We start from the raw sequence: 57,671 nt of genomic DNA on the forward strand, positions 1-57,671 counted from the left end.
GCTCGGGCAGCGTCGCGCGCAACCGTTCTACGAGCTCGGCCTCCGGCGCGACGGGTTCCAGATCGGGCTCCGGGAAGTACCGGTAGTCCTCCGCCGTCTCCTTGCTGCGGCCCGGCGAGGTGTAGCCGTCCTCGTGGAAGTGGCGGGTTTCCTGGTGGACCTGACCGCCCGAGGTGAGCACTGCGGCCTGCCGGCGCATTTCGTAGCGCACCGCGACCTCGACGCTCTTGAGCGAGTTGACGTTCTTGGTCTCGGTGCGGGTGCCGAACTCAACCTGCCCCGTCGGCTTCAGCGACAGGTTGACGTCGCAGCGCATCGAACCCTGATCCATCCGTACGTCGGACACCCCGAGGGTGCGCAGCAGATCCCGCAGCGCGGTGGTGTAGGCGCGGGCGATCTCCGGCGCCCGGTCGCCTGTCCCGTCGATCGGCCGGGTGACGATCTCGATCAGCGGCACCCCGGCACGGTTGTAGTCGGCCAGCGACGTCGTCGCCCCGGCGATGCGGCCGGTGTCGCTGCCCAGGTGGGTCAGCTTGCCGGTGTCCTCCTCCATGTGGGCGCGCTCGATCTCGACCCGCCAGGTCGTCCCGTCGTCCAGTGGGACGTCCAGGTAACCGTTGACGGCGATCGGCTCGTCGTACTGGGAGATCTGATAGTTCTTCGGCTGATCGGGATAGAAGTAGTTCTTCCGCGCGAAGCGGCCCCACGGCGCGATCTCACAGTTCAGCGCAAGACCGATGCGGATCGCCGATTCGACGGCGGCCTGGTTGAGCACTGGCAACGATCCGGGCAGGCCCAGACACACCGGGCACACCTGGGTGTTGGGTTCGGCGCCGAACCGGTTCGCGCATCCGCAGAACATCTTGGTCGCGGTCGACAGCTCGACGTGCACCTCGAGACCGAGGACCGGATCGAAACGCTGGACGACCTCGTCGTAGTCGAGGAGTTCGGCGGTGGCGACAGACATACTTCGAGCTTAGTTTGCCCGGCCTCAGCCGAAGAACTCGGCGGCGTCGTCGTACCGGGTCTGCGGCACCAGCTTGAGCTGACGGGTCGCATCGGCCAGCGAGACCCGGCCGATCTCCTGACCGCGCAGCGACACCATCATCCCGTACTCACCGGCGTGAGCCGCGTCGGCGGCGTTGACGCCGAAGCGGGTGGCCAGCACCCGGTCGTACGGGGTCGGGGTGCCGCCGCGCTGCACGTGGCCGAGCACGGTGACCCGCACGTCGCGCCGGACTCGCTTCTCCACCTCGATCGCGAGCTGCTGGGCGACGCCGGTGAACTTCTCGTGGCCAAACTCGTCGAGACCGCCCTGGCGCAACTGCATCGTGCCTTCGGCGGGTTTGGCACCTTCGGCCACCACGCAGATGAAATGCGAATCACCGCGTACGAAGCGGTTCTTGATCAGCCGGCACACCTCTTCGACGTCGAACGGCTGCTCGGGGATCAGCGTCATGTGCGCGCCCGACGCCAGCCCCGCGTTCAAGGCGATCCAGCCGGCGTGGCGGCCCATCACCTCCACCAGCATCACCCGCTGATGGGATTCGGCGGTGGAGTGCAGCCGGTCGATGGCCTCGCTGGCCACGCCGAGCGCGGTGTCGTGTCCGAATGTGACGTCCGTGCAGTCGATGTCGTTGTCGATGGTCTTCGGCACGCCGACGACGGGGACGTTCTCCTCCGACAGCCAGTGTGCGGCGGTCAGGGTGCCCTCGCCGCCGATCGGGATCAGCACGTCGATGCCGTTGTCGTCGAGGACCTGTTTGATCTGGTCGAGTCCGGCGCGCAGCTTGTCCGGATGCACCCGCGCGGTGCCGAGCATCGTGCCGCCCTTGGCGAGCAGGCGGTCGTTGCGGTCGTCGTTGCGCAACTGGATGCGCCGGTTCTCCAACAGGCCACGCCAGCCGTCCTGGAATCCGACAACCGACGATCCGTAGCGGACGTCGCAGGTGCGGACGACCGCCCGGATCACGGCATTCAGGCCGGGACAGTCACCGCCGCCGGTGAGAACTCCAATGCGCATGGCGTCCATCCTCCCCTGTCACAGCGCGGTTGGCAGCGGTCCTCGCGCAGTTTCGTACGCCGCGCCGACCCGGTACAGCCGGTCGTCAGCCAGCGCGGGGGCCATGATCTGCAGCCCGACGGGCAGGTTGTCGTCCGGGGACAAGCCCGACGGCACCGACATCCCGCAGTGCCCGGCCAGGTTCAGCGGCAGCGTGCACAGATCGAACAGGTACATCGCCAGCGGATCGTCGACCTTCTCCCCCAGCGGGAATGCGGTTGTCGGAGTCGCCGGCGAGATCAGCACGTCGACCTTCTCGTAGGCCCGGTCGAGATCGCGCGCGATCAGCGTGCGGACCTTCTGCGCCTGGTTGTAGTAGGCGTCGTAATAGCCGGCCGACAGCGCGTAGGTCCCGATCATGATGCGGCGCTTGACCTCCGGACCGAACCCGGCGGCGCGCGTGAGTGCCATCACCTCTTCGGCGCTGTGGGTGCCGTCGTCGCCGACGCGCAGGCCGAACCGCATCGCGTCGAAGCGTGCGAGGTTCGACGACACCTCCGAGGGCAGGATCAGGTAGTAGGCGGCCAGGGAGTGGTCGAGGTTCGGGCAGTCGACCTCGGTGACCTCGGCGCCCAGCTCGGTCAGCGTGTCCACCGCGGCGGTGAACGACGACAGCACCCCGGCCTGGTAGCCCTCGCCGCGCAGCTGCTTGACCACGCCGATCTTCACGCCGCGCAGGTCGCCGCCGGCACCCGCACGCGCGGCCGCAACAACGTCCGGCACCGCGGCGTCGACCGACGTCGAGTCCCTGGGGTCGTGCCCGGCGATCACGCCGTGCAGCAGCGCGGTGTCGAGGACGGTGCGCGCGCACGGTCCGCCCTGATCCAGCGACGACGCACAGGCGATCAGTCCGTAGCGCGACACCGTGCCGTAGGTGGGTTTCACTCCGACCGTCGAGGTCAGCGCGGCCGGCTGGCGGATCGACCCGCCGGTGTCGGTGCCGATCGCCAGCGGCGCCTGGAATGCGGCCAGCGCCGCGGCGCTGCCGCCGCCGGAGCCACCGGGCACCCGGTCGGTGTCCCAGGGGTTGCGGGTCGGCCCGTAGGCGGAGTTCTCGGTCGAGCTGCCCATCGCGAACTCGTCCATGTTGGTCTTGCCGAGGATCGGGATCCCCGCCGCCCGCAGCCGGACGGTGACCGTGGCGTCGTACGGCGAGCGCCAGTCCTCGAGGATTTTCGATCCACACGTCGTGGGCATGTCGGTGGTGGTGAACACGTCCTTGAGTGCAATCGGAACGCCGGCGAGCGCCGAGGGCAGCTGCTCTCCGGCGGCGACGGCGGAATCGATGCGGGCGGCGGCGGCCAGGGCTTTGTCGCCCGCCACGTGCAGGAACGCGTGATACCGCTCGTCGGTGGCGGCGATCTGGTCCAGGCAGGCCTGCGTCAGTTCGACCGAGGAGATCTCCTTGGCGGCGACGCGGCCGGCCAGGGTGGCGGCGTCCTCGCGGATGAGTTCGCTGGTCATTCGGCCTCCAGAATCCGGGGTACGGCGAAGCGGCCGTCGGCGGCCCGGGGCGCGGCGTCGAGCGCCTGCTCCTGGGTCAGGCACGGCTCGACGATGTCCGGCCGGGTCACATTGACAATCCCGGTATCCCCGGATCGCTCCGCTCCTGCCCGCCGGCCGCTCAACGGGTTGTCGGTGGCCTCGACACCGGTCACGTCCACGGCCTGGATCGCTCCCACGTGATCGAGGATGGCGTCGAGCTGACCGGCGTAGCTGTCCAGCTCGCTGTCGGTCAGCGCCAGTCGGGCCAGGCGCGCGAGGTGAGCCACCTCGTCTCGGGAGATCTGCGACACGGTCACGCAGCCTAGTCCCCTCACTCGAGTCGCTTCCCCGCCGAGGCCCGTGCGACAGTGGTCGCCGTGCCCTCCTATCTGCTGCGGGTCGAACTCGAAGACCGTCCAGGCCGCCTCGGCGCGCTGGCCGTGGCCCTCGGTTCTGTGGGCGCGGACATCCTGTCCCTCGACGTCGTCGAGCGCGGCGCCGGGTTCGCGATCGACGATCTGGTGGTCGAGCTGCCGGCGGGCACGATGCCGGACATGGTGATCACCGCCGCGGAGATGCTGCCCGGGGTGCGCGTCGACACGATTCGTCCCCATCTGGGACTGCTCGAGGCCCACCGCGAACTCGAACTGATCGACCACACCGCCGCCGCTCGTGGGAGGGCGGCGAAGCTACAGGCCTTCGCCGACGAGGCGCCGCGGGTGCTGCGGGTCGGCTGGTGCACCGTGATCCGGCCGACGGATTCCGGCGTCGAGCGGATCGCCGGCAGTCACGGCGCACCGGAGACGCAGGCCGGGAACGCGCCGTGGCTGCCGCTGGAGCGCGCCACCGCGCTGGACGCCACCGCCGACTGGGTGCCGCAGGTGTGGCGCGATATGGACACGACGCTGGCCGCTGCGCCGCTCGGCGACGACGGGACGACTGTGGTGCTGGGCCGGCCCGGTGGGCCGGCGTTCCGCCCGTCGGAGGTGGCGCGGCTGGGTTATCTGACGGGGATCGTCGCGACGATCCTGCGTTGACTCACCCGCTGGCGGGCACCGGGTAGCGGTCGTTGACGTCGGCGTTGGTGTCCTTGCGCGCACAGTGGGCGCAACAGAACATGCCTTCGTCGGTCTCGATGCCATGGCCGAGGATGCGGCAGCCGCAGTGGCCACATTCGGGCGCCAGCTGCATGGCCGCGCATTCGACGCTGTCGAAGGTCGCGCTGCGTCCGTCGGCCCACGTCACGGTGAACGCCTTGTCGTAGTGGTTGCCGCAGGTATCGCACGTCGCCATGGAAGGTCGCTCCTCGTAGCTCGTTGATTGTTGAAGTAGTCGATCGGTGTCTTTCCGGAGTTCCCGGGAGGCCAGTGGCCAAACCGCCCCGCGTTTTGAACCGGCCGCGGTCCGGGTATCGGATCAGCGGCGCTCAGCCCACTTGCGCCGATTCATTGCCGATTCGTTCCACCACCGACATGCGGAGGTTTCTCGCGTGGCTAACAGCCCTATCACCACCGGTCAGGACGTCGTCGACTACCTGAAGGCACAGCACGAGACGATCCGTCAGGCGTTCACCGCGACCCTGGACGCCGCCGACGCGGAGACCCGCCAGGAGGCGTTCACCCGGCTCCGGACGCTGCTGGCCGTGCACGAGACGGCCGAGGAGATGATGGTGCATCCGCGCGTGCGCCGGAAAGTGCAGGACGGGTCCGTCGACGTGCAAGCCGTCGTCGACGCCCGACTCGCCGAGGAGCACGAGTCGAAGGTCGCGCTCAGTGAACTCGAGGGACTCGACATCAACTCCGCCGAATTCGGCAAGGCCCTCATCAGCCTGCAGGGCGCGGTGCTCGAGCACGCCGAGAAGGAGGAGACGGAGGAATTCCCGCTCCTCACCGACAATCTCGATGCCGAAGAACTCCAGCGGATGGCCGTCGCCGTCCAGGTCGCCGAGCGCATCGCGCCCACGCACCCGCACCCCGGCGTGGAATCCGCGGCGGCGAACTTCGCCGTCGGACCGTTCGCATCGCTGCTCGACCGGGCGCGCGACGCGTTCCGCGCCGCTTAGCCCGCCGGCTCGTCAGCGGCTTCGTCAGCGGGATCGTCGGGTCCGTGCTCGAGCAACCGGCGGAAACCGTCCTCGTCGAGGATGGGCACGCCGAGTTCGACGGCCTTGTCGTACTTGGACCCCGGTGAGTCACCGGCCACCACGTACGCGGTCTTCTTCGACACGGACCCGGCGGCCTTTCCGCCGCGCGCCAGGATCGCTTCTTTGGCCTCGTCGCGCGAGAACCCCGGCAGCGACCCGGTCACCACGATCGACAAGCCCTCCAGGGTGCGTTCCACTCCGGTGTCGCGCTCTTCGGCCATCCGCACGCCGGCCTCGCGCCACTTGTCGACGATCGCGCAGTGCCAATCGACGGTGAACCACTCCTTGACCGCGGCGGCGATCGTCGGTCCGACGCCCTCGGTGCCGGCCAGTTGCGCCTCGTCGGCCGAGGTGATCGCCTCGAGGCTGCCGAATTCGGTGGCCAGCGCACGTGCCGCGGTCGGCCCGACGTGGCGTATCGACAGCGCCACCAGCACCCGCCACAGCGGCTGCGACTTAGCCTTGCCGAGATTGGCCAGCAGCCGTTTGCCGTTGGCCGACAGCTGCCCGTTCTTCGTGGTGAACAGCTCGGTGCGCAGTAGGTCGTCTTCGGTCAGCGTGAACAGATCGCCCTCGTCGGTGATGACCCCGGCCTGCAGGAGCGCGATACCCGCCTCGTAGCCCAGGCCCTCGATGTCGAACGCGCCCCGGCCCGCGACGTGGAACACCCGCTCCCGCAACTGCGCCGGGCAGGTCCGCGAATTCGGGCAGCGGATGTCGGCGTCGCCCTCCTTGGCTGGCGCCAGCTCGGTGCCGCACTCCGGACAGTGCGTCGGCATGACGAACTCGCGCTCCGATCCGTCGCGCAGGTCGACGACCGGGCCGAGCACCTCCGGGATGACGTCTCCGGCCTTGCGGATGATCACGGTGTCGCCGATCAGCACGCCCTTGCGCTTGACCTCCGAGGCGTTGTGCAGCGTCGCCAGCCCCACGGTGGAGCCGGCGACCTTGACCGGCTCCATGTAGGCGAACGGCGTCACGCGGCCGGTGCGGCCGACGTTGACGCGGATGTCGAGCAGCTTCGTCTGTGCTTCCTCGGGCGGATACTTGTAGGCAATCGCCCAGCGCGGAGCCCGCGAGGTGGAGCCGAGCCGGCGCTGCAACGCCACCTCGTCGACTTTGACCACCACACCGTCGATTTCGTGTTCGACGTCGTGACGGTGCTCACCCCAGTACGCGATGCGCTCGGTGACCGCGTCGAGGCCCTGCACCCGCGCGGTGTGGGTGGACACCGGCAGCCCCCAGGCCTGCAGGGCGCGGTACGCGTCGTGCAGCGTGGCGAACCGGAAGCCGCCGGGGCTCTCGACGCGGCCGAACCCGTGGCAGATCATCCGCAGCCGGCGCCGCGCCGTCACCGCCGGATTCTTCTGGCGCAGTGAACCCGCCGCACTGTTGCGCGGATTCGCGAACGGCGCCTTGCCCTCGGCCACCAGGCCGGCGTTGAGCTCCTCGAAGTCGGCGACCCGGAAGAACACCTCGCCGCGCACCTCGAGCACCGCAGGCACCGGGAACTCGTCGGTGGCCGTGAGGCGTTCGGGGATGTCCTCGATGGTGCGGGCGTTGAGGGTCACGTCCTCACCGGTGCGGCCGTCACCGCGAGTGGCGGCTCGCTCGAGCTTCCCGTCGCGGTACACCAGCGCCAGCGCGACGCCGTCGATCTTGAGCTCGCAGAGGTAGTGCGCGTCCGGACCGATCTCGCTCTTGATCCGGCCCGCCCAGGCCGCGAGTTCGTCGGGATCGAAGACGTTGTCGAGGCTGAGCATCCGCTCGAGATGCTCGGCGGGGGTGAAGTCGGTCGCGAAGCCGGCGCCGCCGACGAGCTGGGTCGGCGAATCCGGGGTGCGCAGTTCGGGGTGGGCGTCTTCGAGTGCCTCGAGCCGGCGCAGCAGTGCGTCGAATTCAGCGTCGGTGATGATCGGCGAGTCCCGCACGTAGTAGCGGAACTGGTGGCCGCGCACCTCGTCGGCCAGCTCCTGCCACTGCCGGCGGACGTCGGGGTCCGTTGCCTCCTGGGCCTGCTGCGCCAGTGCCGCCTCGGCGTCTTTCGCACTCACGTAGGAAGGCTATCGCGCTGCTCTGACAGGATTTAGCCTGACGTTGTGCCGCATCCCATCATGTTCCGCGACGACGATCCCAGCCTGAGCGAGGTGCGCGCGATCGCCCTGGATTTCCCCGAGGCAACCGAGAAGGTGTCGCACGGTAGGCCCGGGTTCTTCGCGGGGAAGATGTTCGCGATGTACGGCGGCAGCACCAAAGAATCCGGCGCCATGACCGTCGTCCCACACTGCGTGCTGGTCAAGGTCGACGACTCCGACCGCGACGCCCTGCGGGCCGACACCCGCTTCTTTCTCCCCGCCTACCTCGGCGCCGCCGGCTGGATGGGCCTGGACTTCACCAGGGCTGACGTCGACTGGGACGAGGTCCGCGAACTCGTCGACGCCAGCTTCCGGTTGGTCGCCCCGCGCAGATTGGTCGTCGCGCTCGACGCAGTCTGACCCACCCGCGGCGCCGCTCGTGGTTCGATCGAAGACACCATGAGTTTCGCGAGCCCGTACCCCGACGTCCAGATCCCGACGACCAGCGTCTACGACTATCTGTTCTCCGATCTCACCGACTCCGACGCCCAGCGGGTCGCCCTGATCGACACCGCTTCCGGCGCGCAGACCACCTACGGCGACATGCTCGCCCGCATCGACGCGTTTGCCGGTGCGCTGGCCGAGCGCGGCATCGGTGTCGGTGACGTGGTCGGTCTGCTGGCGCCGAACAGTGCGGCGTTCGCGATCGCCTTCCACGGCATCCTGCGCTCAGGCGCGACCGCGACGACCGTCAACGCGCTGTTCACTGCCAAGGACATCGCCAAACAGCTCACCGATGCGCAGGCCACCATGCTGGTCACCGTCTCCCCGCTGCTACCCCAGGCCGCAGAGGCCACCGCGACGGTCGGGCTGGCCGACGACCGGCTGGTGGTGCTCGACGGACCCGGGATCGCCGCCGACGGTCATCCCAACGCCGACGATCTCCTCGGACCGGGGCTGCCCGCACCGGAGGTGAGCTTCGACCCGGCCACCCATATCGCGGTGCTGCCCTACAGCTCGGGAACGACCGCGAACCCCAAGGGCGTGATGCTCACCCATCGCAACCTGACGGCCAACTGCGCGCAGATCCGGCCCATTCAGGGGATGACCGCCGAGGACCGCATCCTGGCGGTGCTGCCGTTCTTCCACATCTACGGCATGACGGTGCTGCTCAACGCGGCGCTGCATGCCCGTGCCGCGCTGGTGATCATGCCGAGCTTCGACCTCACCCGGTTCCTTGCCAACCTGGCCGAGCACCGGTGCACGTTCGCGTTCATCGCGCCGCCGGTCGCGGTGGCGCTGGCCAAGCATCCGATGGTCGACGACTACGACCTCTCGCCGCTGCGGGGCATCATGTCGGGCGCGGCGCCCCTGGACGCCGATCTCGGCCACGCGGTCGCCGAACGGCTCGGCTGCGCTGTCGTACAGGGCTACGGCATGAGCGAGCTGAGCCCGGTCAGCCACGTCACCCCGTTCGACGGCGGTACCGCGATGGTCGGCGCCGTGGCGCCGCTGTCGTCGAGCGGGTGGACGGTGCCGAACTCCGAGAGCAAGCTGGTCGATCCCGCCACCGGCGACGAGATCGGCATTCCGGCAAGCGGTGTGAGCGCAACGGGTGAGCTCTGGTTCCGCGGTCCGAACGTGATGGCGGGCTACCTCAACAACGAGCAGGCCACCCGGGAGACCATCGACGACGACGGATTCCTGCACACCGGCGACCTCGCCCAAGTCGACGAGCACGGTTGTGTGTACATCGTCGACCGGCTCAAGGAGCTGATCAAGTACAAGGGTTACCAGGTGCCGCCCGCAGAGCTGGAAGCCGTTCTGCTGGGCCATGATTCGATCGCCGACGCCGCGGTGATCGGGGTGGTGGACACCGAGTCCGGCGAAGAGGTGCCCAAGGCGTTCGTAGTGCGTCAGCCGAATGCCTCGCTGACCGAGGACGAGGTGATGGAGTTCGTCGCCGGTCAGGTGGCGCCGTACAAGAAGGTGCGCCGCGTGGAGTTCATCGACGCGATCCCGAAGTCGGCGGCGGGCAAGATCTTGCGCAAGGACCTCAGGCGGTAGAGCGCGCAGTTGACTTTGCGTCCAGATCGCGTCCGCGACGCGTCCGGCGATCTGTGCGCAATATCAACGCGACAACGCCTGCGGTCAGACGGCGTCCGGATCGTCGGCGAACGCGTCGGCGGTGCGCTGGGCGAGTTCGACCGCGATGCGGGCCCATTCCGGGGTAGCCGCGGCCAGGCCGCACGCGGGGGTCACGCCGATGCGTTCCCGCAGCGCCGCGCGCGGGAACCCGAGCCGGTCGGTCACCGAGGCGGCGGCCTGGGCCACCTGTTCGACCGACGGCCGCGCCGCGGGTGCTTCGGCGGGCACAACGCCCAGCACGACAGTGCGGCCCGATTCCACGAATTCGCCGATCCCGTCGAGGTCCTCGGCGGTCAGCGTCGTAGCGTCGACCGAAACCGCATGAACCGTACTGCGTTGCAACACCTTCCACGGCAATCCGGCCGCACAGCTGTGCAGCAGCACCTCTCCCCCAGTGGCGGCGACGCAGTCGTCGAGCAGCTGGGTGGCGACGGCTTCGTCGACGGGGTGCACCGGGGTGAAGCGGGTGACGCCGGTGAGCCGGCCTGCCAGTGCGGCCGGCAGGAGCGGCTCGTCGAACTGCACGACGACGGTGGCCTCCAGCCGGCGGGCGACCTCGGCCCGGTGCAGCGCCATCCCCTCGGCCAGCGACGCGGCAAGATCGCGCACCGCACCGGAATCGGTGATGGCGCGGTGCCCGCCGGGCAGTTCCAGTTCGGCGGCCAGCGTGATCGGTCCCGGCGCCTGGACTTTCACGGTGCGGCCGGCGCCGCGCAGTCCCGCCTTCTCCCACGCCTCCTCGAGCGCGTCGATGTCCTCGTCGAGCAGGCTGGCGGCGCGGCGTACCGCGGCGCTGCGCCCGGAGGCGATGCGGTAACCGCGCGGAACGGTGTCCATCCCGATGTCGACCAGCAGCGCGGCCGCGCGTCCGATGATGTCGGCGCCCACGCCGCGTGCGGGGATCTCGACCAGGTGAGGCAGCGTGTGCAGTTCACCGACCACGACATCGGCGGCCTGGCGGGGAACTGCGTTGGGCCACGACCCGATGCCGGTCGCGGCGGCAAAGGCGCTCACTCGCACGACCCTATGTGACCGGGCTACCCTCGTGCTCGGAAGGGGACGGCGATGACCGGACGGGCGCTGCTGCTGTCCGTACTGGCTGCCCTGCTCGCGGGATGTGTGTCGACGATCGACGGTACCGCGGTGCGCTCTCCCCCCGGACTCGACGAGGACTCCCGCTCCCCCGTCGACGTCGACGCGGTGCTGCTCGATCAGGCGCAGATGCGCGCGATCACCGGGGCCGGTGAGGATCTGACGATCATCCCCAGCATGGACGGCAAGATCCCGGTCGACATCGAACCCCTGATGCAGACGGTCGCGGCGCAGTGCGCCTGGGTGTTCGCCGAATCGCAGACCTTCGGCGACGAGATCGAGGAGTTCCACAAGACGTCGTTCCAGAACCCGCCCGGCGGCGGGCTGATCTCCCAGGGCGCCGCGGGCTATCGCGACGCCGCGACGGCCCGGCGAGCGTTCGACGGACTCGTGGCGCGCATCGGCGGATGCGAGCAGACCGCGGACGGGCCGGGTTACGTCGGCACCGTGACCGTGACGCCGAATTCAGTGCGCACCCGGCCCGGCGGATGCGGCCGCGACTACCGCGTCACCTCCGCGGTCCTGCTGGAGGTGACCTTCTGCGGGTTCTCCGAGGCGGTACCCGAGATCGTGATGACCAACATCGTCGCGAACGTGCCGAATTAGCCGTCAGGGCAGGAAGAGGATGCCGTCCGCCGACGCCGCCGCCAACAGCTCCGGGATGGTCAACTCGCCGTAGCCGGTGTGCACCGGGCCACGTGCGGTGCCCAGGAACAGCACCACGCCGGGATCGGGGACGACGTCGAGGTGGTAGGCCTGCACGCCCGGCAGGTGGTACTGGAAGAAGTTGAACAGGTAGTCCACCATGAAGATCAGGCTGCCGATCGGGTCTCCCCACAGCTGGGAGGCGTTGTACAACGGCGTCATCGCGGCGGGGTCGCCGACCATCACGATGGGACCGAAGTGCGGTTTGATGCCGCCGCCCGGAAAGTAGGGCGGCATGAAGGGTTGCAGGCCCGGCAGATCGGTGGCCATGTACGGCGCGGAGCTGCCGTAGGTGCCGATGTTGACGAACATCGAGTCGGCGCCGTTGCCCGGCACGATCGTGTTGATCCCCGGCGCCTCGAATCCGATGCCCGCCAGGCCGATCTGCTGCGCGACGAACTGCGCCTCCCAGCCACCCAGCGAGTGGCCGGTGACGAAGACGTCCTCGGCGCTGTAACCCTGCAGAGCCGCTTCGTGGAGTACCCGTTCGGCGAAGTCGAGGGCGTCGTAGAAGGCCGGCGGCGTGCTGGAGGTGAACACCACCTGCAGGTCGGCGATGACCTGGCTGATGGCGATGAACGGGTTGAACAACAGATGCGATCCGCCGGTGGTGCCCTGATAGGCGATGATGATCTGGTTCTCCGGGGTCACCCAGACGGTTCCGGCCATACCCGTGAAGGTGTTGGCGGCCTTCATCTGAAATCCGTTGACGGTGAACGGAACCATGCCGCCGGGGGTCGCGCCGAGCACGTATTCCGCGGCCGAGGCGTTGAGGAACTGTGCCACCGTCGGTGTCAGCCGCGTCGTGGGACCGGTGTAGGTCAGGGTCGGCACCACCGGCTGCGGCGGCGGTGTCTGATAGAGCCCCAACAACCGCTCCGTCTCGCGGAACGCTCCGAAGATCGCGTCGTTGATCGGCGCGAGGCTGACGGGAAGGGTCGGGCTGTTCGGCGACGAGGTGAAGTCGAGCGCCTCCAGCACGGCGTTGACCAGCCGTGCGGGCGTCTCGAGCAGCTCCGCGACGGGTGAAAGTGGTTGGGGTGGGCCCGGAGTGGTCTTCTCGACGGCATCAGGGACGGTGACGACGGCCCGTGCCGGTGCCGGCTGCGTGCGCACGGCCGTCGGGACGACGTCGGTGGCGCGCTCGGCGACCTTGTCGACAACCGATTCGCGGGCCGTCACGGAGGCAGGCACGCGGGCAGCACGGGTCACCCGAGCGTCGGCGTCGTTGTCCTCACTGCTGCCGCGGACTGCGGCTCTGCGCAGCTCCGTGCGCTCCGGTCCACGGGCGGGGGTGTCGATCGCCTTCGCGGCGTCGTCGTCGGTCTTGCGGCGGCTCACCCCGCTGCCGGCGGAGGGGCCGGTGTCCGTGGTCGACCCGGAGGCGGATTCCGCCGCAGACCCGGAGACCCCGGAACTCGAGGCGGTGGAGTCGGCCGACGCGACGGCCGGCGCGATACCCACGAGTCCGGCGTAGACCGCGATCGCGGCGACGCCGTAGAGGAACGACCTGTTCTGGAGGCGGCGGCTCGACCGCTTGATGTCGTCCGTCACGGACGGCTCCCCCTTGGCACCGGCAACACCGGTGACAACTTACATTGTCAGGTGGGAGCGTTCAGGGGAATCGCGACGATGGCGTCAATTTGGTGTCGATGGTGTCTACGCATTGGTGATCGTCGCGCTGGCCAGCACCTCGTCGCCCTGCGGATCCGGCCGGTAGACGACCATGGTCTGACCGGCGGCGACTCCGCGCAGCGCGCTGCGCAGCGACACCGACAGCGTTCCATCCACGACGGACGCGACCCCGTCGGCCAGGCCGCCGTGCGCGCGCACCTGCACCTGGCATTCGACCGGACCGGTGAACGGCGCACCGGAGGTGAATACCGGCCGCTCACCCTGCAGGCGCCACACGTCGAGATCCTCCGCGGGTCCGACGTGCACCGTGCCGGTCTGCGCGTCGATGCCGGTCACGTACCGGGGGCGGCCGTCCGGACCCGGGCCCGCGATACCCAGGCCCTTGCGCTGACCGATCGTGAACCCGTGTACGCCTTCGTGTTCGGCGAGCGTGGTGCCACCGGCGTCGACCACCGCGCCGCGGCGCACGCCGATGCGGGCGCCCAGGAAGGCGCGGGTGTCACCGGAGGGGATGAAGCAGATGTCGTGGCTGTCTGGCTTGTCGGCGACCGCGAGACCGCGGCGGGCTGCCTCCTCGCGGATCAGCGCCTTCGGGGTGTCGCCGATCGGGAACACCGCGTGGCGCAACTGCTCGGCGCTCAGCACGCCGAGCACGTAGGACTGATCCTTGTCGGCGTCGACGGCTCGCCGCAGCCTGCCGTCCGACAGCCGGGCGTAGTGGCCGGTCGCCAGGGCGTCGAATCCCAGTGCCAGCGCGCGGCCGGCAAGCGCGGAGAACTTGATCTTCTCGTTGCAGCGCACGCACGGATTCGGCGTCTCCCCGCGGGCGTAGGACGCCACGAAGTCGTCGATCACGTCGTCTTTGAACCGGTCCGCGAAATCCCAGACGTAGAACGGGATTTCAAGCACGTCGGCGACACGGCGGGCGTCGCCGGCGTCCTCCTTCGAGCAGCAGCCCCGCGATCCGCTCCGCAGGGTGCCCGGTGCGGCGGACAACGCCAGATGCACGCCGACGACGTCGTGGCCGGCGTCGACCATACGGGCGGCGGCGACCGAGGAGTCGACGCCACCGCTCATCGCGACGAGAACACGCACTATTCCGCCACCCCCGCCGCTGCCAGCGCGGCCTGCCGTGCCCGCTCCACCGCCGCGGGCAGCACCGCGAGCACGGCGTCGACGTCCGCGTCGGTGCTGGTGTGGCCGAGCGACAGGCGCAGCGAACCACGTGCGCTCGCCGCGTCAGCGCCCATGGCGGTCAGCACGTGGGACGGCTGCGCCACCCCCGCCGTGCACGCCGAACCCGTAGAGCATTCGATTCCCTTGGCGTCCAACAGCATCAGCAGGGAATCGCCCTCGCAGCCGCGGAACGTGAAGTGCGCGTTGCCCGGCAATCGGTCGGTCCGAGACCCGTTGACATCGACGTCGTCGACCGTGGCCAGTACGCCCTCGATCAGCCTGTCCCGCAACGTCGTCACGCGCGACCGGTAGGCGTCCAGACCTTCCACGGCCACCTCTGCGGCCGCCGCCATCGCCACTGCCGCGGCGACATCCGGGGTGCCCGAACGCACGTCTCGCTCCTGACCGCCGCCGTGCAGCAACGGCACGCACGCGGTGTCGCGGCGCAGCAGCAACGCACCCACGCCGGTGGGACCGCCGAACTTGTGGGCGGCCACGCTCATCGCCGCCAACCCGCTGGCCCCGAAATCGACCGGCAGCGCGCCGACGGCCTGCACCGCGTCGCTGTGCATCGGCACGCCGAACTCGGCGGCGACGGCCGCCAGCTCGGCGATCGGCTGCACCGTACCGACCTCGTTGTTGGCCCACATGACCGAGACGAGGGCGACGTCATGAGCGTCCTGCAGGGTCTCGCGCAGGGCCGCCACGGACACGGTCCCGGCGGCGTCGACCGGCAACCAGGTCACCTCGGCGCCCTCGTGTTCGACCAGCCATTCGACCGCGTCGAGTACCGCGTGGTGCTCGATCGGGGTGGTGACGATGCGGCGCCGCTGCGCGGCCGCATCGCGGCGCGCCCAGAAGATGCCCTTGACCGCGAGGTTGTCGCTCTCGGTGCCGCCGGCGCAGAAGATGACCTCCGACGGGCGCGCGCCCAGCAGCTTCGCCAGCGCCTCGCGAGCCTCCTCGGTGCGACGGCGCGCCAGCCGGCCCGCGCCGTGCAGCGACGACGCATTGCCCACCAGACCCAGCGCAGCCGTCATCGCCTCGATGGCAGCGGGGTGCATCGGGGTGCTGGCGGCGTGATCGAGGTAGACCGACTTCGGCGAGGGCATAGACCGTCCAGGATAGCCGTCGCCGGCGGGCGGGCCGGATCGCCCGCTCAGCCGGCCAGAGCGTGCGCGGGCGCCTTCGACGGCGGCGTTCCGCGGACCGCCGCCTCACAGCGCCGGGCCAGGTCGCGGCGGTCGCCGCCGGGCAGCTGCAGAGACTCGACGTGGATATGGCAGACGGTACGGCGCGCGCTGATCACCCGTTTGACCGACGACAGCAGGCTGTCGTCGCCGACGAACGCAGGCACGGTCGACAGCCCACCGTCTCTGTGCCGGTAGGACAGCTGCAGCGGCTGCACGGGCCGGTTGGCGTCGACGGCGGCCTGGAACATCGCGGGCCGGAACCGTCCGTAACCCAGCCCGCACCAGGTGGTGCCCTCGGGGAACGCCACGACGGTGTGGCCGTCGCGCAGCCGGTCGCCGACGGCTGCGACCACCTCGGGCAGCCGGCGTAGCCGGGTGCGGTCGATGGGGATCACCTTCATGATCCGCACGATCGGACCGAGCGCAGGCCAGTCGACCAGGTCCGCGCGGGCAACGAACGATCCGGGCAGCACGGCGCCGATGGCGAAGATGTCCAACCACGACACGTGGCCGCTGACGACCAGCACACCGCGCAGGTTGCGGATCGGGCCGCCCGACACCGCCATCCGCACCCCGAAGCTGCGCAACAGCAGCCGGCAGTAACCGCGCTGCAGATGCCACCGGCCGGGCATCGGCAACGCCAGGACCCACACACCCGAGAACAGGATCAGCGCGGCGGCCACCCGCAGCAGTGTGCGCACGGCGACCCACCAGCGCCGACCGGGCCGGTCCGCCCCGGAGCGCACGCAGCTCGCGTCGCACGTCGCGCGCTGCAGCCACGGGTGTTCGGCGGTGAGTGTCACGACCCCAGCCCGTTCGCCATGTCGCCGGTTGCGGCCACCGAGCGCAGCCGGCGCAGGTACCGGACGTCGGCGTGGCGTTTGTCGAGCAGGGCCGGGAAGTCGCCGACCCCGAAATCCGGATCGTGCGCGGGCTCTCCGCAGATCCGGGCGCCGAGGCGCAGATAGCCGCGCATCAGCGGGGGCACCGACACGCGGGCGGGCGGATCGATGTCGTCCAGGCCCCTGCCGTCGACGGTGACGGGCCGGTAGGGGTGCACGCGGTAGTCCGGAGGGGCGGCGTGGCGGCGGGTGAAGTCGCGCACCGCGCGGATCTGGCTGCCTGCCGGTTCGCGTCCGCTGACGACCGGGACCGAGACACAGCCCGTGACGTAGTCGTAGCCGCAGCGGTCGAGGTAGGCCAGAATGCCGGCCCACATGAGCAGCACCACGGCGCCGTTGCGGTGGTCTCGCCGGACCACGGCGCGGCCCATCTCCACCAGCGACGGGCGCAGCGGGTCCAACGCGGTGACGTCGAATTCGGTGGCGGTGTAGAGGCCGCCCGCGGCGATCGCCCCCGGTGGCGGCAGCATGCGGTAACAGCCGACCAGCTCGCCGGACTCCTCGTCGCGGACGAGCAGGTGGTCGCAGAACTCGTCGAAGCGGTCGGCGTCCAGACCGCCCGGGCGGCCGTCATCCCGCAGCGCGTAACCCGGCTCGGAGGTGAACACGTCATGCCGCAACCGCTGGGCGGCGGCGACGAGCGTGGGATCGCAGGTCAGCAGCAGCGAGTAGATGGGCGTAGCCGGCCCGGTCGGCCGGTCGGGAGCGATGAGTACAGAGGCGGTGCTCATGGTCTGCACGGTCGCGCAGCCGTCGGGCCTGGCGGCAAGCACCGCGTGACGTGTTCGTGCACGCCGGGTGACGAGTTGTCCGCACCTCCTAGCCTGGTGAGGTGTTCTTCTTCATCGTCGGCCTGTCCACCAAGCAGAAATACCTCGGCGCGGGAGGTGTGCGGACCTGCCCGCGCTGCCACAACAACTCGCAGTGGTCCCGGATGAAGGAGTACCGCCAGTTCACGCTGTTCTTCATCCCGATCGCCCGCTGGAAGCGCAGGAACTTCGAGGTGTGCGGCATCTGTGGGAGCGCGGTCGCGGTGTAACGGTTACTCCTGCAGCCGGACGACCGTCTGATCGACGGCGCGGCGCGGCGTATGCAGGTGGTTCGCTGCGAACCCGTCGTCGGCGTAGCCGATCGCGAGCCCGCACAGCACGGTGAGTTCCTCCGGTATGCCGAGCACCGCGCGCACGATCTCCGGGTAGGCCGCGACGGACACCTGCACGCAGGCGCCCAGGCCACGCTCGGTGAGGGCCAGCAGGAGGGTCTGCAGGTACATCCCGACCCCGACCGCATCGGCGAGCCCGAGGTCGCGATGCATGCACACCGCCCCGGCCATGGGCGCTCGGAAGAAGTCGAAGTTCCGTAACTGCGCGATGCGCCGGGCGTCGGCGTCGTCGCGCGCGATGCCCATCGACCCGTACACCAGCGCACCGAGCTCCCGGCGCAGCGGCAGATAGCTTTCCGGCAGGCCGCTGGTGACCGGCAGTTCGATCGTCGCGGCCTCGAGCAGCGCCTCGGCGAGCCGATCGCGGCGCGACCCGGTGGCCAGGACCAGTCGCCACGGTTGCACGTTCGAGTTGGACGGTGCGCGGGCGGCCAGCTCGAGCGCTTCGTCGACGAACTCCCAGGGAACGGGCTTGTCGCGCAGAAACATTCGCATGCTTCGCCGCCCGCGCACCGCCTCCTCGAGGTTCACGATCGTGAAGCCCGGCGGTCGCGCCGCTGTTCGAGTTCTTCCTCGCCGACCGGGACCAGCATCGGCTGCCCCGGCCTGCACAGCATGACGACGACGAACCGCAGCGCGACGTCGTCGCGGTTGTTGGCGTCCGAGTAGTGGATGACGTCGCCGCCGGGTTCCCAGAACGCCTCCCCCGCGGAGATCACGCGCGGCGCCTCGCCCTCGAGTTCGAACAGCATCTCGCCTTGGAGTACGAAGCCGAACGCGGGTCCGCCGGGATGGCGGTGTGGCGGCGCCCCCGGGCTGCCCGGTGGCCACTCGATGATCGTGGTCATCACCTCGGCGTCGGCGGGGATGAACGGTGGTGTGACGCTCTGGATCACGGTCAGAGCGTTCATCAGATCGGTTTCGCTCATCGTCCGGCCTGCCATTCGGCGAACGTGGTCTTGGCGATCACGGCGCCGTCCCCGGTGACCAGGCTGCGCTCATCGACCGGGGTTCCGAAGTAGGTGGCGGCGGGGTCGACCACCACCGGGCGCGGGTCACCGGATGCGGCCAGGACGGCGCCGGCCAGATCGGCGAAGGACATCTTGTCCGGCCCACCGAGGTTCACGACGCCGTTGCGCGGGACACCGGCCGCGGCACCGGCCACCTCGGCGGCGACGTCGGCTGCGGCGATCGGCTGGATCATGGCATCGGGGACGCGCACCTCGTCGCCGACCACCAGCGATGCGGTGATCGACTCGGCGAATTCGTGGAACTGGGTGGCCCGCACGATCGTGTACGGCAACCCCGAATCGGACAGGGTTTTCTCCTGCACCGCTTTGGCGCGCATGTAGCCGCTCTTGGGCAGTTCATCGACGCCGACAATCGACAGCGCCACATAGTGCGTGACACCGACGGCCCGGCTCGCGGCGACCAGATTCGACGACGACCGGCTGAAGAAGTCCATCACCGGGTCGTCCTCGAAGGACGGCGAATTGGTGACGTCGACGAGGACGTCGGCACCGGCCAGCGCATCGGCCAGGCCCTCCCCGGTCAGCACATCGGCGCCCGACGACCGGGAGGCGGCGACGACGTTGTGACCGTCGGCGCGCAGCAGGTCGACGACCCGTGTGCCGATCTGCCCGGTGGCTCCCATGACGGTGATCTTCATGGCGTGAGTTCCTTTCGATGAGGTGAGGTTCGCTCTCACTGCTCACCGTCGCACTCCGCGAGTGCGTGGCGAACCCTGGAAACTCCGTAGTCCGCCGGGGTCAGCGCAGCGACATGTCGCGCAGTTCGCGCCGCGATCTGATGCCGAGCTTGGCGAACACCTTGCGCAGGTGCCATTCGACGGTATGGGCGCTGATGAACAGCTGCGCCCCGATCTCCGAGTTGGTCAGGCCGGCGCCGGCCAGATCGGCGATCTGCTGTTCCTGTGGCGTGAGCGCGTCGCCGGAGCGGACGGGCTGTTTGGCGGTCTTCTCTCCGGTGGCGAGGAGTTCGCGACGCGTCCGGTCGGCGAACGCCTTGGCCCCCATGGTGGTGAAGCGCTCGTGGGCCAACCGCAGCTGGATGCGTGCGTCGGTGCGGCGCTGGGCCCGCCGCAGCCACTCGCCGTAGAGCAGGTGTGCGCGCGCCGCCATGGCGCCCATCCCGGTGCGCGCCAGCCGCTCGACGGCCTCCACGTAACCGTCCTCGGCACCGCCCTCGCCGCCGCGGCCGCTGTGGGCGCTGTTTAAGAGGGCGTGCATCAGCGCCCGGATGCCCAGCGCGGCGTCGGTGCCGCTCGCCGCCGTGCGGTCGTCGAGGAGGTCGACGGCGTCGCGGGCCACGGCGAGTTCGTCGGCGCGGACCCCGGCCTCGACGCGTTCGATCAGGGTGCGGGTATGGACGCTCAGATCCTCGTAGGCGCACCCGCGTGACGTCGCGGCGAGCGCCGCCGGGTAGCGCCCGAGCCCGTTGTGCAGCACCGCGTTGGCGTATTCGGCCAGGCCGATCAGCCGGCCCTCGCCCCGCGCGGAGCCGTCCTCCAGCGCGCCGCCGATCAGCGCCGTCGCCTCGGCCTCGTCGCCGACCCACGCTGCCAGCAGCAGCGAGTGGTACCGCACCGGGGCATGGCCGGCAGCCGCCGAGATCGACTCGGCCTCCGCGAGTAACGTTCGCGCAGCGGTGAATTCACCTGCGGTGACGTGTACACCGGCCCGGGAGGTGAGCGCCGCCGGAAGCACCGACAGCGCCCCGGTCTGTTTGGCGATCCGCACCGCGGTCTGCGCGAGGCGGTGCACGGCGACGTCGTCCCACAGCTCGTTGGCCAGGACCTCGTGGGCGAGCGGATACGCCTGCCACAGCCAGTCGTCCGGACCGATCGCGTCCACGGCCGCCCGCATCGCACCCGCGGCGGTGGCATTGCCCTCGGTCAGCCGGCAGGCCAGCGCCGTGACGACGAGGTCCACCGGCCGAGACGAATCGACGGGCGTGCGCGCGGCGGCGGCGGTGGTCCGGGCGAGGTCGGGCCCGCCGAGCCGGCCGACATACATCGCGGCGCTGATCGCGTCGAGATGGGTCTCGGCGGCCAGCCGCGGATCGAGCGCCTCCAGGCGGCCGGCGATGTCTACCAGTTGGTCCACCGAACTCCGCAGCACCGGCGCCGAACCCTGGCTGCGGCCGCGGGCGAACGTCAGACGAGCCCGCAGCCGTTCGGCCCTCGCACGTCCGAGTTCGTCGAGAGGTGCCCGGTCGGCGGCGTCGAGCAACTCTTCGGCCGTTTCGAATGCGGCGGCGCCGCGCTGCGCTTCGGCCGCGGCCAATGCCCGCTGACCGCGCCGCAGCGGATCGGGGGTGAGCTCCGCTGCCTTGGTGAGAAACGCTGCGGCGGCGGCACTTCCACCGCGCAACGCGGCCCGGCCGGCGGACCGCTCCAGTTCGGCGGCCACCGACTCGTCGGGGCCCGCCGTGGCGTGCGCGCGGTGCCAGGCGCGCCGGTCGGGGTCGACGGCGGAGTCGGTGACGTGCGCCAGCGCGTGGTGTGCCGCCCGTCGCGCGTCCGGTCCCGCCGACCGATAGGCCGCCGACCGCACCAGCGGGTGCCGGAACCGCACCCGGGTGTCGATGTCGAGCAGGCCGTCCCCTTCGGCCGGGGCCGCGGCGCCGGCCGCCAGGCCCAGGTGTTCGGCCGCCCGCAGCAGCAACACCGCATCACCGAGGGGTTCGGCCGCCGCGATCGTCAGCACCCGCTGGGTGTCGTCGGGCAGCGCGCGGATACGCCGGATGAAGTGGTTCTCGAGCTGACCGGGCACCGGCCGGGCGTCGGGCCGCAGATAACCGCCTGCGAGCTGCCCGGCCGTCAATCCGCGCGGTAACTCCAACAGTGCCAACGGGTTTCCCCGCGTCTCGGCGACGATCCGGTCGCGCACCCTGGCGTCGATGCGGCCCGGGATCGCGGCCTCGAGCAACGCGCGTGCGTCGGGCTCGGCCAGTCCGCCGACGGCGAGCGCGGGCAGACCGGACAGTTCAGGGGTGGACTCCCGCTGCGCGAACACCATGGCGACGGGTTCGGCGAGCAGCCGGCGCGCCACGAAGCCGAGAGTCTGCGCGCTGACCCGGTCCAGCCACTGGGCGTCATCGACCACGCACAGCACCGGTTGGGCGCGGGCCGCTGCGGACAGCAGACCCAGCACCGCCAGGCCGACGAGGAAGCGGTCCGGCGCGGGCCCGCTGCGCAGGCCGAACGCCACGGTCAGTGCGTCGCGCTGCGGTGCGGGGAGGTCGTCGGTGTGATCGAGCAGCGGAGCGCACAGCTGATGCAGTCCGGCGTAGGCCAGCTCCATGTCCGATTCCACCCCGGCAGCGCGCAGGACCGTGAACCCGCCGGCGCGCTCGAGCAGGAAACCCAGGAGCGCGGACTTACCGATTCCGGCCTCACCGGAGAGCACCAGCACCTGGCTGTCGCCAGACCGGCTGAGCGCCAACGCCTCCAGCAGCCGAGCGCATTCCGCGCTGCGGCCGGGCAGGGCGTCTGTGGATCCGGTCATGGTCGGGGTTGATCTTCGCCGACACGAAACCCCGGCGCCACCAGGACGCCGGGGTTTCGCATGGGGTCGTTTCGAGGCTGAGCGGGCTCAGCCCTTGCGGGCCTTGACCTTTTCGGTCAGCTGCGGGGTGACCTTGAACAGGTCGCCGACGATGCCGAGATCGGAGATCTCGAAAATCGGGGCTTCCTCGTCCTTGTTGACCGCGATGATCGTCTTGGACGTCTGCATACCCGCGCGGTGCTGGATGGCGCCCGAGATGCCGAGCGCGATGTAGAGCTGCGGGGAAACGGTCTTCCCGGTCTGACCGACCTGGAACTGGCCCGGGTAGTAACCGGAGTCGACCGCGGCACGGGACGCGCCGACGGCGCCGCCCAGCGCGTCGGCGAGCTCCTCGACCACGTTGAAGTTGTCCGCGCTGCCGACGCCACGACCACCCGAGACCACGACGGTGGCCTCGGTGAGTTCGGGACGGTCACCGGCCACCGCGGGATCACGCTTGGTGATCTTGGTGGCGTTCTCGGCCTGGGCGGGCACCTCGACGTTGACGACCTCGCCTGCGCCGTCGGCCGGCTCGGCGTCGATCGCGCCGGCGCGCACCGTGATCACCGGGGTGTCACCGGTGACCTCGGCCTCGACGGTGTAGGCGCCACCGAAGATGGAGTGGATGGCCTTGCCACCCTCCTGCACCGCGATGACGTCGGTCAGCACACCCGAACCGATCCGGGCGGCCAGTCGGCCTGCGATCTCCTTGCCGTCCGCGTTGGCGGACAGCACGATGCCTGCCGGCGAGTTCTCCTCGGCCAGCGCCGCGAGGACGTCGACCTGCGGGGTGACCAGGTAGTTCTCCGCGTCGTCGGATTCCGCGACGTAGATCTTGGCGGCGCCGGCGGCCTTGAGTCCCTCGACGAGGGGTTCGGCGGTTCCGGGCTTGCCCACCACGACCGCGGCGGGCTCACCCAGGGCGCGGGCGGCGGTGATCAGTTCGGTGCTGACCTTCTTGAGCGCACCTTCGGCGTGCTCCACGAGCACGAGTACTTCAGCCATTGGTTCGTTTCTCGTTTCTCAAGTCCTGGAGGAATGATCTAGATGATTTTCTGGGCAACGAGGTACTCGGCGACCTTGCTGCCGCCTTCGCCTTCGTCGGTGACCTTCTCGCCCGCGGTCTTCGGCGGTTTCGGGGTCGACGTCAGCACGCGGGAGCCGGCGTTCGCGACGCCGACCTCGTCGGGCTCGACGCCGATCTCGGCCAGCGTGAGGGTGGTGACTTCCTTCTTCTTCGCGGCCATGATGCCCTTGAAGGACGGGAAGCGCGGTTCGTTGATCTTCTCGTTGACGCTGACCACGGCGGGCAGCGGAGCCTCGAGGGTGAACACGCCGTCGTCGGTCTCGCGCTCGCCGGTGACCTTGCCGTCCTCGACGGTGACCTTGCGCATGTGGGTCAGCTGCGGCAGGCCGAGGTACTCGGCGATGATGGCCGGCACTGCGCCGCCCGCACCGTCGGTGGCCTCGTTGCCGGCGATGACCAGTTCCGTGCCTTCGATGGTGCCCAGCGCCCGGGCCAGCGCCCAGCCGGTCTGCACCATGTCGGAACCGTGCATGCCCTCGTCGACCAGGTGCACGGCCTTGTCGGCGCCCATCGACAGCGCCTTACGGATGGCTTCGGTGGCGCGCTCGGGACCGGCGGTCAGCACGGTGACGGTGCCGGCTGCGTCGCCTTCCTTCTCCTTGATCAGGAGCGCCTCTTCGACGGCACGCTCGTTGATCTCGTCGAGCACGGCGTCGGCGGCCTCCCGGTCGAGGGTCCAATCGCCCTCGGACAGCTTGCGCTCCGACCACGTGTCTGGGACCTGTTTGATCAGGACCACGATGTTCGTCATGGGTGCTTCGTCCTCTCGATGAGGCCGGCCGGCGGTCGGCCCGTTACCACGTTTGTGCAACTAGCACGATGTTACTCGTCGGTAACTAGTGCTGCTTCGCAGGAACACCATAGCCGGTCGAAGTTTGCGTTCTCGCCGCACCTTGGGTGGATAACTGTTCGCGAACCGGCCATCGTCTTCGCGGCTGGGTTAGCCTGCGTTGCGATGAGCCGCTTGCGCGAAGAGGAGAGTGCACCGATGAGCGCATTCGTGACGGGTCCGTGCAGCACCGGCGGGGACACCGGTGGTGACGGCCTGCCCCTGACCGGGGAGCGGACCATCCCCGGCCTGGCCGAGGAGAACTACTGGTTCCGCCGCCACGAGGTCGTCTACGCCCGACTGGCCGACCGATGCGCAGGTCGCGACGTGCTGGAGGCCGGCTGCGGTGAGGGGTACGGCGCCGATCTGATCGCCGAGGTGGCCGGCCGGGTGATCGCGGTGGACTACGACGAGGCGACGGTCGCCCACGTGCGCGCCCGCTATCCGCGGGTGGACGTGCGCCACGGCAATCTGGCCGAGCTGCCGCTGCCGGACGGGTCGGTCGACGTGGTCGTCAACTTCCAGGTCATCGAACATCTGTGGGATCAGCCACAGTTCGTCCGCGAGTGCCACCGGGTGCTGCGCCCGGGCGGTCTGCTGCTGATGTCGACACCGAACCGGATCACCTTCTCCCCCGGACTCGACACCCCGCTCAACCCGTTCCACACCCGCGAACTCAACGCCGCCGAACTCACCGAACTCCTCACCGGCGAGGGCTTCACGATCGACGGCGTGTACGGGGTTTTTCACGGCCCGCGGCTGGCCGAACTCGACGCCCGCCACGGCGGCTCGATCATCGAGGCGCAGGTCGAGCGCGCGGTGGCCGGCGCACCGTGGTCCGACGAACTGCTCGCCGACGTCGCCGCGGTGCGCACCGACGACTTCGATCTGCTGGACGCCGGCAGCCGCGACATTGATGAGAGCCTGGATCTGGTGGCGATCGCGGTGCGGCCGTGAGTGACGGCACCGCGCAGATTCCGGGGATGTTCACCCTGGTCCTGCACACCCATCTGCCCTGGCTCGCCCACCACGGCCGCTGGCCGGTCGGCGAGGAATGGCTCTACCAGTCGTGGTCGGCGTCCTATCTGCCGTTGCTGCGGGTGCTGCGCACACTCGCGGCCGAAGACCGCTCCCATCTGCTCACCCTGGGCATGACGCCGGTGGTGACCGCGCAGCTCGACGATCCGTACTGCTTGACCGGGATGCACCACTGGCTGGCGAACTGGCGGCTGCGAGCACTCGAGGCGTCGACGCGGCCGCAGCCGTTGCGCGACTTCGGTCGTCGGGAGCACGCCGCCGCCGACCAGGCGCTCGACGACTTCACCTCGTTGTGGAGCCACGGCGGCAGTCCGCTGCTGCGCGAACTGCTCGACGCAGACACCGTCGAGTTGCTCGGCGGGCCGTTGTCCCATCCGTTCCAGCCACTGCTGAATCCGAGGCTGCGGGAGTTCGCGCTGCGCGAGGGGCTGGCTGACGCCCACCAGCGGTTCGCGCACACGCCGCGCGGTATCTGGGCGCCCGAATGCGCGTACGCACCAGGTATGGAGGCCGGCTACGCCGATGCGGGCGTCGGCCACTTCATGGTCGACGGGCCGTCACTGCACGGCGACACCGCGCTGGGCCGCCCAGTCAGCGATTCGGGCGTCATCGCGTTCGGCCGCGACCTGCAGGTCAGCTACCGCGTGTGGTCGCCGAAGTCCGGCTATCCCGGCCATCCCGCCTACCGCGACTTCCACACCTACGACCACGTGACCGGACTCAAACCGGCCCGGGTGACCGGTCGCAACGTCGCGTCGGCCGATAAGGCGCCCTACGACCCACAGCGCGCCGACCGGGCCGTCGACCGGCACGTCGGTGACTTCGTCGACGTGGTGCGCAAGCGGTTGACCGACGAGAGCGAACGCATCGGCCGGCCCGCCCACGTCATCGCCGCGTTCGACACCGAACTGTTCGGCCACTGGTGGCACGAGGGCCCGGTGTGGCTGGCCCGCGTGCTGCGCGCCCTCCCCGCCGCCGGGGTGCGGGTCGGCACCTTGGCCGACGCCGTCGACCACGGATTCGTCGGCGCCGCAACGGAATTGCCGCCGAGCTCGTGGGGTTCGGGTAAGGACTGGCAGGTCTGGTCCGGTGAACAGGTATCGGATCTGGTGCAACTCAACACCGAGGTCGTCGACACCGCGCTGGGGACTGTGGACAAGGCGCTCACCCAGCACGCGTCGGTGGGCGCGCCCACCCCCCGCGACACCGTCGCCGACCAGATACTGCGCGAGGCACTGCTCACGGTGTCGAGCGACTGGCCGTTCATGGTCAGTAAGGACTCCGCCGCCGACTACGCCCGCTACCGCGCGCATCTGCACGCCCACGCCACCCGGGAGATCTCCGACGCGCTGGCCGCCGGGCGTCGCGAACAGGCACAGCGCCTCGCCGACGGCTGGAACCGGGCGGACGGCCTGTTCGGTGCCCTCGACGCGCGTCGACTGCCCCGATGACGACGTGAAGATCCTGCTCGTCTCGTGGGAGTACCCGCCGGTGGTCATCGGTGGGCTCGGTCGCCACGTCCACCACCTCGCCACCGATCTGGCCGCCGCCGGCCACGACGTCGTCGTGCTCGCGCGGCGTCCGTTCGACACCGATCCGAGCACCCACCCCACCACCGACGAGGTGGCCGAGGGCGTACGGGTCGTCGCCGCCGCGCAGGATCCACACGAGTTCGAGTTCGCCACCGACATGATGGCGTGGACGCTGGCCATGGGCCATGCGATGGTCCGCGCCGGGCTGGCGATCACCTCGCACGGCGCGCCGTGGCGACCCGACGTGGTGCACGCCCACGACTGGCTGGTCGCGCATCCGGCCATCGCGCTCGCACAGTTCCACGACGTGCCGTTGGTGTCGACCATCCACGCGACCGAGGCGGGCAGGCACGCGGGGTGGGTATCAGGTCGGGTCAGCCGTCAGGTGCACGCCGTCGAATCCTGGCTGGTGCGCGAAAGCGACGCCCTCATCACGTGTTCGGCGTCCATGCGCGACGAGATCTCGGCGCTGTTCGGCCCCGACCTCGCCGACGCCGGGGTCATCCCCAACGGCATCGACGCGCAGCGCTGGCCGTTCGCCCTGCGCCGGGAGCGCAGCGGTCCGCCGGAGCTGCTGTATCTGGGCCGCCTCGAGTACGAGAAGGGCGTGCAGGACCTCATCGCGGCGCTGCCGCGGATCCGGCGCGCGCATCCCGGCACCACCCTCACCATCGCCGGCGAGGGCACCCAGCAGGACCGATTGATCGAGCAGGCCCGCCGGCACAAGGTGCGCCGGGCCGTGACCTTCGCCGGTCATCTCGGCCACGACGATCTGGTCGCGACACTGCACCGTGCCGACGTCGCAGTGCTGCCGAGCCATTACGAACCGTTCGGCATCGTCGCGCTGGAGGCCGCGGCCACCGGCATACCGCTGGCCACCGCGAACGTCGGCGGACTCGGCGAAGCCGTCATCAACGGTCATACCGGGGTGTCGTTCCCGGCCCGCGACGTGCCCGCGATCGCCGCTGCCGTCTGCGCGGTGCTCGACGACCCGGCCGCGGCACAGCAGCGGGCGATCGCCGCTCGCGACCGGCTGACATCGGACTTCTCCTGGCCGATGATCGCCGAGCAGACCGTCGCGGTCTACCTCGACGCCAAGCGGGGCGAACGCATGCCGCTGGCCCGGTTGCCGATCGCCGAACAGGCACTGCCTGGCCGCTCCTGAACGGACCAGGAAATCTCACCAGTCACATTCGTCACAATTTGCACGTTTATCACATCCGTATCACGGGGAAGTCTCTTTTCGGAGCTTCGGCTCGCCGGAAACACCACACCGAAAACAGCACGAAAAGGACTCCTCGAATGAACACCGTGCTCTATGCCAGCCCGAACGGCGTCGTCTACGAAACCGATGCGTACAGCAAGTCCGAAATCGTCGAACTCATCGACGACCACGGGCTGGAGAATCTGTCGAGCCACGACCGGCAATTCGATTTCTGGTTCACCCCGTCGACCCGGCGCTGCCAGCAGGTCAACCGCCGCGCAATCGAACTGCTGCTCGCGACGACGTGCTTCACCGCGCGCACCGTCCCTCTGCTGCGCGGCGCCGTCGTGGTGGCCACTCACGACGCCGACGGTGACCTCGACGGTCTGAGCTGGGAGCAACTCGACGCGCTCGCCGAGGCCAGCCGGACGCTGACGAAGCGGGACCTGCGGATCCTCGAGCGCCGCATCGAACGAGCCGACCGCAAGCTGCGCCGTCCCGCGAAGCCGGCCGTCGCCGCCGTCCCGGCCGCCGAGGGCGTCATTCAGCTGCCGGTGCGGCACTGATCACCGGTCTGCTCAGCGCGCTGCTTTCTTCCGCTCGATATCGGCCAGAGCCGCGGCCAATTCGGCACGCTGAGCCGCCGAAGTCTCCCATGCGAGTTTGCGGTTCTTGACCACCTTGGCCGGAGCGCCGACCGCGATCGAATAGTCGGGGATGTCGCCCTTGACCACCGCGTGCGCGGCCAGCACACACCCCCGGCCGACCGTCGTTCCGCGTAACACGGTCACTTTCGTCGCGACCCACGTGTCGGGACCGATCCGCACCGGGCTTTTCACGATCCCCTGATCTTTGATGGGCAATTCGATGCTGTCCATGCGGTGGTCGAAATCGCAGATGTAGCACCAGTCCGCCATCAACACCGAGTCCCCGAGCTCGATGTCGAGATAGGTGTTGATGACGTTGTCGCGGCCCAGTACGACTTTGTCCCCGATCCGCAGCGATCCTTCATGGGCGCGGATCGTGTTCTTGTCGCCGATGTGCACCCACCGGCCGATCTCCATCTGGGCGAGTTCGGGCGTCGCCTGGATCTCGACGTGCTTACCCAGGAACACCATGCCGCGGGTGATCACGTGCGGATTCGCCAGCTTGAACTTCAGCAGCCGCCAGTACCGCACCAGATACCACGGGGTGTAGGCGCGGTTGGCGATCACCCATTTGAGCGACGCACGCGTCAGGAAGCGGGCCTGACGCGGGTCACGCAGGCGGGAACCCCGCCAGCGCTTGTGCAACGGTGCGCCCCACATCGTCGTCATGGCCGCAAAGCCTACGCGAGCCCCATCGCGGCCCGGGTTACCCTCACGTGGGCTCCGCACGGCCACCGCCCGGTGGCGCCGGCGAGTTCGAGCGACGAGAAAGGACACCGTGTTCCGGCGATTCCTGGTGCTGGCGACAACGGCGCTCTCCGTCTTCGTACTGGCTGGATGCGGTGACGACACGACCTGGGTCGAAGCTCGCGCGGCGTCGGGGTGGCCCGCCCAGTACGGCGACGCCGCCAACAGCAGTTACGCCGACGTCGACGGCGCCGACTCACTGGAACTCGAATGGAGTCGGTCGGTCAAGGGCACGCTCGGCGCCTCCGTGGCGTTGGGCTCGAGCGGATACCTCGGCGCCAACGCCCAGACCCCGGACGGCTGCTCGCTGATGGTGTGGGAGAGCGACAACGACGGCCGGCAGCGCTGGTGCACGCGGCTGGTCCAGGGCGGCGGTGGCGCCAGTCCGCTGATGGACGACTTCGACAACCTCTACGTGGGACAGCCCGGGACGATGTTGGCCTTCCCGACCACCCAGTGGTACCGCTGGCGGCGCCCGGTGATCGGAATGCCGACCACCCCGCGCATCCTGTCGGGCGGTCAGCTCCTCGTGGTCACCCATCTGGGCCAGGTGCTGGTGTTCAACGCGCACCGCGGGACTGTCGAGGGCGCGCCGCTGGATCTGGTGATTGTGGATCCGACCGACTCCGGGCGCGGTCTCGAGGACTGCGCGGCGGCCCGCCCCGAGTGCCCGGTGGCCGCCGCACCCGCGTTCTCGGCGACCGGGAACGTCGTCGTGCTCAGCCTCTGGGAACCCGGCGCCGAGGCGCCCGTGCTCGTCGGGCTGACCTACCGGCCCGGCCGCACGCCGCTGCTGTCGCGGGAGTGGACCTCGGATGCCGTCGCCCGCGGCCCCCTGGCCAGTCCGGTGCTCTCCGGTGACGGCGCAACGGTCTACGTCAACGGCCGCGACGGGAAGCTGTGGGCGCTCGACACCGCCGACGGATCGGCGAAGTGGTCGATCCCGCTGGACTACCAGGCCCAGACACCGCCTTCGGTGTCCCCCGATGGACTCATCCTCGCCGGCGGCGGACCGGAGGCGAGACTGACCGCGGTCCGAGACCGCGGTGACCGCGCCGAGGTGGTGTGGACCCGCGAGGACGTCGAACCGCTCACCACGTCCAGCCGCGCCGGGGACGTCGCCTACGCGGTCACCCGCGACGGCCGCGGGCAGACGCTGCTGGTGTTCGATCCCGCCGACGGCCGCACCGTGAACAGCTACCCGCTGCCGGAGGCGACCGGTTTCCCGGTGGGAGTGTCGATCGGTCGGGACGGCCGGGTGGTCGCGGCCACCAGCGACGGGCAGGTCTACGGGTTCGCGCCCGCCTGAGTTCAGGGCAGCGCGAGGACCGAGGCGAGCGCCGTACGCGGGATGGTGGCCTGGACGGCTCCGGCCGCCTCGGGTAGCAGCTCGCCCTGGCCGAAGTAGAACGTGATGTCCTCGTCGGTGATCGAGAAGTTCTGGTAGTTCTTCGGATCCATCCCGTCGCCGGGCAAGACGGGCTGCTCGGTGCCGGTCGTGCTCTGCAGCTTGTCCTGCACCGCGGGGAACACCACGTCCAGCGGGCGGGACTCTGGACGGAACAGCGTGTCGAACGTGACCGGCGCCTTGGCGGCCAGATCATAATTGAACGCCTTGTACCAGGTCTGCGGGTGCGCGCCGCCGACGTTCTGGTAGATCTCCAGCACCAGGCTCTGGGTGCCGTTCGGCGCGAGCCCGGAGTGCTTGGCCGTGCCGTTGACGTCCAGGACGTAGGGCAGACCGCGCGAACCCGGCATCTCGGAGACGTTGACGAAGCCGTCACGGGTCTGGATCAGATAGGCCGAGACCGCCTGCTCGTCGGGGTAGCCGGCCGGAAAGTCGAAATCGAGTGTGTAGTTCGGGGTCGCGGCGTGCACCTGGCAGCTTTGCGTGCTGTCCAGCGCACCGCCGAGCTCGGCGCACGCCGTCTGCGCCGACGCGACGCCGGCACCGGCGGAACCGGTCAGCACGGCGGCGGTCAGCAGTGCCGCGAACGAAGTCAGTCGAGTCATCAGCCGCCAGAGTACGTGGTGTCCTAGTGTGACGGCCGACATAGGAACGCCGTTGCCCGGCTTGCGGTCCCGCTGCCAAGCCGGGTGATGACCACCGACAGCCGGGCGCTGCCGCGCGGTTTGAGCCGCTTGCGCAACGCATCGGGGTCGACATCGACACCGCGGACCAGGATCTCGACCGCGCCGCCGTCGTGCGCATGCAGCGCCTGACGCAGCCGGCGCTCGTGGAAGGCCAGCTGCTCGATCACCTCGAAACCCCGCACGCCGGTAGGCAGCCGGTCGCCGGACAGGTAGGCGATCGCGGGGTCGAGCTGCCATAGCCCGTGCCGGGCCGCGTAGTGACGCACCAGACCAGCGCGCACGACCGCGCCGTCCGGATCGATGATCCAACGACCGGCCGGGGCGACGTCACAGTCGTCGGGCTCGGCATCCGTGAGCTCCTCGCCGGTGTCCAGCAGCGCGGCTCTACGGGTGACCGCGGGCGAGCTCAGTTCCGCCGACCACAGGCAGGCTTCGCGGACCCCGCCGCCGGCGGAGACCACCTCGATCTCGCCGGTGGAGCCGAGCCGGCGTACGGCGTCGAAATCGATTCCGGGAGCGCACTTCACGACGTGCGGGCGACCGCGGTAGAGGTCGAGGACCGCGTCCAGCGGCGGGGTGTATGCGGCCGGATCGAACGTGCGGCGACCGCCGCTCCTGCGCGCCGGATCGAGTACGACGACGGTGTCGCGGGTGACCGGATGCAGGGCGTCGGCACGGCACAGCATCACGCCGCCACCACCGAGTTCGGTGTTGTGTCGAGCCATCGCGAGCCGCACCGGATCGATGTCGCTGCCCACCACCAGATCCGCGTGCCGGCGCAGGGTCACCAGTTCCGCGCCGATCGAACAGGTCGCGTCGTGGACGCGGGCACCGGCCAGCCGCATCGCCCGGTGTTCGGCGACAGGCGTCGCGGTGGCCTGCTGCAGCGCCTCGTCGGTGAACAGCCAGTCCTCGGCTCCGGACAGCTTGGCCGCCGCCCGCCGCCGCAGTCGCACGGTCTCGGCGAGAACGGCGGCGCGATCGCCGAAACGTGTTCGGAGCGCTGCGATGTCGGCGATGAGGGCATCGCCGGTCAGTGCGCGCTCCGCGGTGACGCGCAGGGCCTGTGCGCCGTCGTCGCCGCGCAGGTAGGCGACCGCGTCAATGTCGAACGTTACGACGGTTTGACCCCGGTGACCATCACGTTGTAGAACCAGCCCTTCGGCACGACGCGCCGCCACACGTTGGCGTCCACCCAGCTCAGCGACGTCCAGCTGTTGAACGCGAATTTGGCCCAGCCCCAACCCAATCGCTCGGGCGGCACGGCGGCCTCGAACGTGCGGACCGGCCAGCCCAGCATGGCGGCGGTGAATTCTTCACTGGCCGTATGGACTTCGACGGCGCCGGCGGAGCGGGCCATCTTCTCCAGATCGGCCGGATCGAAGGTGTGCAGGTCGACGACGGCCTCCAGCGCGGCGGCGCGCGACGACTCGTCGAGTTCGGTCTGCGGCCGCCGCCAGCCCGACAGCACGGGCAGTTTGGTGACGTTGGTGGTGATCCGCCAGGTGAGCGTGGACAGTTCGCGGGCGTACCGGTTGCCCACGGTGGTCGGCTCGCCGGCGAAGATGAAGCGGCCGCCGGGTTTGAGCACCCGGACCACCTCGCGCAGCGACAGTTCGACGTCGGGGATGTGGTGCAGCACGGCGTGACCGACGACGAGGTCGAAGGTGTCATCCTCGTACGGGATGCCTTCGGCGTCGGCGACCCGACCGTCGATGTCCAGGCCGAGTGACTGTCCGTTGCGGGTGGCGACCTTGACCATGCCCGGCGACAGATCGGTCACCGAACCGCGCCGCGCCACCCCGGCCTGGATCAGGTTGAGCAGGAAGAAGCCGGTGCCGCAGCCCAGTTCCAGCGCCCGGTCATACGGCAGCTCGCGCTGGACCTCGTCGGGGACGGCGGCGTCGAAGCGGCCCCGGGCGTAGTCGATGCAGCGCTGGTCGTAGCTGATGGACCACTTCTCGTCGTAGGTCTCGGCCTCCCAGTCGTGGTAGAGCACCTGGGCGAGTTTGGAGTCCTTGAGCGCGGCTTCGACCTGCTCGGCCGTCGCGTGCGGGTTGGACGCGGGCAGATCGGTGTGGTCGATACTCGTCATGGCTGGCAGCCTAACCGGCCGTCGCCGAATGCGGCTTTGGCGGCAGCGAGCACGTGGGGCGGATGCTCGGCGAACTGCGCGGCCCAGGTCAGCGCGGCCTCGTAGACGGTGTCCGGGGCGACCAGCTCGTCGATCAGTCCGATGGCGTGGGCCTCCTCGGCGCCGACGAAGCGTCCGGAGAAAACCAGGTCCTTGGCCTTGCCGGCGCCGATCGCGCTGGTCAGCCGGGCGGTGGCGTCCTGGCTGGGGGCCTGTCCGGCGAGGATCTCGGTGGAGCCGACCTTGATGTTGTCGCCGCTGATCCGCCGGTCGGCGGCCAGCGCGAGGGTCAGGCCCGCTCCCAGGGCGTATCCGGTGACCGCGGCGACCGTCGGCTTGGGGATGGCCGCCACCGCGGTCACGGCCCGCGCCGCGATCTCCCGGTACTGGCCGGCATCGAGGGTGCGCAGCGCCGGGAAGTCGTCGCCGGCGGAGAAGATCTCGTGGCCGCCGAACAGGATCACCGCGCTGATGTCGTCGCGGGCGGCCAGTTCGTCGGTCGCGTCCAGGAGTTCGAGATAGATCTGGCGGGTCAGCGCGTTGGTCGGCGGGCGCGAGAGCAGCAGGGTCGCGACCCCGGGCTGTTCGTCGCTGGTGTGGACGCCCACGAACTCCCGCACCGTCACTCGGTCGGTTTCCCGGTCGCTTCGCTCCTGCCCTCCGGTGACCGGTGGTTGCGCGCCGCGTTGTAGCGGTCGCTGTCGAAGAACTCGATCTCCCAGTTCCCGCCGCCCGCAGACAGCGTGGGTTCGATCGCTTCGATCCGGCGTTCGACGGCCAGCACCTCGGCCACCGTGCGGCCGGCCAGCGCGTCGAGCTGGGTCCAGGTGGGGGGCAGCAGGAACGAGCGGCCCGAGGAGAAGTCCTCCAGCGCCTCCTCCGGGGTGATCCAGCCGGCCTTGTCGGTCTCGGTGTTCTCGCCGTCGGCCCGTTGCCCCTCGGGCAGGGCGCCGACGAAGAAGTAGGTGTCGTAGCGGCGGGTGCGCTCCTCCTTGGGGGTCACCCAGTTCGCCCACGGCCGCAGCAGGTCGGTGCGCAGCACCAGCTTTTCGTCGTGGAGGAAATCGGCGAAGGACAGCGACCGGTCGGCCAGCGCCTGCCGGGCGTCGCGGTAGACCGAGGCGTCGTCGACCAGGACGTCCTCGTCGTCGGCGGCGCCGGCGAACAGCACGCCGCACTCCTCGAACGTCTCGCGGGCGGCGGCGCACACCAGCGCCCGGGCCAGTTCCTCGTCGGTGCCGAGGCGGTCGGCCCACCAGTCGGCACCGGGTCCGGCCCAGGCGATGTCGGCGTTGCGGTCGCGGTCGTCGACGCCCCCGCCGGGAAACACCATCACCCCGGCGACGAACTCCATGCCCGCGTGGCGGCGCATGAGAAAGACCTCGTTGCCCGCGGCGTCGCGGGCCGGGCGGATGAGCATCACGGTGGCCGCCGGCCGCGGGACCAGTGGATCGGATTCGGTCATGATCGCCTCCTGTGCGCCGCGCGGGTGCGGGTGCGGCGGGCGAAATAACGCCCGTCGATGATGTCGAGCGCGATCGACTGTCCGAACGCCTTCGACAGGTTCTCGGCGGTGAGCACATCGGTCAGCAGGCCGGCGTCGACCACCTCGCCTTCCGACAGGAGCAGGCAGTGGCTGAAGCCCTGCGGGATCTCCTCGACGTGGTGGGTCACCAGCACCATGGCCGGGGCGTCGGGGTCGGCGGCCAGATCGGCCAGCCGCGCCACGAGTTCCTCGCGGCCGCCCAGGTCGAGGCCGGCGGCGGGTTCGTCGAGCAGCAGCAGTTCCGGATCAGTCATCAGGGACCGGGCGATCAGCACCCGTTTGCGTTCACCCTCGGACAGAGTGTCGTAGACGCGTTCGGCCAGATGCTCGGCGCCGACGCTTTCCAGCATCTCCACGGCCTGCAGGTAGTCGACGTCCTCGTACTGTTCACGCCAGCGTCCCAGCACGGCGTACCCGGCCGACACGACCAGATCCCGCACCACTTCACCGGGCGGAATTCGTTGCGAGAGAGCAGAACTGGCCAGGCCTACGCGGGAACGCAGTTCGGCCATGTCGGTGCGGCCGAGCCGCTCCCCCAGCACGAAGGCGGTCCCCGACGACGGGTGCTCCATGGCGGCGGCGATGCGCAGCAGCGATGTCTTACCCGCGCCGTTCGGCCCGATGACCACCCAGCGTTCGTCGAGTTCGACGGCCCAGGTGACAGGTCCGACCAACTTCTGACCACCGCGTCGCAGCGTGACCTCGGCGAAGTCGATCAGCAGGTCCCCGTCGGTCAGACTGTCGGCTGAATCTTCTTCCGGCACTCGACCATGGTGCCGCATCCGACCACCGTGTCGCGCTGCGGGTCGGATGCCGCGCACGCTTCCGCCCATCCGCTGACCGCGAGCACCCGCCGTGGTGTCAGCCGGAGGAACAGCTGCACCAGCGGTCCGATGCCGAACGCGTAGGCCACCGTCCCCACCCCGACCGTGCCGCCGAGCAGCCAACCCGCGGACAGCACCGTGGCCTCGATGGCCGTGCGCACGACCCGCACCGACCAGCCGGTGCGGGCCACCAGGCCCGTCATCAGCCCGTCGCGCGGCCCCGGCCCGAGGCCTGCGCCCACATAGAGGACGGTGCTGACGGCGTTGAGCACGACGGCGCCGACCATCCACGACACCTGCACCGGCAGGGTCTGCGCGGCGGGCAGCACCCGCAGGCAGGCATCCACGGTCACCGCGATGACCACGACATTGGCCACGGTCCCTATGCCAGGCCGGTTACGCAGCGGGATCCAGGCCAGCAGCACCACGACGCCGACGACGGCGGTGGCGGCCCCGATGCTCATCGGGGTGTGCAGGGCCAGACCCTGGTGGAAGACGTCCCAGGGGTCAAGGCCGAGTCCGGCGCGGATCATGACGGCCATCGAGAAGCCGTAGCCGATCAGGCCGACCAGCAGCGCCGATCCGCGCAGGGCCGCGACCCGGACCCGCCGGGCGCGGGTCACGCGTGGTCCGGAAAGCGGGCGCGGATGGCGTCCAGTTCCTGCCGCACCCGTCGCACATCGCCGTCCAGTTCGCCGCCGGGCACGTCGCCAGGGCGATACGTCAGCAGATCAGCCAGTCCACTTCCAAGTTTTGATATCCAGTTCGAAGCCATTCTGCAATGATCCCGGCGATTTGGTTGCCTTCAAATAGCCAGTTCAGCGATACTGGCTTCAATGACTGTCGACATTCCGGTCCGCGCACTCGACGTGGACCGCCTGGTGCGCGAACTCGGCAACTGGCGGACGTCCAGTTCGAGCGGTCCGGTATATCAGGGGCTGGCGGACGGGATTCGGATGCTCCTGATCGACGGCCGCATGCCGGTCGGCGCCCGGCTCCCCAGCGAACGGGCACTGGCCGATGCGCTGCGGGTGTCGCGCACGACGGTCACCGCCGCCTACGCCCAGCTGCGCGACGAGGGCTATCTGCACGCGCGGCGGGGCGCACGCAGCACCACGGCGCTGCCCACCGGCGCGGTTGCCGCGGCGCCCGTTGCCGCAGGCGCCCCGGGCTCCGGGCTGGTCAGCCTGGCCAATGCGGCAATGGCGGCCCCGGCCGACGCCGTACACGCTGCATTCACGACCGCCGCGCAGCAGGTCGCGTTCTATCTGCACGGCGTCGGCATCGAGCTGGCCGGGCTCACCCCGCTGCGCGAGGCGATCGCCGCCAGGTACTGCGCCCGCGGGCTGCCCACCGAACCCGACGAGATCATGGTGACCACCGGGGCGCTGCACGCCATCGGGCTGATTCTGGCCACCTACACCGAGCCGGGCGACCGGGTGCTGGTCGAGCAGCCGACCTATCACGGCGCCATCGCCGCGATCTCCACCGCGGGGGCCCGGCCGGTGCCGGTGGCCCTCGGCGACGACGGCTGGGATCTGGGCGCCGTCCACGCCGCGGTCCGACAGCTCGCGCCCAGCCTGGCCTACCTCGTCCCCGACAATCAGAATCCCACCGGGCTGACCATGCCCGAGGCCCAGCGGCACGAACTCGCGGCGCTGGTGGCCGAAACCCGCACCAGGACGATCATCGACGAGACGATGTCGGAAGTGTGGCTGGACCGGCCGGTGCCGCCCCCGGTCGCGGCCGTGATGACCAAGCGGCGCGATCTGGTGCTGACCACGGGCTCGATGTCCAAGTCGTTCTGGGGCGGTCTTCGCATCGGCTGGATCCGCGCCGACCGGGCCACTCTGGCCACTGTCGCCGCACTGCGCCCGTCGATCGACATGGGCACCCCGATCCTCGAGCAGCTCGCCGCCGCCGAACTGCTGCGGATCGCCGACGAGGTGCTGCCCGCACGCCGGGAGATCCTGCGCACGCGCCGGGCGAAGATGCTCTCGCTACTCGCCGAGCGGCTGCCGGACTGGCAGCCCTACCCCAGCGGCGGTGGACTCGCGCTGTGGGTGCGGTTGCCCGCTCCGATGAGTTCGGCACTGTCGGCTGCGGCGTCCAGGATGGGGCTCGATATCCCGCCCGGTCCGCGATTCGGCGTCGACGGCTCCCTGGAGCGGTTCCTGCGAATCCCTTACACGCTGCCGCCGGACGAGATGACCGAGGCGGTCGATCTGCTGGCCCGCGTGTGGGCGACCGTCACCGGGGCTGCGCCCGAGCGGCACGCGGTGGTGGTCTAGAACCTCAGTCGTCGATGGCGACGCGGCGCAGCAGCCCATCGTGGGCGTCGGCGGCCTCGATCTCGCCGCGGGTGATGCCGAGCAGGAAGAGCACCGTGTCCAGGTACGGATGGCTCAACGATGCGTCGGCCACCTCGCGCAGGGCGGGTTTGGCGTTGAACGCCACGCCCAGACCCGCCGCGGTCAACATGTCGATGTCGTTGGCGCCGTCGCCGACGGCCACGGTCTGCTCCATCGGCACCCCGACCTGCTGGGCGAAGTCGCGGAGCGCCTTCGCCTTCCCGGGCCGGTCGACGACCTCGCCGACGACGCGGCCGGTCAGCAATCCGTCGACGATCTCGAGTTCGTTGGCCGCGACGAAATCCATCATCAGTTCGTGGGCGAGCGGTTCGATCACCTGGCGGAAGCCGCCGGAGACGATGCCGCAGTGGAAGCCCAGGCGGCGCAGGGTGCGCAGGGTGGTCCGGGCACCGGGGGTGAGCTGAATCTGGTCGGCGACGTCGTCGAGCACCTGGGCGGGCAACCCGGCCAGAGTCGCCACGCGGCGGTGCAGCGATTCGGCGAAGTCGAGTTCGCCCCGCATGGCCGCCTCGGTGACCTCCGCGACCGCGGCTTCGGCGCCGGCCCGCGCGGCCAGCATCTCGATGACCTCGCCCTGGATGAGCGTGGAGTCGACGTCGAAGACGATCAGCCGTTTGGCGCGCCGCGTGAGGCTGTAGTCCTCGAGCGCGATGTCCACGCTCTCCTCGACGGCCACCCGGGCCAGCGCCTGCTGCAGCTGCGGGTAGGCCGCGCCGCTCGGTACCGACACCCGCATCTCCAGTCCGGTGACCGGATAGTCCGAGACCCCGCGGATGGTGTCGATGTTGACGTCGAGCGCCGCGACCTCACGTGACACCGCGGCGAACGATTCGGCGGTGATCGGCCTGCCGAGCACCACGATGGTGTGCGTGGACGGTCCGCGCATCACCGGCGTGTCCCGGCTTCGCTCGATCGTCACTTCGAGCCCGACGCCGTGGATGGCCTCCTCGACGTCGGGCCGCAGTGCGGGACCGTCGGCGACTTCCGGTGGCGCGGCCAGCAGCACGGCCAGCGTGAGCCGCCGGCGTACCACCACCTGCTCGACGTTGAGGAGTTCGACGGCGTGCCGGCTCAATACGTCGAACAGCGCCGACGTCACGCCGGGTTGATCGACCCCGGTGACGGTGATCAGCACCGACACCTTGGATATCGCGTTCACCCCCGCGACGCCCCGCCGCTCAGCTGCGGTCGGGTTCGGTCCGCGGTCCGAAGCCCTCGGGTGATTCGAGCGCCGTCGCATGCTTGCCGATGTGCGCCTCGGCGCGCATCCGCTCGACCATGTGCGGGTAGTGCAGCTCGAACGCTGGACGCTCCGAACGGATGCGGGGCAACTCGGTGAAGTTGTGCCGCGGCGGCGGGCAGCTGGTGGCCCACTCGAGCGAGTTGCCGTAGCCCCACGGATCGTCGACCGTCACCGGCTCGCCGTAGCGCCAGCTCTTGAAGATGTTCCAGACGAACGGGAGCATCGACAGGCCGAGGATGAACGCGCCGATGGTCGACACCACGTTGAGCGTCGTGAAGCCGTCCGACGGCAGGTAGTCCGCGTAGCGGCGCGGCATGCCTTCGTCACCCACCCAGTGCTGCACCAGGAACGTGGTGTGGAAGCCGATGAAGGTCAGCCAGAAGTGCAGCTTGCCCAGGCGCTCGTCGAGCAACCGGCCCGTCATCTTCGGGAACCAGAAGTAGATCCCCGCGTAGGTGGCGAACACGATCGTGCCGAACAGCACGTAGTGGAAGTGCGCGATGACGAAGTAGCTGTCGGTCACGTGGAAGTCCAGCGGCGGGCTGGCCAGCAGCACGCCCGACAGGCCACCGAGCAGGAAGGTGATCAGGAAGCCGACCGAGAACAGCATCGGTGATTCGAACGTCAACTGCCCCTTCCACATCGTGCCTATCCAGTTGAAGAACTTGATCCCGGTGGGCACCGCGATGAGGAACGTCATGAACGAGAAGAACGGCAGCAGCACGGCTCCGGTGGCGTACATGTGGTGCGCCCACACCGCGACCGACAGCGCCGCGATCGCGATCGTCGCGTAGATCAACGTGGTGTAGCCGAAGATCGGCTTACGGGAGAACACCGGGAAGATCTCACTGACGATGCCGAAGAACGGCAGCGCGATGATGTACACCTCGGGGTGGCCGAAGAACCAGAACAGGTGCTGCCAGAGCAGGACACCGCCGTTGGCCGGGTCGTAGATGTGGGCGCCGAGGTGGCGGTCGGCGGCCAGGCCGAACAGCGCAGCCGTCAGGATCGGGAAGGCCAGCAGCACCAGGATCGACGTCACCAGGATGTTCCAGGTGAAGATCGGCATCCGGAACATCGTCATACCCGGGGCGCGCATGCAGACCACGGTGGTGATCATGTTGACGCCGCCGAGGATGGTGCCCAGACCGCCGACGGCCAGGCCCATGATCCAGAGGTCGCCACCGGCACCCGGCGAGTGGATCGCGTCGGTCAGCGGCGAGTACGCCGTCCAGCCGAAGTCCGCGGCGCCGCCGGGGGTGATGAACCCGCCGAGCGCGATGAGCGCGCCGAACAGGAACAGCCAGAACGAGAAGGCGTTGAGCCGCGGGAACGCGACGTCGGGCGCGCCGATCTGCAGCGGCAGCACCAGGTTCGCGAAGCCGAACACGATGGGCGTCGCGTAGAACAGCAGCATCACCGTGCCGTGCATGGTGAACAGCTGGTTGTACTGCTCGTTCGACAGGAACTGCAGACCCGGCATCGCCAACTCGGTCCGCATGAACAGCGCCATCAGCCCGCCGATGAGGAAGAAGGCGAAGCACGCGACGCAGTACATGATGCCGATCAGCTTGTGATCGGTCGTCGTGATCAGCTTGTAGATCAGGTTGCCCTTGGGGCCGAGTCGCTCGGGGAACGGACGCCGTGCCTCGAGTTCTCCGATCGGGGGCGCTTCGGCTACCAAGAGGTCCTCCAAAGAATCATGTCGGGGATTCCCCGCCTTGCTCGTATGAATCGTAACTCCCTGACCGCCCCGGGTCAGCCTGGGTCCTACAAACCGTCGTATTCGCACCGCCGGTTCGGTGAACACAGTGGTCCGGCGCCAGATGTTACCGTCGGCCCCGTGCTGATCGGCAGAGCCAGGAAGCGTGGGCACACCGCGCCGTCGATGGCGCTCACGGCGGTGCTGGCGGTCTCTCTCGCGGGCTGCGGCTCGCTCGGTGGGCAGGCGGAGTCGCCAGTGCCCATGACCGAGCCGATGACCTCGGTGATCACCAGCACCACTGAGATCGCCGACGCCACAGTGCTCGGCAACGGCCGTCGCCCCGACGAATCGTGCGCCCCCGAGCCGGCGGCGGTGGACCCCGGTCCCCCGGAGCGTCCCGTCAGCCACGCGGCGGGCGAGACAATGGTGGGCGCCGACCCACAGCGCATCGTGGTCCTGGCCGGAGATCAGCTCGACGCGCTGTGCGCGCTGGGACTGCAGGGCCGGATCGTGGCGGCGGCGCTGCCCGACGGCAGTGACGCCCAGCCGTCGTATCTGGGCACGGTCGTCCATGAGCTGCCCGCGGCCGGCACCCGCAGCGCACCCGACGTCGAGGCGATCCGCGCGGCGGCCCCCGACCTCATTCTCGGTTCGGCGGCGCTGACCCCGGCGCTGTTCGGCGAGCTCTCCGGGGTCGCCCCGACGGTGTTCACCGGCCCGGCCGGCGCGGACTGGCAGAACAACCTGCGGATCGTCGGCGCGGCGACCGGCCGCTTCGACGCCAGCGGCGGGCTGATCGACGGCTTTCGCGACGAAGCCCGGCGCGCCGGCGCCGCCAATGACGCCACGCACTTCCAGGCCTCGGTGGTGCAACTGACCGATACCGCCCTGCGGGCGTACGGCGAGAATACCTTCGCAGGCTCGGTACTGGCCGAGGTCGGCCTGGACCGGCCACCCGCCCAGCGATTCACCGACGAGCCCTACGTCGAGGTGGGCACCGGCGACGACGCCGATTACAAGATCGCTGAGGGCGACATCGTCTACCTGTCTTTCGCCTCACCGCAGGCCCGGGACTCCGCGACCGACGTTCTCGACAGTGCGGCCTGGCGGGCGCTGTCGGCGGCGAAGGACGACCGCGTGTTCGCCGTCAACAACGAGGTGTGGCAGACCGGGGAAGGCATCGTGGCCGCGCGCGGGATCGTCGCCGATCTGCGCTGGGTGAACGGTCCGATCAACTAGCGGCCAGTCGACGAACACTCCCCCGGGAATCCGCTGCGGGCTGTGGATAACTCGATTCGGTGTCGGCAAGTTGCCTCATGTCAAGATGCGCGCGAAGGGTGGTTCGTTGCCTCACGAGAGTGAACCGTCCTGGTCTGGATGGGACCTCGGTTAAGCCACCTCCCGCTCGGAGGCGACGGTGTCACGGTAGCGGTTCTCGTAGTCGACCGGTGAGAGATAGCCGAGTGACGAGTGCAGGCGGGCGGTGTTGTACCAATGCACCCAGCTGGCGGTTTCGCGTTCGACCTCGGTGCGGCCGGTCCAGGATTTCTGGCGGTCGATCAGCTCGGTCTTGTACAACCCGATTGCTGATTCCATCAGCGCGTTGTCCAGGGCGTCACCGACTGAGCCGATCGAGCCGGCGATGCCGGAGTCGCGTAGCGCGTCGGTGAACGCCAGCGAGGCGTATTGGCTGCCGGCATCGGAGTGGTGGACCAAACCTGTTGTGGTGAAACGGAAATCAGTTCTGCGTCGGGTGAACACCGCCTGTTCGAGAACACTGCTCACCAGGGGGGTCGCCTTGGTTGACATCACCCGCCAGCCCAGGATCCGCCGTGAGAACACATCGACGCAGAACGCGGTGTAGACGAACCCGGCCAGGGTCCAGGTGTAGGTGAAATCGGCCACCCACCATTGATCCGGACGTGCTGGCAGGCCCCATTGCCGCTCGATCAGATCGGGGTGCCGGGGCGCGATGGGGTCGACGGTGGTGGTGATCGTGCGCCGCTTGCGGCGCACCGCCCCGGAGATCCCGCAGATACCCATCAGCCGGCCCACCTGGTCCCGGCCCACGTCGTGACCTGCGTGTTTCATCGCACGCCAGAGCTTGCGGACCCCGTAGAGCCGCCGGTTCTGCAGATGCAGCTGGTGCACGGTGTTGGCTGCGTGCGCCTCGGCCCACGCGGCGTCGCTGACCGGGCCGCGGGCCTTGGCCGCGTAGTAGGTGGACGGGGCGATCGGCATGTCGTGCTCGGTGAGCACGGTGCAGATCGGGTCGACCCCGAAACGGTCCCGGTAGGCGTCGATGTACTCGACGATCACCGCAGTCGGCGGTCGACCTCCGCCGCGGCGAAAAACGCCGACGCTGTCTTGAGAATCTCGTTGACCCTGCGCAATTCAGCGTTCTCCTTGCGCAGCGCCGCCAACTCAGCAGACGGGTCCTGGCCATCGGCGTCCAGCGCGGGCGGGCTACTGAAATGGCGGTCCTCGACCCAGTTGCGCAACGTCGCCTGATTGATCCCCAGCAGCTCCCCGACATGGCGACGAGCCGCCAACTTCGAGTCATCGGTCTGTGCGAGCCGGTCCTGATACATCCGTACCGCCCGCTCACGGGTCTCTGAGTCGAACTTCCTCGGCGCAGCCACAACCACATCCTCCTGGTGCGATCACGATCTCCACCAGACCCAGGACGGTTCACGAGCCGCCCGGGTCCACCGCGCCCCACCCGAACCGCAACCCCACCCCAACCACGGCGACGACCCGCCACCCTTTTAGGACTGAGTTACCGCTAGTCGACCCGCTGCAGCGCCTGTCGGCCAAACTGCCCGAGTTCCAGTGAGCCGTCGGGCAATACCAGTTCACCGCTTTCCAGCCGCCGGCGCAGATAGGCGAACGATTGCGCCGTCTGTGCGAACAGGTGCTCACCCGCCCGCAGCGGGGTGCGCGGCCGATCATCGCGCGCCGCGAACTGCGGCAGCGGCTTGACCTCGGTGTGGTAATCCACGTTGAAGAACAGCGGAAACGAGTACCGCTCCTCCTTGACCTTGCGCACCCGGTGGCTGGTCGCGACGAACGTGCCGTTGGTCCACAGCTCGAGCATGTCGCCGACGTTGACGACGAATGTCCCTGGCACCGGCGGTACATCGATCCATTCGCCTGCGCCGTTGAGCACCTCGAGGCCGGGGGCGGTCGGTTTGAGTAGCGTGAAGCACTCGTAGTCGGTATGCGCGCCGATCCCCAGGTGGTCCTCGGCGTCGGGGTTGTACGGATAGTGCACGAGCCGAAGCTGACTCGGCGTCTTCGTCGCGTACCGGGAGAACACGTCTGGGTCCTCCCCCAGCGCGACGGCGAAGGCGCCCAGCAGCAGCTTGCCGACCCCGAGGACGGCGTCGTAGTAGGCGGTCACCGCCTCGGCGAACCCCGGCAGGTCGGGCCAGGTGTTCGGGCCGAGCATCGGGTTGCCCGCGAGATGATCCGGGTCGTCCGCGGGCAAGTCGAGCGCCGTGTCGAAAGCCTCCTTCAGATCGGGGACCCCGCTTTCCACCCCCTCCTCCCCCACCGGCACATATCCGCGGTGGCAGCGGGACAGGCCGATGTAGCTGCGCATCTTCTCCTCGAGCGGCAGCGCGAAGAACTCCTGCGTGGCGGCAAGCATCCGGTCGAACAGCGCGTCGTCGATCCCCGAGCCGCTGATGTAGAAGAACCCGACGTCGCGGGCGGCCGCACCCAGTTCGGCCGCCACCCGTTCGCGGTCGGCCGGGTCGGCCGACCGCAGCCCACTGATGTCGATGATCGGCACCGAGGTGAACGATGTTGCGCCGCTCATAGTTCCACGTCTCCTTCGTCGCTCGATACGCTCCACACAGATCCGTCGGCGTGGAGCTGTCCGTCGATCAGGCCTGGGGCCAGCGCGACCCATCGCGGGCCGTCCACCCGCTCGATCGTCACGCCCTGCGGTGTCGCCCAGCCGAACATGTCGCCCACCCGCAGCAGGAGCGCCGTGCCCTGCGCCGAGCTCAGCGTCAAAGACCACACCGGCGATCCGCGTCCGGGATCGCGGACCCAGTGTTCGACGTAGGAGGCGTGCACCCCGGTCTCGACGAGGACATCGCCGTCGCGCCGCATGGTCCCGACATCGGGGTCGGATTGCGGCGGCCCGATGTCGATGTCGCGCTGCCACTCGAAAACGTCACCGCGTCGGTGCAGAACGCCGGCGAAGCCGCGGGAGTCCGCATACGTCGAGAACGCCTGCAGCCACACCACACCGGTGCCGGTGTCCCGCGATCCGTCGGGTTCGATCAGCAGCGTTCGCCGCCACAGCCCCGTGCAGTCGCCGAGCGGCCCAGCGGTCCGGTCCGCGCTCAGGTCCAGTTCCGTCACGCCGAGAACCGCTGGTGGAAGTGCTCGGTCAGTTCCGGCCAGACGTGCGGATCGTGGCCGGGGATCAGCGGATATCCCTTGTCGGCGGCCAGCTTCTTGAGCCGTCGGATGGGTTCCACCGTCTCCTGCGGGTCGACGTCGATGTAACCGCCGATCGCCAGCTCCTGGTCGATGTTCTCCGTCAGATCCGCGGCGTCGAAGGCGAACACGAACCCGTCCCCGCCGACCGACGCGTCCAGTTCGACCATGAAGCTCTGGTGTCCGGGCGTGTGTCCGTAGGTCGGGATCGCGGTGACGCCCGGCGCCACCTCTGCCTCCCCGTCGGCCAGCCGCCAGTCGATGCGCGGATCGTCGAAATCGACTCGCACGATGGCGTTGTGCTCGGGTGCGGGGTGGTTGGCCAATCCGTATTCGAGCTCCCGGCGCTGGGCGTGTACCGGCACCCGGCCGGCGAACAACTTCAGTCCGCCGGCGTGATCGTGGTGCAGGTGGCTGACGGCCACCGTGTGGATTTCGTCGATGTCGACGCCGACCTCCGCGAGGCGCTGTTCGATCGGCTCCCCGGGCCCCGGCAGCACCGGCCGGTACTCCACCGTCGGGAAGAACCGTCGCGCGAGATACGGATCCCGCACCAGCGCGGTGTTGAATCCGGTGTCCAGCAGCACCCAGCCGCCGTCGGTCTGCAGCAGCACCCCGGGCACCGGTTCGCGCATCCGCTCCTCCGGAGGGGCGCCGTACACGCTGACCGATTTCGGCAGTTCCTCCCAACCGAGGGTCAGCAGGATGATGCGCCGGACGCCCCGTTTACCGACCAGGGTGGCCGCCATCAGGCGACCGACAGTTCGAACAGCCGCAGCGAGTTCGGATTCGTCACCACGTGCGCGGCCTCGACGCCCTTGAGCCACGGCTGCGCGACGACGAAGTCGTCGACGTCGGCGATGTTGAGCCAGCAGCCGGTGTCCAGGGCGGCCGCGGCGGCCTCCGAGAACATTTGCGGATCACCGCTTTCCAGGCCGCGGTTGAGCGCCTCGGTGACCGGCGGCGCCGAGCAGCCGAGGTAGTTCAGTCCGCCGTCGGCGTCCCATGTGATGTGGCCCCACGTGTAGGGCGAGGGCGCGTCCGGCCACGCGGTCGAGGTGAGGATGTCCGGCGCGTTGGGGGCGTCGTTGCCGATCCAGGCGTAGATCTCCGAGGTCGGGTAACTCTGCACCTTGGCGTCGAGCCCCGCGGCTGCCAACTGGGTCTGAATGAGGTTGTTGATCAGCTGGTTGTCGGGGTTGCTCGAGTCGTAGCCGACGGTCACCGTCTTCTGATCGGCAGGCAGATTGGCGACGATGCCCGACAGGATCGACGGATCGTGGGTGATGTCCTGCTTGGCCAGGTCTGGCGCGATCATGTTGGGCGGATAGATCTGTGCGGCCTTCTCGCCACGACCGAAGTAAGTCTGCTTGACCAGGGTGTCGACGTCGATGGCCTGCAGCAGCGCCATGCGGTTCTTCGGATCGGTGAACATGCCCCGCCGCGGGTTCACGTAGAGGTAGTTCGACATCATCGTCGGCAGTGAATAGTTCGCGAACTTGTCGTCGTTCAGGTAGGACTCCACCGCCGACGACGGAAGATCGTGCAGGATCGCCGCGATCTGGCCGTTGTTGAACTGCAACTGCTGTGCCGAGACGTCGGTGATCACCGGGATCTCGACCTGCTCGAAATACGGCTTGTCGCCCCAGTAGTCGGGGTAGGCGGCCAGCGCGTAGCGCGATCCGACCTCGGCCGCGGTCAGGGTGTAGGGCCCGGTGCCGAGGTCGTGGTTGGTCAGGTAGCTCTGGGCGTGGTCGGTGCCGGCGTGGGCCTGCAGCCCGGTGGGACTGAGCATGCGCGGGCCGTACGGGCAGGCGATGTAGTCCAGGAACGCCGAGTTCGGTTCCTTGAGCGTGATGGTGACGTCGTAATCGCCCTGCGTGGTGATGGATTCGACGTCCTTGACCATGTAGGCCGGGCCCTGGTCGACGGCGAGCCTGCGGTCGAAGGACGCCTTGACCGCCGCGGACGTGAACGGGGTGCCGTCGTGGAACGTGACGCCTTCGCGCAGCTTGAAGGTGAAGACGCGATGGTCCGGTGATTCGGTCCACTCGGTGGCCAGCAGCGGTTCGATCTCCGGCTTCTCGGTGCCGCCCTTGTACTGCAGCAGGCCTTCGTAGACGTTGGTGGTCAGCAGTAGGCCCTGGCCGGCGTAGAAGACATCGGGGTCCGGCGGCTGGCCCGGGTCCTGCAGGAACGACACGTGCAGCACTTTGTCGGTCGGCGCCGCGTTCGGCGCACCACCGCCGGAATCCGAACCGCCGCAGGCGGTCACCGTCAACGCGGCGGCGGCGCCGAGCGCAGCGATGGTTTTGAGGCGACGGATCATCGTGCGGCTCCTTGGAGGACGGGTGCGGGGGTCAGTTCGCGGAAGGCGGAGAGGATCTCCTCGGTGGTGCGCATGGCACCGATCTGCAGGTACTCCATCGCGTCGAGTGCGGCGTCGTGGCGGTACTGCGAGGAGCCGCCGACGCAGTCGGTGACCACCCGCACGTAGTAGTCGCGCTGATGTGCGTCGGCGAAGGTGTAGTGCACACACACGTCGGTCAGACCGCCGATGAGGATCAGGGTGTCGGCCTTGAGACCGCGCAGCACGATGTCGAATTCGGTGCCGATGAACCCGGAGTACCGCCGCTTGACGATGTGGAACTCGCGGTCGTCGCGGTCGGGCAGCGGCCGCAGCGACGGTTCGAGATCGGTGCCGGGGCGACCCTCGACGCAGTGCTCGCCCTCCACCCCGTCGAGTTCGCGACCGAAGTCGACGCCGCTGGGCCGGTGCACCTCCTGGAAGAACACCACCGGGATCTGCGCGTCGCGGGCGGCGGCCACCAGCCGTTCGGCGCGGGCGACCCGGTCGGCGTGCCCGGGCATGTGGTCGATGCCCACCTCGGCGGCGGGCATGCTGCCGGCCTGTTGGATGTCGACCACCACGAGCACGGGATTGCCCACGATGAGTGGTTGTTTCGGCACTTATCCTCCTCTGACGGCGATACGCGGATCGGCGGCGGCCTGTAGGAGGTCGACCGCGGTGTTGATGAAGACATAGAGGGCGCCGAGCATCAGGGTGACGCCCGCGATGGCCGGGAAGTCGGCGACGGGGATGCTCTGCGCGATGTACTGCCCGATTCCCGGCCACCCGAAGACCTGCTCGACGACGAGCACTCCGGAGAACATCAGGCCGATCTGCAGGCCGGTCATCGACAGCGCGGCACCGATGGAGTTGCGCAGGACGTGACCGACCGTGATCCGCGGTTCGGAAAGACCCTTGGCGCGAGCGGTTCTCGCGTAGTCGCTGTCCGCGTCGCCGAGCAGACTCGAGCGCAACACCCGGCCGATCGCCACGGCCGGGCCGAGGGCGATCACCAGGGCGGGCAGGATCAGGTGGTGCAGCGCGTCGGCGAAAACGTCGAAGCGGCCGTGCAGCAGGCCGTCGACGGTGAGCAGCCCGGTGGGGCCGGCCGGCGGGTTGGCAACGGCGATGCGGCCGTTGGCCGGAACCCAGCCCAGCTGCTGGTAGAACACGATCAGCCCGAGGATGCCCAGCAGGAACATCGGTGCCGACGATCCGGTGAACAGCACCGCCCGCAGTACGGCCGAGCCGCGCCACTTCAGGGTGGTGCTGAATGCCAGCAGTGCGGCGAGCAGCAGTGCGATGGCCATCCCGAACAGTGCGAGTTCCAGTGTGGCGGGCAGGAAGTCACCGAGGTCGGAAGCGACGGGGTGCCTGGTGCGGTAGGAGGTGCCGAGGTCACCGGTCACCGCGCCGGTCAGATAGTTCCAGAACTGCACCAACACGGGCTCGTTGAGTCCCAGCGCCTCCCGGCGCGCGGCCACGGCCTCCTGGGACGCCTGCGCGCCCAGCTGGGCCTTCACCGGGTCCAGCGGGGAGACGTTCTGCAGAACGAACATCACCCCGGTCAACGCGACGAGGATGGCCACCATCGCCGCCAACCGCGTCGTCACGAATGCACGCATGGCCCGACCTACTTCGTCTTCATCAGGTTGCGCAGGCTGTCCCCGGCGATGTTGCCGACCAGGGCGAGCACCAGCACCCCGAGGCCGGGCATCACCGGAATCCACCACTGCTGCAGGAAGTAACTGAGGTTCCGCGCGGAGTCGGCGCCCAGTTCGGGGGCAGGCGCGGACTGCCCGAGTCCGAGGAACGACAGAGCCGCCAGCGTGAGGATCAGGGTGCCGATGTCCAGGCTCGCCGCCACCATGGTGTTGGGGACCGCCCCGGGCAGCAGATGCCGGCCGGCCAGCCGCATCCGGCCCGCGCCGGCGAGTTTGGCCGCCTCGACATGCGGTCTGGCCGCCAGACGCGTGATCTCGCCGCGCACCAGCCTCGCGTAGAACGGCCACCACACGATCGACACGGCGATCAGCGTGTGCAGGAACCCGGGGCCGAGCGCCGCGACGACGGCGATGGCGAGGACCGGCGCCGGAAGTGACAGGAACGCGTCGGTGATTCGCATGAGCAGCGAATCGACCCACCCGCCGAACGTTCCGGCGATCAGACCGATCAGACCACCGACGAGGACGCCGAGGGCCACCACGGCGAGCGCGGCGAACCAACTCGACCGGGCGCCGTAGAGCACCCGGGAGAGGATGTCGCGTCCGACGCTGTCGCTGCCGAGCAGGAAGCCGTCCTGGCCGGGAGCCTGCAGCGGCATCCCGACCGGAAGCAGGGGGTCGTGGGGAGCCAGCAGCGGCACCGCCACCGCGACGAGGGTGACCACGATGATCAGCGAGAAACCGATCCAGTTGACGACCTGAGATCGGTTCTGCGGCATGGTGAGCAGCCGGCTGCGGCCCCGGACGAGCGCAGATGCGGGGAGAGCGGGTGCCGGTAGGGTGACGGCCATCAAACCGCCTTTCGTTCGATGCACGCCACCTGATGCGGGTGGCCGGGGAAACCTTCGAGCCGGACGTCGAGCAGCGTGTCGGAACAGGCGTCCACCGCCAGCGGGCACCGCGGGTGGAATGCGCAGCCGGTGGGTGGGCTCAACGGGCTGGCGGGCTCACCTGCCAGTACCGCCGGTTCGCGACCGAGGTCGGGAATCGAGTCGACGAGCGCCTCGGTGTACGGGTGGGTGGGGTGGCCGATCACCTCCTCGGCGGGCCCGAGCTCGACGATGCGGCCCAGGTACATGACCGCGATTCGGTCGGCGACCACCCGGGCGACCGACAGATCGTGTGTCACGAACACCACCGACATGTCCAGGCTGCGCCGCAGATCGCCGATGAGGTTGAGCACCGACGCCGCCAGCGAGACGTCCAGGGCGCTGGTCGGTTCGTCACACAGCAGCACCGACGGCGGCACCACCGTCGCGCGCGCCAGCGAAACCCGTTGCCGCTGACCGCCGGACAGCTGCCCTGCCCGCGCCTTGGCCACCTCCGGTGCCAAACCGACCCGGTCGAGCACCTCGGCCACCTTCTCCAGGCGGCGCGAGCGCGACATCCCGGTGCCGCGCAACCGCTCCCCGATCAGCTCACCCACCGACAGCCACGGGGTCAGCGAGGCGCCGGCGTCCTGGAACACCATCTGCGGTGGTGCGGCGCCGGTCCGCGTCACCTCACCGGAGCTCGGCTGCTCGAGACCGGCGATCACGCGCAGCAGCGTCGACTTACCCGAACCACTCTCCCCGACCAACGCCACCGACTCGCCGTGACCGACCTGCAGTGAGACTCCGCGCAGCGCACGCAGTCTGCCGTGCCGCCCCACCGTGAAGGTCTTGGTGACGTCGCGCAGCACCACCGCCGGCGGCTGGACGGTCCGGTCGGCGGATACGGTGTCGGAAAATTTCGCGTCGAGGTTGGTCGTCGTCTCACCGAGCGCGGCGTGCACCTCGTCCAGCGGCCGGATGCATGCGCTGACCCGGTTGGGGGCGACCGCCAGCGGATCCGGGGGCGTCTTCTCGCACTCGTCGCTGGCCAGTGCACACCGCGGCACGAACGGGCAGCCGGGCAGCGGGGTGACGGGACTGGGTACCGATCCGGCGAGCGCGGCGAGCGGCCGGTCTCGGCGGGTGTCGAGGGTGAGCCGGGAGCGCAGCAGTCCGTGGGTGTAGGGATGCGCAGGCGCATCGAGGACCTTTGCACTGGGACCGATCTCGGCGATGCGGCCCGCGTACAGCACCGCGATGCGGTCGGAGATCTGAGCGGCCACACCGAGGTCGTGGGTGATCAACACGATGCTGCAGCCGATCTCGTCGCGCAGGCGGCGCAGCAACCGCAGCACTTGCGCCTGCACGGTGACATCGAGCGCGGTCGTCGGTTCGTCGGCGATGATCAGGTCCGGATCGCCTGCGATCGCGATCGCGATCATGACGCGCTGCCGCAGGCCGCCGGACAGTTCGTGAGGGTAGGCCCGCATCCGTTGTGCGGGTTCGGGAATGCCGACGGCGGTGAGCAGGTGCAGCGCCTCCTCGTCGCTGCCTGCCGCCTCCGCCACCTGCCTGCCGATCCGCATGGTCGGGTTCAGCGAAGTCATGGGGTCCTGGAACACCGCGCCCAGATCGAGGCGACGCACCTTGCGCACCTCTTTGGCGCCTCCGCGGATCATGTCCGATCCGGCGACCCGCACGATGCCGGTGGCTGTCGCGTTCTCGGGCAGCAGACCGAGCATGCTGAAGCCGAGAACGCTCTTGCCGGAACCGGATTCGCCGACCAGTCCGAGGATCTCACCGGGCGCGACGGCCAGGGACACGCCGCGCAGCGCATGCGCGTCACGCCCGTTGCGGCGGAACGTGACCCGCAGATCGCTCACCGTCGCAACCGGTGAGATCGCCGAGCTGGTCGACGACACCGCGTCCGGTGTGTCGGTCTCGGATACAGCGATGCCCATCGGAACGCTCCTGCCTCGGCGTATCGGCCGCCTGTCAGTTGACAGTTTTCACGCGGCCCCGGCGCGATGGGTGTCGCCGACGTAACCAATCGTCGCGTCACGTAACCGATGCGTATCGCCGGTTTCTGTCGTGTGACAGAAACGGGAGGGCTTCCGAATCGGCGTGATCGTGGTCCACGATGGAGTCATGCCGCTGACCCGGGCCGGGCGCCCACGCCTCACCACCCCGCGGCGACCGGGGGTGACGGCCCGCGACGAAATACTCGACGCTGCAGGCGAACTGTTCACCACCATGGGCTACGCCGGCACCTCGACGCGGACCATCGCCGATACCGTGGGCATCCGGCAGGCCTCGCTTTACCACTACTTCCGCACAAAGGACGACATCCTGTGCGCGCTGTTGGGGCAGACGGTCAGCCCCACCCTGGCGTTCATCCCGAACCTTCTCGGCGCGGAGCCCGCCTTGACGGCGGCCGAGCACCTGCATGCGCTCGCGGCGTTCGACGGCAGCCAACTGCTCAGTGGGCGATGGAATCTCGGCGCGCTCTATCTCCTGCCCGAATTGCGCGACGCGCGACTGGAACCGTTCTGGTCGGACCGCGAGCGGCTGCGGTTGCACTATCTGGCGTTGAGCCGGGCCGTCGTCGAGCAGACCGGTGTGCACGAGGCGGCGGCCGATCTGCCGTTCCGGCTGGTGGAGTCGCTGGTGAACATGTGGTCGGTGCCGCCGGGCCGCGAACGCGAACAACTGCCGGTGCACGTGGCCGACGCGTGCATGCGGGTACTCGGCGTGCGCGACGGCGCGATCCCCACGCTGCGGGAGCGCAGCGGGGCCGAGATCGCGCGCTACACGCGCTCTCTGGGCTGAGACTCGAGCCGGTCCAGATAGCGGCGCCAGTCACCATAGGCGGAGATGTCCTCGCCGGCCTGCCAGGCGTCCAGCGCACAGCCGAAGCCCACGACCTCGCGGCCGTCGGACAGGGTCACCCGGCCCAGCGCCATCGGTGCAGGCAGGTCGGCCAGGAAGTCACCGAGCATCGCGGTGCCGAGCAACCACAGCTCACCGCCGATCGACACCCCACCCTCGGCTCCGACCCGGACCAGACCCGGCTTCGGTGGAGTGGTGTCGAGCCGCGCCATCCGGTACAGCGGCGCGGTGGCCACCGGACCCAGCCACCGTGCACCGCGCTGTTCGAGCTGCCACGTCAACGGCTGACCGCGCAGATGCGCCCCGACGACGAGCAGAGGTACCGCTGCCACGCCGGCGCGCACCGGCCACGGTGCGGCCGAGGTGTGGTCGTCCCGCGCTGGTAGAGCGACGCGTCGCGCGAGGTCGAGGGCGAGCGCGTCGGCGCCTGCCCGGGCCACCACCGAGACGCCGAACTGGGCGCCGTCGACCGTCCCGGACGGCACCGCGACCGCGCACAGATCCATCAGGTTGCAGAAGTTGGTGTAGGTGCCCAGCCGGGAGTTCACGCCCACCGGATCGGCGGTGACCTCGGCGATGGTCGGGTGTTCGGTGGTGGTGGGGATGAGCAGTGCGTCGCAGTCGGCGAGCTGAGCCATCGCGACCGCGGTCAGCTCGCTGAGCCGGACCCGGTCGCGTAGCAGCCGGGTCGCGGACACCGTTCCCGCCGCGGTGATGATCGCCCCTACCGTCGGGTCCACCCCGGCCGGCGTCGTGTCGACGAAATCGCCTACCGCTTCGTGCCTTTCGGCCACCAGGCCACCGTCGTAGAGCAGCCGGGCCGCCTCGAGGAACGGCGTCAGATCGATTTCGGTGAGCGTGACGCCCTGCGCCTCGAGCCGGTCACAGGCCGCACGGAACGCCGCCTGCCATGCCGGTGACAGCGCGGGGAGTTCGCGCGGCACCGCGATGCGCGCCGCGGCCGGGGCGGCCAGGGGTGCGTCGGGTGGGAACGGTCGCGCTCCCCCGGCCATCACCCCCATGGCGGCGTCGGCGGTGTCGATGTCGCGGGCGAACACCGTGACGCAGTCGTATGACCGGCAGGCGGGGACGACACCCGTGGTCGGCACGACGCCGTAGGTCGGTTTGATGCCGACAATGCCCTGCAGGGCGGCGGGCACCCGACCCGACCCCGCGGTGTCGGTGCCCACGGCCACGTCGACCAGCCCGAGGCTCACCGCGACGGCCGATCCGGCGCTCGAGCCACCGGAGATGTGGTCCGGGCGGCGGGCGTCGCGCACGGCCCCGTACGGGCTGCGGGTCCCGACCAGGCCGGTGGCGAACTGGTCGAGATTGGTCGACCCGAGCACCACCGCACCGGCGGCGCGCAGCCTCGCGACGACGGGTGCGTCCGCGGCGGCCGGTGCCGTCGCGTAAGTGGGGCAGGCCGCCGTTGTCGGCAGCCCCACCACGTCGATGTTGTTCTTCACCGCGACGGTCAGCCCGACGAGCGGGAGATCCTGGCCGGTGGCGACCGCGGTGTCGACAGCTTCGGCGTCGGCGAGGGCCTCGGCCAACGGGCGCAACGTGATCCACACCTCGGGACGGGTGACGGCCTCGATCGCGGCGTAGGACGCGTACACCCGGTCCACGGCACTCATGCCGGGATGTCCCGCAGTTCGTCCTGCGCGTCGTCGGCGACGACGAGCAGCGGGGTGCCCGGGTCAACCTGATGACCAGCCTCGACGAGCACGTGGGTGACGACGCCGTCCGCCGGTGCGGTCACCACGGTCTCCATCTTCATCGCCTCCAGCGCGAGCAGAGCCTGTCCGGCCGTCACCCGTTGACCCACGGTGACGTCGACCTTCCATACGTTCGAGGAGAACGGCGCGTCGATGCGCTGCGCGCCGTCCTCGAGGATCAGCTCCTCCTGCGCTGTGACGCTGCGCGATTCGGCCTGCTCGGCGCGGTCGAACTCGCCTGCGGCGACCCACGCCGACCGTTCAGCGGAGAAGGCGGCGTTCTGGCGGGCCCGGAAGTCGGCGATGGACTCGGCGTTGTCGGCCAGGAATCTCTCGTGTGCACCGAGATCGAAGGTGCCGTCGGTGATCTCGACCGAACCGCGGCCCGCGGCGATGTCCGCGCGCAGCTCCAGCAGTTCGTCGGCCGAGACCGGGTACCAGGAGATGCGGTCGAAGAACCGCAGCAACCAGGGGCTGCCGGGCTCGAAGGGCGCGGTGTGCCGGTAGGTGCTCCACACCTGGGTGGTGCGGCCGACGAACTGATATCCGCCGGGTCCCTCCATACCGTAGATGCACAGGTAGGCGCCGCCGATGCCGACCGAGTTCTCCGCGGTCCACGTCCGGGCCGGGTTGTACTTCGTGGTGACCAGGCGGTGCCGCGGATCGAGCGGGGTGGCCACCGGCGCACCGAGATACACGTCGCCCAGCCCGAGGGTGAGGTACTCGGCCGAGAACACCACGTCCATCACGTCGGCCTGCGTGTCGAGTCCGTTGATACGCCGGATGAACTCGATGTTGGACGGGCACCACGGCGCGTCGTCACGGACCCCGGACTGATACCGGGCGATCGCCTCGCGGGTCGCCGGATCATCCCAGCTCAGGGGCAGCCGCACCGATCTGCTGGGGACGACGAGATCCGAGGTGGCGGGCAGCTCGTCCTCCAACTCGGACAGCAGACCCAGCAGCCGCTGGATCGGCAGCGTCTGCGGGTCGACGTGCACCTGCAGTGACCGGATCCCGGGGGTGAGGTCGACGATGCCCCGCACGGTGCCGTCGCGACGCGCCTCCTCCAGGCGGGTGTGCAGCGCGTGCACGCGCGCCCGCAGCGCGAGATCGAGCACCATGTCGCCGTATTCGACGAGCACGTTGTCGTCACCGCTGCGCCGGTAGGTGACGGCCGGTGCGCGGTCGGCGCGGCGGGCCAGCACGCCGTCGTCGCCGTCCGAGTCGCCGCGCCGCACCCGTGGTGACGCGGCGCGCCGGATCGCTGCACCGTCGGACCGGCCGGGAGCGCTGGCCGCCGCCACGGGCACGAACCGCACGGTGTCCCCCGGGCGCAGCTGCCCGAGTTTCCAGCGGTCCGCGGAGATCACGGTCACCGGGCAGACGAAGCCGCCGAGACTCGGTCCATCGGGGCCGAGGAGAATCGGGGTGTCGCCGGTGAAGTCCAGCGCGCCGACCGAATACGCCGTGTCGTGGATGTTGGACGGGTGCAGTCCCGCCTCGCCGCCGTCGGGGCGGGACCAGCGGGGTCTCGGGCCGACGAGGCGCACCCCGGTGCGGGCGGAGTTGAAGTGCACGCGATAAGCGGCGCCGAACAGCGTCGCGATGTCGTCTCGGGTGAAGAACTCCGGGGCGCCGTGCGGGCCCTCGGTGACGGCGAGTTCCCATTCCGACGGCAGCGCCGGACGCTGCTCCAGCGGCACCGGGGCGCCGTGCGGGGCGGTGGCGGCCGCCGCGCGCAGCACGTCGCCGACGACCAGCTGTCGGCCGCCGTGTCCACCGAACCGACCCAGTGTGAATGTCGCTGCGCTGCCGAGGTATTCGGGGACGTCCAATCCCCCGGCCACCAGCACGTAGGTGCGCAGACCGGCCGACTCGGCGGGCCCGATGTCGAGTAGCCCGCCGGCCGGGACGTCGATGGGCTCCCACATGGGGACGGGCTGGCCGTTGACCGTGACGTCGGCGTCGGCGCCGGTGACGCAGACCGTGGTGCCGTGGGTGACCCGCAGGGCGGGACCCGAGGCGGTGCATTCCAGTCCGGGTGCCCCGTCCGGGTTGCCGAGGGCGCGGTTGCCGAGGCGGAACGACAGGTCGTCCATCGGACCGCCCGGCGGAACACCGACGTGCCACAACCCGATCCGACCGGGCAGGTCCTGGACGGTGGTGAGCAGACCGGGGCGTTCGACGGTGATGCGGGGCCGCGGATCGGGCACCGTGGCCAGGGTCGACGTGCTGTGTAAGGCGGCCCGAACGTCGACGTGGTCCAGCGCCGCGCGCAGGGTGCCGATGTTCGTCTCGATGCCGTGCAGCGCCGTATCGCCGAGCGCGGCACCGAGCCGGTCGAACGCCTCGTCGCGGTCGGCGCCGGC

Annotated in this window: 54 protein-coding genes and 1 other annotated feature (2 of these 55 running past the window's edge); of the genes, 14 read left to right on the plus strand and 40 right to left on the minus strand. The window is 69.7% G+C overall.

What is annotated here, in order from left to right:
- The 4 genes in view from gatB to gatC are tightly spaced (at most 24 nt apart) and all read right to left on the minus strand, a layout consistent with a single transcriptional unit that may run on beyond the window.
- Positions 1-967 carry the 5' portion of an Asp-tRNA(Asn)/Glu-tRNA(Gln) amidotransferase subunit GatB gene (gene gatB / locus A5757_RS03245; RefSeq protein ID WP_066828570.1) on the minus strand. Its footprint begins 536 nt before the window's first position, so the window shows 967 of its 1,503 coding nt (coding positions 1-967); it begins with the start codon at positions 965-967; its stop codon lies beyond the left edge, outside the window.
- Between the two features lie 24 nt (positions 968-991).
- Entirely contained in the window at positions 992-2,023 is a 1,032-nt protein-coding gene (locus tag A5757_RS03250; RefSeq protein WP_066828715.1) for an ATP-dependent 6-phosphofructokinase, read from the minus strand.
- Between the two features lie 18 nt (positions 2,024-2,041).
- A complete protein-coding gene (gene gatA, locus A5757_RS03255) occupies positions 2,042-3,526 on the minus strand; it encodes an Asp-tRNA(Asn)/Glu-tRNA(Gln) amidotransferase subunit GatA (protein WP_066828571.1) in 1,485 nt (494 codons plus the stop codon).
- Positions 3,523-3,858, minus strand: coding sequence for an Asp-tRNA(Asn)/Glu-tRNA(Gln) amidotransferase subunit GatC (gene gatC, locus A5757_RS03260; RefSeq protein ID WP_066828717.1), 336 nt, complete (start codon positions 3,856-3,858; stop codon positions 3,523-3,525). The genes gatA and gatC overlap by 4 nt, the downstream gene beginning before the upstream one ends.
- A gap of 66 nt (positions 3,859-3,924) precedes the next feature.
- Here gatC and A5757_RS03265 point away from each other — a divergent pair, with 66 nt between their 5' ends.
- On the plus strand, positions 3,925-4,584 hold the full coding sequence (locus tag A5757_RS03265; protein ID WP_156618141.1) for an amino acid-binding protein: 660 nt from the start codon (positions 3,925-3,927) through the stop codon (positions 4,582-4,584).
- A gap of 1 nt (position 4,585) precedes the next feature.
- On the opposite strand, the gene A5757_RS03270 is transcribed toward A5757_RS03265, so the two are convergent.
- Positions 4,586-4,840: a hypothetical protein gene (locus A5757_RS03270; RefSeq protein ID WP_066828573.1), complete on the minus strand. Its 255-nt coding sequence runs from the start codon at positions 4,838-4,840 to the stop codon at positions 4,586-4,588.
- Positions 4,841-5,036: 196 nt separating this feature from the next.
- Between A5757_RS03270 and A5757_RS03275 the strand changes: the two genes are divergently transcribed.
- Complete coding sequence (locus A5757_RS03275) at positions 5,037-5,609, plus strand: hemerythrin domain-containing protein (RefSeq protein WP_066828574.1); 573 nt, start codon at positions 5,037-5,039, stop codon at positions 5,607-5,609.
- Here the strand turns inward: A5757_RS03275 and ligA are convergent.
- Complete coding sequence (ligA, locus tag A5757_RS03280) at positions 5,606-7,717, minus strand: NAD-dependent DNA ligase LigA (RefSeq protein WP_197497239.1); 2,112 nt, start codon at positions 7,715-7,717, stop codon at positions 5,606-5,608. The two genes, A5757_RS03275 and ligA, sit on opposite strands and share 4 nt — an antisense overlap.
- Before the next feature lie 72 nt (positions 7,718-7,789).
- Here ligA and A5757_RS03285 point away from each other — a divergent pair, with 72 nt between their 5' ends.
- Together A5757_RS03285 and A5757_RS03290 are read left to right on the plus strand one after the other, a co-directional pair.
- Positions 7,790-8,185, plus strand: coding sequence for an MmcQ/YjbR family DNA-binding protein (locus A5757_RS03285; protein ID WP_231983869.1), 396 nt, complete (start codon positions 7,790-7,792; stop codon positions 8,183-8,185).
- 39 nt (positions 8,186-8,224) lie between these two features.
- On the plus strand, positions 8,225-9,832 hold the full coding sequence (locus A5757_RS03290) for a 4-coumarate--CoA ligase family protein (protein WP_066828576.1): 1,608 nt from the start codon (positions 8,225-8,227) through the stop codon (positions 9,830-9,832).
- A gap of 84 nt (positions 9,833-9,916) precedes the next feature.
- On the opposite strand, the gene A5757_RS03295 is transcribed toward A5757_RS03290, so the two are convergent.
- Complete coding sequence (locus A5757_RS03295) at positions 9,917-10,927, minus strand: methionine synthase (RefSeq protein ID WP_066828577.1); 1,011 nt, start codon at positions 10,925-10,927, stop codon at positions 9,917-9,919.
- A 51-nt stretch (positions 10,928-10,978) separates the two neighbouring features.
- On the opposite strand from A5757_RS03295, the gene A5757_RS03300 reads away from it, so the two are divergent.
- Positions 10,979-11,611 (plus strand): sensor domain-containing protein, encoded by a 633-nt coding sequence (locus tag A5757_RS03300; protein ID WP_066828579.1) that lies wholly within the window; start codon positions 10,979-10,981, stop codon positions 11,609-11,611.
- 3 nt (positions 11,612-11,614) lie between these two features.
- Here the strand turns inward: A5757_RS03300 and A5757_RS03305 are convergent, their stop codons facing one another.
- From A5757_RS03305 to A5757_RS03325, 5 genes are all read right to left on the minus strand, one after another.
- Positions 11,615-13,264 (minus strand): hypothetical protein, encoded by a 1,650-nt coding sequence (locus A5757_RS03305; RefSeq protein ID WP_066828581.1) that lies wholly within the window; start codon positions 13,262-13,264, stop codon positions 11,615-11,617.
- Between the two features lie 105 nt (positions 13,265-13,369).
- A complete protein-coding gene (gene mnmA / locus A5757_RS03310) occupies positions 13,370-14,440 on the minus strand; it encodes a tRNA 2-thiouridine(34) synthase MnmA (protein ID WP_066828583.1) in 1,071 nt (356 codons plus the stop codon).
- Positions 14,440-15,633, minus strand: a complete 1,194-nt coding sequence (locus tag A5757_RS03315) for a cysteine desulfurase family protein (RefSeq protein ID WP_066828585.1) — start codon at positions 15,631-15,633, stop codon at positions 14,440-14,442. Before A5757_RS03315 ends, mnmA begins: the two co-directional genes overlap by 1 nt.
- Positions 15,634-15,680: 47 nt before the next feature.
- On the minus strand, positions 15,681-16,517 hold the full coding sequence (locus A5757_RS03320; RefSeq protein ID WP_066828589.1) for a 1-acyl-sn-glycerol-3-phosphate acyltransferase: 837 nt from the start codon (positions 16,515-16,517) through the stop codon (positions 15,681-15,683).
- The gene (locus tag A5757_RS03325; RefSeq protein WP_066828721.1) at positions 16,514-17,347 is read right to left on the minus strand and encodes a GNAT family N-acetyltransferase; all 834 of its coding nucleotides are present in this window, start codon (positions 17,345-17,347) and stop codon (positions 16,514-16,516) included. The genes A5757_RS03320 and A5757_RS03325 overlap by 4 nt, the downstream gene beginning before the upstream one ends.
- Positions 17,348-17,448: 101 nt before the next feature.
- Between A5757_RS03325 and A5757_RS03330 the strand changes: the two genes are divergently transcribed.
- The gene (locus A5757_RS03330) at positions 17,449-17,655 is read left to right on the plus strand and encodes a zinc-ribbon domain-containing protein (RefSeq protein WP_066828591.1); all 207 of its coding nucleotides are present in this window, start codon (positions 17,449-17,451) and stop codon (positions 17,653-17,655) included.
- Between the two features lie 3 nt (positions 17,656-17,658).
- On the opposite strand, the gene A5757_RS03335 is transcribed toward A5757_RS03330, so the two are convergent.
- The 6 genes from A5757_RS03335 to A5757_RS03360 all read right to left on the minus strand — a co-directional run bounded on the left by A5757_RS03335 (position 17,659) and on the right by A5757_RS03360 (position 24,184).
- Positions 17,659-18,312: a nitroreductase gene (locus A5757_RS03335; RefSeq protein WP_197497240.1), complete on the minus strand. Its 654-nt coding sequence runs from the start codon at positions 18,310-18,312 to the stop codon at positions 17,659-17,661.
- Positions 18,306-18,707, minus strand: a complete 402-nt coding sequence (locus A5757_RS03340) for a cupin domain-containing protein (RefSeq protein WP_066828595.1) — start codon at positions 18,705-18,707, stop codon at positions 18,306-18,308. The genes A5757_RS03335 and A5757_RS03340 overlap by 7 nt, the downstream gene beginning before the upstream one ends.
- Positions 18,704-19,447, minus strand: coding sequence for an SDR family oxidoreductase (locus A5757_RS03345; protein WP_066828597.1), 744 nt, complete (start codon positions 19,445-19,447; stop codon positions 18,704-18,706). Before A5757_RS03345 ends, A5757_RS03340 begins: the two co-directional genes overlap by 4 nt.
- Positions 19,448-19,547: 100 nt before the next feature.
- Entirely contained in the window at positions 19,548-22,307 is a 2,760-nt protein-coding gene (locus A5757_RS03350; protein WP_082929290.1) for an AAA family ATPase, read from the minus strand.
- 87 nt (positions 22,308-22,394) lie between these two features.
- On the minus strand, positions 22,395-23,351 hold the full coding sequence (locus A5757_RS03355; protein ID WP_066828599.1) for an electron transfer flavoprotein subunit alpha/FixB family protein: 957 nt from the start codon (positions 23,349-23,351) through the stop codon (positions 22,395-22,397).
- A gap of 38 nt (positions 23,352-23,389) precedes the next feature.
- Entirely contained in the window at positions 23,390-24,184 is a 795-nt protein-coding gene (locus tag A5757_RS03360) for an electron transfer flavoprotein subunit beta/FixA family protein (RefSeq protein ID WP_066828601.1), read from the minus strand.
- A gap of 237 nt (positions 24,185-24,421) precedes the next feature.
- Here A5757_RS03360 and A5757_RS03365 point away from each other — a divergent pair, with 237 nt between their 5' ends.
- The 4 genes from A5757_RS03365 (at position 24,422) to A5757_RS03380 (ending at position 28,602) form a co-directional block, all read left to right on the plus strand.
- Positions 24,422-25,219: a bifunctional 2-polyprenyl-6-hydroxyphenol methylase/3-demethylubiquinol 3-O-methyltransferase UbiG gene (locus A5757_RS03365; protein WP_066828727.1), complete on the plus strand. Its 798-nt coding sequence runs from the start codon at positions 24,422-24,424 to the stop codon at positions 25,217-25,219.
- A gap of 26 nt (positions 25,220-25,245) precedes the next feature.
- Entirely contained in the window at positions 25,246-26,751 is a 1,506-nt protein-coding gene (locus A5757_RS03370) for a glycoside hydrolase family 57 protein (protein WP_197497241.1), read from the plus strand.
- A gap of 4 nt (positions 26,752-26,755) precedes the next feature.
- Positions 26,756-27,997, plus strand: coding sequence for a glycosyltransferase family 4 protein (locus A5757_RS03375; protein ID WP_066828725.1), 1,242 nt, complete (start codon positions 26,756-26,758; stop codon positions 27,995-27,997).
- Between the two features lie 137 nt (positions 27,998-28,134).
- Positions 28,135-28,602 (plus strand): hypothetical protein, encoded by a 468-nt coding sequence (locus A5757_RS03380; RefSeq protein ID WP_066828605.1) that lies wholly within the window; start codon positions 28,135-28,137, stop codon positions 28,600-28,602.
- A 12-nt stretch (positions 28,603-28,614) separates the two neighbouring features.
- Here the strand turns inward: A5757_RS03380 and A5757_RS03385 are convergent, their stop codons facing one another.
- Positions 28,615-29,352, minus strand: coding sequence for an acyltransferase (locus A5757_RS03385; RefSeq protein WP_066828607.1), 738 nt, complete (start codon positions 29,350-29,352; stop codon positions 28,615-28,617).
- A 109-nt stretch (positions 29,353-29,461) separates the two neighbouring features.
- On the opposite strand from A5757_RS03385, the gene A5757_RS03390 reads away from it, so the two are divergent.
- Positions 29,462-30,739, plus strand: coding sequence for a PQQ-binding-like beta-propeller repeat protein (locus A5757_RS03390; RefSeq protein WP_066828609.1), 1,278 nt, complete (start codon positions 29,462-29,464; stop codon positions 30,737-30,739).
- Between the two features lie 2 nt (positions 30,740-30,741).
- Here the strand turns inward: A5757_RS03390 and A5757_RS03395 are convergent, their stop codons facing one another.
- From A5757_RS03395 to A5757_RS23075, 8 genes are all read right to left on the minus strand, one after another.
- Positions 30,742-31,443, minus strand: a complete 702-nt coding sequence (locus tag A5757_RS03395) for an esterase (RefSeq protein ID WP_066828611.1) — start codon at positions 31,441-31,443, stop codon at positions 30,742-30,744.
- A gap of 23 nt (positions 31,444-31,466) precedes the next feature.
- On the minus strand, positions 31,467-32,705 hold the full coding sequence (locus A5757_RS03400; RefSeq protein WP_197497232.1) for a class I SAM-dependent methyltransferase: 1,239 nt from the start codon (positions 32,703-32,705) through the stop codon (positions 31,467-31,469).
- A complete protein-coding gene (locus A5757_RS03405) occupies positions 32,639-33,619 on the minus strand; it encodes a class I SAM-dependent methyltransferase (protein ID WP_066828613.1) in 981 nt (326 codons plus the stop codon). The genes A5757_RS03400 and A5757_RS03405 overlap by 67 nt, the downstream gene beginning before the upstream one ends.
- Positions 33,616-34,278 (minus strand): enoyl-CoA hydratase, encoded by a 663-nt coding sequence (locus tag A5757_RS03410; RefSeq protein ID WP_066828731.1) that lies wholly within the window; start codon positions 34,276-34,278, stop codon positions 33,616-33,618. Before A5757_RS03410 ends, A5757_RS03405 begins: the two co-directional genes overlap by 4 nt.
- Before the next feature lie 2 nt (positions 34,279-34,280).
- Positions 34,281-35,123, minus strand: coding sequence for an NUDIX hydrolase (locus A5757_RS03415; protein ID WP_066828615.1), 843 nt, complete (start codon positions 35,121-35,123; stop codon positions 34,281-34,283).
- Positions 35,120-35,986, minus strand: coding sequence for an ABC transporter ATP-binding protein (locus tag A5757_RS03420; RefSeq protein WP_156618143.1), 867 nt, complete (start codon positions 35,984-35,986; stop codon positions 35,120-35,122). The genes A5757_RS03415 and A5757_RS03420 overlap by 4 nt, the downstream gene beginning before the upstream one ends.
- Entirely contained in the window at positions 35,938-36,570 is a 633-nt protein-coding gene (locus tag A5757_RS03425; RefSeq protein ID WP_231983875.1) for a YitT family protein, read from the minus strand. The genes A5757_RS03420 and A5757_RS03425 overlap by 49 nt, the downstream gene beginning before the upstream one ends.
- Positions 36,571-36,647: 77 nt before the next feature.
- On the minus strand, positions 36,648-36,803 hold the full coding sequence (locus A5757_RS23075) for a hypothetical protein (RefSeq protein WP_156618145.1): 156 nt from the start codon (positions 36,801-36,803) through the stop codon (positions 36,648-36,650).
- A gap of 61 nt (positions 36,804-36,864) precedes the next feature.
- On the opposite strand from A5757_RS23075, the gene A5757_RS03430 reads away from it, so the two are divergent.
- Positions 36,865-38,319 (plus strand): PLP-dependent aminotransferase family protein, encoded by a 1,455-nt coding sequence (locus A5757_RS03430; protein WP_066828621.1) that lies wholly within the window; start codon positions 36,865-36,867, stop codon positions 38,317-38,319.
- 4 nt (positions 38,320-38,323) lie between these two features.
- On the opposite strand, the gene serB is transcribed toward A5757_RS03430, so the two are convergent.
- Positions 38,324-39,550 carry a phosphoserine phosphatase SerB gene (gene serB / locus A5757_RS03435; protein WP_197497242.1) on the minus strand — a complete coding sequence of 409 codons (1,227 nt, stop codon included), beginning with the start codon at positions 39,548-39,550 and terminating at the stop codon, positions 38,324-38,326.
- Positions 39,551-39,578: 28 nt separating this feature from the next.
- Positions 39,579-41,327 carry a cytochrome c oxidase subunit I gene (gene ctaD / locus A5757_RS03440; protein WP_066828733.1) on the minus strand — a complete coding sequence of 583 codons (1,749 nt, stop codon included), beginning with the start codon at positions 41,325-41,327 and terminating at the stop codon, positions 39,579-39,581.
- 204 nt (positions 41,328-41,531) lie between these two features.
- Between ctaD and A5757_RS03445 the strand changes: the two genes are divergently transcribed.
- Positions 41,532-42,587 carry an iron-siderophore ABC transporter substrate-binding protein gene (locus A5757_RS03445; RefSeq protein WP_066828625.1) on the plus strand — a complete coding sequence of 352 codons (1,056 nt, stop codon included), beginning with the start codon at positions 41,532-41,534 and terminating at the stop codon, positions 42,585-42,587.
- A gap of 150 nt (positions 42,588-42,737) precedes the next feature.
- Here the strand turns inward: A5757_RS03445 and A5757_RS03450 are convergent.
- The 9 genes from A5757_RS03450 to A5757_RS03495 form a co-directional block, all read right to left on the minus strand.
- A protein-coding gene (locus tag A5757_RS03450) for an IS3 family transposase (RefSeq protein WP_156618147.1) occupies positions 42,738-43,990 on the minus strand; the annotation gives its coding sequence in 2 pieces (ribosomal slippage) (positions 42,738-43,696 and positions 43,696-43,990; 1,254 coding nt in all).
- Positions 43,575-43,706 (minus strand) — a sequence feature (AL1L pseudoknot). It overlaps the preceding gene by 132 nt.
- Positions 43,991-44,133: 143 nt before the next feature.
- Complete coding sequence (locus A5757_RS03460; RefSeq protein WP_066828628.1) at positions 44,134-45,171, minus strand: isopenicillin N synthase family oxygenase; 1,038 nt, start codon at positions 45,169-45,171, stop codon at positions 44,134-44,136.
- Positions 45,168-45,725 (minus strand): hypothetical protein, encoded by a 558-nt coding sequence (locus A5757_RS03465; protein ID WP_231983871.1) that lies wholly within the window; start codon positions 45,723-45,725, stop codon positions 45,168-45,170. The genes A5757_RS03460 and A5757_RS03465 overlap by 4 nt, the downstream gene beginning before the upstream one ends.
- Entirely contained in the window at positions 45,722-46,552 is an 831-nt protein-coding gene (locus A5757_RS03470; RefSeq protein ID WP_066828630.1) for an N-acyl homoserine lactonase family protein, read from the minus strand. The genes A5757_RS03465 and A5757_RS03470 overlap by 4 nt, the downstream gene beginning before the upstream one ends.
- Positions 46,552-48,132 carry an ABC transporter substrate-binding protein gene (locus tag A5757_RS03475; protein ID WP_066828632.1) on the minus strand — a complete coding sequence of 527 codons (1,581 nt, stop codon included), beginning with the start codon at positions 48,130-48,132 and terminating at the stop codon, positions 46,552-46,554. Before A5757_RS03475 ends, A5757_RS03470 begins: the two co-directional genes overlap by 1 nt.
- On the minus strand, positions 48,129-48,773 hold the full coding sequence (locus A5757_RS03480; protein WP_066828634.1) for a cysteine hydrolase family protein: 645 nt from the start codon (positions 48,771-48,773) through the stop codon (positions 48,129-48,131). The genes A5757_RS03475 and A5757_RS03480 overlap by 4 nt, the downstream gene beginning before the upstream one ends.
- Entirely contained in the window at positions 48,774-49,778 is a 1,005-nt protein-coding gene (locus A5757_RS03485; RefSeq protein ID WP_066828637.1) for an ABC transporter permease, read from the minus strand.
- A gap of 8 nt (positions 49,779-49,786) precedes the next feature.
- Positions 49,787-50,668: an ABC transporter permease gene (locus A5757_RS03490; protein WP_066828638.1), complete on the minus strand. Its 882-nt coding sequence runs from the start codon at positions 50,666-50,668 to the stop codon at positions 49,787-49,789.
- Positions 50,668-52,650, minus strand: a complete 1,983-nt coding sequence (locus tag A5757_RS03495; protein ID WP_066828639.1) for an ABC transporter ATP-binding protein — start codon at positions 52,648-52,650, stop codon at positions 50,668-50,670. The genes A5757_RS03490 and A5757_RS03495 overlap by 1 nt, the downstream gene beginning before the upstream one ends.
- Before the next feature lie 187 nt (positions 52,651-52,837).
- On the opposite strand from A5757_RS03495, the gene A5757_RS03500 reads away from it, so the two are divergent.
- Positions 52,838-53,518: a TetR/AcrR family transcriptional regulator gene (locus A5757_RS03500; RefSeq protein ID WP_066828736.1), complete on the plus strand. Its 681-nt coding sequence runs from the start codon at positions 52,838-52,840 to the stop codon at positions 53,516-53,518.
- Here the strand turns inward: A5757_RS03500 and atzF are convergent.
- Both atzF and uca read right to left on the minus strand, forming a co-directional pair.
- Positions 53,497-55,218: an allophanate hydrolase gene (gene atzF / locus A5757_RS03505; protein ID WP_066828640.1), complete on the minus strand. Its 1,722-nt coding sequence runs from the start codon at positions 55,216-55,218 to the stop codon at positions 53,497-53,499. The two genes, A5757_RS03500 and atzF, sit on opposite strands and share 22 nt — an antisense overlap.
- Positions 55,215-57,671, minus strand: the 3' portion of a protein-coding gene (gene uca / locus A5757_RS03510) for an urea carboxylase (RefSeq protein WP_066828641.1). The gene runs 1,182 nt beyond the window's last position; only the last 2,457 of its 3,639 coding nucleotides appear in the window; the start codon falls outside the window, past its right edge; its stop codon occupies positions 55,215-55,217. Before uca ends, atzF begins: the two co-directional genes overlap by 4 nt.

Origin of the sequence: Mycobacterium sp. 852013-51886_SCH5428379 (genome assembly GCF_001665575.1) — a bacterium.
Classification (GTDB): Bacteria; Actinomycetota; Actinomycetes; order Mycobacteriales; family Mycobacteriaceae; genus Mycobacterium.

Coding starts and splice junctions, on each gene's coding strand:
- A5757_RS03250 (WP_066828715.1), bottom strand. CDS start 2,023: ATGCGCATTGGAGTTCTCACCGGCGGCGGTGACTGTCCCGGCCTGAAT.
- atzF (WP_066828640.1), bottom strand. CDS start 55,218: ATGAGTGCCGTGGACCGGGTGTACGCGTCCTACGCCGCGATCGAGGCC.
- A5757_RS03445 (WP_066828625.1), top strand. CDS start 41,532: ATGGCGCTCACGGCGGTGCTGGCGGTCTCTCTCGCGGGCTGCGGCTCG.
- A5757_RS03370 (WP_197497241.1), top strand. CDS start 25,246: ATGTTCACCCTGGTCCTGCACACCCATCTGCCCTGGCTCGCCCACCAC.
- A5757_RS03325 (WP_066828721.1), bottom strand. CDS start 17,347: ATGAGCACCGCCTCTGTACTCATCGCTCCCGACCGGCCGACCGGGCCG.
- A5757_RS03425 (WP_231983875.1), bottom strand. CDS start 36,570: ATGGCCGTCATGATCCGCGCCGGACTCGGCCTTGACCCCTGGGACGTC.
- A5757_RS23075 (WP_156618145.1), bottom strand. CDS start 36,803: ATGGCTTCGAACTGGATATCAAAACTTGGAAGTGGACTGGCTGATCTG.
- A5757_RS03405 (WP_066828613.1), bottom strand. CDS start 33,619: ATGACGAGTATCGACCACACCGATCTGCCCGCGTCCAACCCGCACGCG.
- A5757_RS03270 (WP_066828573.1), bottom strand. CDS start 4,840: ATGGCGACGTGCGATACCTGCGGCAACCACTACGACAAGGCGTTCACC.
- A5757_RS03430 (WP_066828621.1), top strand. CDS start 36,865: ATGACTGTCGACATTCCGGTCCGCGCACTCGACGTGGACCGCCTGGTG.
- A5757_RS03485 (WP_066828637.1), bottom strand. CDS start 49,778: ATGCGTGCATTCGTGACGACGCGGTTGGCGGCGATGGTGGCCATCCTC.
- A5757_RS03495 (WP_066828639.1), bottom strand. CDS start 52,650: ATGGGCATCGCTGTATCCGAGACCGACACACCGGACGCGGTGTCGTCG.
- A5757_RS03420 (WP_156618143.1), bottom strand. CDS start 35,986: ATGCGGCACCATGGTCGAGTGCCGGAAGAAGATTCAGCCGACAGTCTG.
- A5757_RS03350 (WP_082929290.1), bottom strand. CDS start 22,307: ATGACCGGATCCACAGACGCCCTGCCCGGCCGCAGCGCGGAATGCGCT.
- A5757_RS03360 (WP_066828601.1), bottom strand. CDS start 24,184: ATGACGAACATCGTGGTCCTGATCAAACAGGTCCCAGACACGTGGTCG.
- A5757_RS03365 (WP_066828727.1), top strand. CDS start 24,422: ATGAGCGCATTCGTGACGGGTCCGTGCAGCACCGGCGGGGACACCGGT.
- A5757_RS03290 (WP_066828576.1), top strand. CDS start 8,225: ATGAGTTTCGCGAGCCCGTACCCCGACGTCCAGATCCCGACGACCAGC.
- A5757_RS03470 (WP_066828630.1), bottom strand. CDS start 46,552: ATGGCGGCCACCCTGGTCGGTAAACGGGGCGTCCGGCGCATCATCCTG.
- A5757_RS03315 (WP_066828585.1), bottom strand. CDS start 15,633: ATGCCCTCGCCGAAGTCGGTCTACCTCGATCACGCCGCCAGCACCCCG.
- A5757_RS03395 (WP_066828611.1), bottom strand. CDS start 31,443: ATGACTCGACTGACTTCGTTCGCGGCACTGCTGACCGCCGCCGTGCTG.
- A5757_RS03500 (WP_066828736.1), top strand. CDS start 52,838: ATGCCGCTGACCCGGGCCGGGCGCCCACGCCTCACCACCCCGCGGCGA.
- A5757_RS03460 (WP_066828628.1), bottom strand. CDS start 45,171: ATGAGCGGCGCAACATCGTTCACCTCGGTGCCGATCATCGACATCAGT.
- A5757_RS03490 (WP_066828638.1), bottom strand. CDS start 50,668: ATGGCCGTCACCCTACCGGCACCCGCTCTCCCCGCATCTGCGCTCGTC.
- A5757_RS03345 (WP_066828597.1), bottom strand. CDS start 19,447: ATGAAGATCACCGTCATGGGAGCCACCGGGCAGATCGGCACACGGGTC.
- A5757_RS03380 (WP_066828605.1), top strand. CDS start 28,135: ATGAACACCGTGCTCTATGCCAGCCCGAACGGCGTCGTCTACGAAACC.
- A5757_RS03340 (WP_066828595.1), bottom strand. CDS start 18,707: ATGAGCGAAACCGATCTGATGAACGCTCTGACCGTGATCCAGAGCGTC.
- gatA (WP_066828571.1), bottom strand. CDS start 3,526: ATGACCAGCGAACTCATCCGCGAGGACGCCGCCACCCTGGCCGGCCGC.
- A5757_RS03355 (WP_066828599.1), bottom strand. CDS start 23,351: ATGGCTGAAGTACTCGTGCTCGTGGAGCACGCCGAAGGTGCGCTCAAG.
- A5757_RS03300 (WP_066828579.1), top strand. CDS start 10,979: ATGACCGGACGGGCGCTGCTGCTGTCCGTACTGGCTGCCCTGCTCGCG.
- A5757_RS03385 (WP_066828607.1), bottom strand. CDS start 29,352: ATGACGACGATGTGGGGCGCACCGTTGCACAAGCGCTGGCGGGGTTCC.
- A5757_RS03415 (WP_066828615.1), bottom strand. CDS start 35,123: ATGACCGAATCCGATCCACTGGTCCCGCGGCCGGCGGCCACCGTGATG.
- A5757_RS03475 (WP_066828632.1), bottom strand. CDS start 48,132: ATGATCCGTCGCCTCAAAACCATCGCTGCGCTCGGCGCCGCCGCCGCG.